Below are 54333 nucleotides of genomic sequence, written 5' to 3' on the forward strand. Positions count from 1 at the left end.
AGCGGACTGATCGACGACTATCTCGACGGCAGGCCCATCCCGGCGCGGGCCGGAACCGAGGTCCACGGCCACGATCTCGGCGCCGCCGTGCGGCTGATGCTCGAGATCGAGGCATCGCGGATATCGGGCGCGGCCTTCAATGTCTCCGACATCACCGTCGACACGCGCGACATCCTTGCCCGGATACAGGCAGAAACGGGCTGTTCCCACACACTGCCACCGGCGGCAGACAAGGCATCCCTCAACCGCATGGAGACCGCCAAGCTCGAAGGCCTCGGCTGGAAGCCGGGAGGCTTGCCGCTTTTCGCCGAAACCGTGAAGACGCTCGCCCGGCGATTAGTGCCAAGGCCCGCGCAAGCCTGAAGTTGCAGAAATCCCCTCATAGTATCGGGGGATATGATGCAGATCGCACAGTCGAATGCGCTGAACATTCTGCGCAGCACGCCGCAATCGCTTGCGGCATCGGGAACTTCGAGCAGCGATCCGCAGCTCAGAATGCTTCAGCGCGCCGACGAGGCGCTCAACGCCCTGCAGCAGGACAAGAAATCCTCCGCCGACCTAGCCAAGGAACGCGCCGCGCGCAAGCTCGCGGAACTCCAGCAGCAGGTCGAGATGCTGAAGAGCGGCGGTCTGTCGCCTGAGGCGACCGCCCGGCTTGCGGCACAGCTGTCGCAGAAGATCGCATCCGCCGCAGCACAGTTCGCCTCGGCCGTCGCCGGCGCGGGCATAACCCCCGGCAGCGTCACCGCCGCCTCCACCGAAGCAAGCACAGCAGGAGCAGCGGCCACATCGTCATCAGCCGATGCCGCGTCTGCCGACGCCGATGCGGCCACGGCAGAAACCGAATCCGTCGACACCGCACATGCCCGCAAGGCCTATCAGGACACTGCCGCCGATGGCGAGCAGCAGGCCACCGGCCTGTCTGACGAGGACCGTTCGACGCTGGAAAAATTGCAGTCGCTTCTGCGCGAGGTCCGCCAGGTCCTCAACAAGGCAATGGACGAGCTGCGCAACGGCAAGACCGGCGCGGACGCAACGCAGGCAATGCCGATGCCGACGGCAGCCTCCGCCATCCCCTCCAGCATCGTCATCTAGCCCGATCGGCACAGCCTACGCCGCTTTCGCGCATTTGCATTGATCCGCAGCCGGTCTATGGTCGGCGCATGCAAACCATGTCCAAACAGCTGAAGGCCGACATGCGGGCCGAGCGGCTTTCGCTTCGCGACGCCATCCCCGCGGAAATGCGCATCGAAAAAGCGCTCGCCATGGCCGATCACGCCGGCGAGGCCGTCGCCTTCGATCCCGGCACGATCATCTCCGGCTTCCTGCCGATCCGCTCGGAAGCCGATATCCGCCCGCTGATGGCACGCTTTCAGGCGCGCGGCGCCCGGCTCTGCGTGCCTGCCATTCTCGACAAGCAGACCATCGTCTTCCGCGAATTGCTGCGCGATGCGCCACTGATTGCCACCGGCTTCGGCACCTCGGGTCCCGGCCCGGATGCACAGGTTCTCGACCCCGATATCCTGCTCGTGCCGCTCTCGGCTTTCGATGCCCGCGGCCACCGGATCGGCTATGGCGCCGGTTATTATGACCGAGCCATTAGCCTTTTGCGGCAAAAAGGCCGCAAACCAAGGCTGATCGGCATTGCATTCGACTGCCAGGAAGTGGCACATGTGCCCGACGAGCCGCATGACATAAGCCTGGATGCCATCCTGACAGAAAGCGGCCTTCGCTTTTTTGATTCTTGGATCGGATAGAAATGCGGCTTCTTTTTCTGGGTGACATGGTCGGCAAGACGGGACGCACGGCGGTCTGGGACCGCCTGCCGGGGCTGGTTTCCGACCTGAAACTCGACTTCGTCGTCGTCAACGGCGAAAACGCCGCCGGCGGCTTCGGCATCACCGAGGACATCTTCCTCGAGACGATCAATGCCGGCGCCGATGTCGTCACAACCGGCAACCACGTCTGGGACCAGAAGGATGCGGTCGCCTTCGCCGGCCGCCACGACCAGTTCCTGCGCCCGGCCAACTATCCGCAGGGAACGCCCGGCCGCGGCTGCGGCCTCTTCTATGCCCGCAACGGAGCGCGCGTGCTTGTCGCCAACATCATGGGCCGCGTCTTCATGCATCCCGAGCTCGACGACCCCTTCAAGTCGGCCGAGGCGATCCTTTCCGCCTGCCCGCTGAAGGAACAGGCCGACGCGATCATCTTCGACTTCCACGCCGAGGCGACCAGCGAAAAGCAGTGCTTCGGCCATTTCGTCGACGGCCGCGCGAGCTTCGTCGTCGGCACGCACACACACGTGCCCACCGCCGACCACCAGATTCTGAACGGCGGCACGGCCTATATGTCCGACGCCGGAATGTGCGGCGACTACGACTCCTCGCTCGGCATGGACAAGGAGGAGCCGCTAAACCGGTTCATCTCCAAGATGCCCAAGGGCCGCATGGAAGCGGCAACGGGGCCGGCGACGATCTGCGGCGTTGGCGTCGAGATTTCGGATGCGACGGGACTGGCAGAGAAGATTGCGCCGCTGCGGCTGGGACCGAGACTGGCGGAGACGATTCCGGAGTTTTGGCGGTAGTCTTTGACGTCGGCCGGCGGCAGCCCCCCTCTGCCCTGCCGGGCATCTCCCCCACAGGTGGGGAGATCACAAGAGGCGTGCTCCCCGCTTCCAAATAAGCATTACGACGCACGGTACAGTGATTGCTTGAGCGAGCGCGTGCCCCCAGCCAATCTCCCCACCTGTGGGGGAGATGCCCGGCAGGGCAGAGGGGGGCTGCCACCCGCCGACGCAAAAGACGGCGACCGCCCCCAACACGCAAACGTGAGCACCCCGCATCTGGACCCCTGCGGCGCCTTGCCGCATCCTTCCGGCTAGCCGTGAAAGCGCCGGAGGGGTGGCATGAAGCCGCAATGTCTTGTCCTCGCGATCGCATGCCTTGCCTCGCTCGCCCTGCCGCAGGCGGCAAGCTCCCAGGAACAGCGCAAGAATGTCAGCCAGTGCCAGGCGATCGCGCAGGGAATTCCGAAAGCGCAGTTCGCAAGCTTCTCGCCTAGCGCCCCGATCATCCCCGCCGTCTCGGAAGGCGAAGACGTAACCTTCACCTTCCTCGGACATTCGACCTTCGAGATCGACACGCCCGGCGGCATCGTCATCGCCACCGATTATAACGGCATCTATCAGCCCTCGGTGACCCCTGATGTCGTCACCATGAACAAGGCGCACCAGACGCATTACACGCTGACGCCGGATCCGGCGATCAAGCATGTGCTGCACGGCTGGAGCGATGTGCCCGGCGAAAAGGCCAAGGTCGATCTGGTCGTCGGCGACGCCTATATCCGCAACGTCACCACCGATATCCGCTTCAGCTACGGCCTCGGCGGATCGCAGCAGGACGGCAATTCGATCTTCATCTTCGAGATCGCCGGCCTCTGCATCGGCCATCTCGGCCACCTGCATTACGAGCTGACCGACGCGCATTATACGGAGATCGGCCGCCTCGACATCGTCATGGTGCCTGTTGATGGCGGACTGACGATGGGCCCTGACAGCATGAGCCGGGTGATCAAGCGGCTGCGCTCCTCGATCGTGCTCCCGATGCACCGCCGCGGCCCGCCGGTCGAGCGATTCCTGGCGATGATCGGCAAGGAATTCGATATCCAGATGGCGCAGAACAATACGCTCACGGTGTCACTGCGGACGCTGCCGCGGAAGCCGCAGATTTATGTGATGCGGGATGTGCAGTGAGGGGGGCAGCACGAGCCCCCTCCAAACTTTAACTTGCTCAAGCAAACTGCAAATGCCGCTTGATCCCGACATCCGGCGTCTTCTCATCATCCAGATTGGCCTTGGCGATCTCCCAGCCGAATTTCAGCTTGCTTCCGGTCGAGACCCAAATCTCCGCGTCGTCGACATGCATGGCGAGCATCGTCAGCTTCGGGTCCTTCTTGCCGTTCTCGTACCAGGCGGCGACGATGGAATTCCAGTATTCCTCCACCTTGCCGGGGTCGGCCTTGACCTCGATCTTGCCCGCGAGGCACGCATGGTAGTCGTGATCCTTGCCGACCACACAGAAATGGGCGCGAGCGCCGGACTTGATGGCGCGGGCGATATCCGCATCGGATTTGGTGTAGAACCAGATCGTGTTGGTCTTCGGATCGGCATGCGGCGCCATGGGCTGCATATGCATGTCGGCGCCGTCAACGCCGAGCATCCCGGCGTGAATGCCGTTCACCTGCTCCCAGAGCTGCTGTGCCGGATGTTCGCGGGCTTCGCTGAAGCTTGCCATGGCCATTCCTTTCCGTTTGCGTTTCCCGCTCAAAACGTCAGGTCCACCGGCTTTGTTCCGATGATTTGCACAGCCTGTGCAGCAGGGCCGAAAGCTGCTTTCCGCTTGAATACGACCCGTTTCGCTCTTATAAGGCGGCCCATTCCGAACAATGAGACGTGAACAGGGGTGCCATGGCTGGCCATTCACAGTTTAAAAACATCATGCATCGCAAGGGCCGTCAGGACGCCGTGCGGTCGAAAATGTTCTCCAAGCTGGCGCGCGAAATCACCGTTGCCGCCAAGGCCGGTCTGCCCGACCCGGCGATGAACGCGAGCCTGCGCCTGGCAATCCAGAACGCCAAGGCCCAGTCGATGCCGAAAGACAATATCGACCGTGCCATCAAGAAGGCAGCCGGCAGCGATGGCGAGAACTACGAGCAGATCCGCTACGAAGGCTACGGCCCGGGCGGCACCGCCGTCATCGTCGAAGCGCTGACCGACAACCGCAACCGCACCGCCTCGAATGTCCGCTCGATCTTCACCAAGGCCGGCGGCGCACTCGGCGAAACCGGCTCGGTCTCCTTCTCGTTCGATCACGTCGGCGAAATCACCTACAAGCTTTCGGCAGGCGATGCCGACAAGGTGATGGAAGCTGCGATCGAAGCCGGCGCCGACGACGTCGAGACCGACGAGGAAGGCCACTACATCACGACCGGTTTCGAAAGCCTCGGCGAAGTTGCCAAGGCGCTCGAAGCAACGCTCGGCGAAGCCGAAACCGTCAAGGCCGTCTGGCGCGCCCAGAACAACGTGCCGGTCGACGAAGAAAAAGCCCAGTCGCTGATGAAGATGATCGACAATCTCGAAGACGACGACGACGTCCAGAACGTCTATTCGAATTTCGAAGTCTCCGAGGAAGTGCTGGCCAAGCTTTCGGCTTGATCGCCCCTTTGGGACGGCATCCTAAAGGCGGGCTCAGGCCCGCCTTTTTCTTTTGCGTCACATGCCGGCGGCGGCGCGAATGAAGCTTGAGCGGAAGGCGGCGAGGTCTCCTGCGCTGACATCCGACACCGCCCAGAACACCAGCCCGTTGGCCGACCATTCGGCCATGTTGTAGCCGTCGTGTTCGCTGTCCGTCTGCCTGCCTGATGCCTGCGGCCAGATGAAGAGATTGATGACGTGACCGTTGCGCCTGTAGACGAGCGCCGCCACCACCCGGCCGCCGATATAATCGACACGCCCGCCGACCAGCGGGAAACCATCCTTGGCGAGATCATTGACCGGCGGCGAGAAATCGATGCGGCCATTAAACCAGGGCTTGACCGTATGCTGGTTCGAGGTCTGCACATCAACGAGGTGATCCGCCAGCATCGACTGGACATGGCTAGCGAGCAGCTGGTCCTGAATGCCGAGTTCTGGCGCCGGTGCGTTGACGAACAGCATGGCGCTCGCGGCCAATGCCGCCAGCGACGGCACGAAGCTCCAGTCGCGCACGAAGCGGAAGAAGCGGCCCCATGGGGATGCCGTCTCGACGCGCCTTTGCGCCGGAATGCCCGCGGCCTGCTCCCGCGAGAGCGCCGTCAGCACCTGCGCGCGCACCTCTTCCGGCATCTTGAAGCGCACGCCATCCCGCCCGATCAGTTGCCGCACCCCACGTACCCTTTCCATCTCCGCCCGGCAATCCGGGCACCCCGCAAGATGAGCCTCCAGGTCCGCCGCCCGCACCAGATCGAGCTCGCCATCGATGAAGGCGTGCAGCACCGGTCCCCACTGGTCGCAGCCCTGTTTCGGCGTATCGCTCATGCCCGTGCCCCGCCATTTTCGAACGCATCCCAGGCTTCGCCGAATTCGCGCCGCGCGCGGGCGATGCGCGACATGACGGTGCCGATCGGCACGTCGATAACCTCTGCGATCTGCTTGTAGGAAAGCTCTTCCAACTCGCGCAGCACCAGGATCTCACGCATCGCTTCCGGCAGCATGGCGATGACATGGCGCACGCGCGATGACTCGCTCTCGCGGATCATCGCCGTCTCCGCCGTGTCGTCATCGGCAGCGATCTCGTGCGCCGGGCTTTCGCTTCCGGCATCGCCATCGAGCGGCGTCTCGAAACGCGCCTTGCGCCGTCCCTGCTGCTGCCAGGCGAGATGGCAGTTGCGGACGATCGAAAACACCCAGGCCCTGGGATCGCCGCCCCGATATGTCTCGAAGCTGCGATAGGCCCGCAGGAAGGCGTCCTGGACGATATCCTGCGCCGCATCCTGATCCCGGCTGAGGAAGCGCGCGAAATTATAGGCGGCGTCCAGATGCGGCAGGATATTCTGCTGGAAGCGCAGCGTCTGGTCGGCCTGCAGCGGCTGGGCGGCGCGGGCGCGCCCCTGATCGCGGGCCATCTCCATATAGCCGACGAGGACAGACGCGGCCTCGACAAACAGCCGGCTGGCAAGCCCGGCCAGCGAGCGCGAGCGCCGCCGCCACCGCAGAACGGCTTCGGCCAGCTGGTCATCCAATGGCATGGGGTAGGCAATACTGACTTGGGTCATCACGTCCCCTGCGGCTGCAGCCAGCCGACTCTAATCCTCAGGGCGCCCTGCAGGCAACGCGACCCTTTATCGACTAGATCGATGGAGGCCCCATTTTATTCCATCTCGCCTGTATTTTTTCGCGCAATTTCCGCCGCGATAAAAATAGCCGATTTCTTTCAACGGCTTGATGAGAAAATTCCTGGCATCAGGGAATAAGCGCGCAGCCACTGCGGTCTAGTTCTGCAGCGGGGACGTCGAACCTATCCCGGTCCTGCTGAGACAACGGACAAGCCAGAGGAGGCATCCCCATGTTCGAAATGTCACGCCGTACGCTGCTCGGTTCGGCCGCCGCGGCAGCCGCATTCGGCCTCGCATCCAAGCTCGAATTCGTACCGCCGGCCTTCGCCGCATCGGCAGACGAACCGGCCACCGGCTTCTATCGCTACAAGGTCGGCGATATCGAAGTGACCGCCATCTATGACGGCATCTGGCGCAAGCCGCACGATCCCGCCTTCATCAAGGACGTCTCGGTCGACGAGACCAAGCAGGCGCTGGCCGCCGCCCATCTGCCGACCGATTTCATGCCGATCCCGCTGACGGTCGTCGTGCTGAAGGTCGGTGACCGGCTGATCATGATGGATGCCGGCTCCGGCGTCGGCCAGTGGCAGGCAAACGCCACCCACCTGCCCGGCAACATGGCGGCCGCAGGCATCGACTACCGGAAGATCGACACGGTGATGATCTCGCATTTCCACCCTGACCACGTCTGGGGCTTGATGGAAAAGGGTTCCAACGCACCTGTTTTCCCGAATGCCGAGCTCGTCGTTCATTCCGCCGAGTATAACTGGTGGACCGATCCCGGCCGGGTCGACAAGCTTCCCGAGGGCCGCAAGGGCGCCGGAAAGCGGATCGCCGAAGTCTTCCCGAAATGGAAGAACTGGAAGCTGGTCGAGGACGGCGCGGAAGTGGCACCCGGCATCGAGCTGATTTCGGCGCCTGGCCATACGCCGGGACATTCGACCTATCTGGTCAACTCGGGAAACAGCCAGCTGCTGGTTTCCGCCGACATCATGTATGTGCCGGCACTGCTCGCCCCGCATCCGGAATGGCAGGGCAGCTACGATCAGGACGGGCCGCTTGCCATCACCAGCCGCCGCAAGCTGATCGATCGCGTCATCGCCGACAAGATCGCCATCTGCGGCTCGCACTTCCCCTTCCCCGGCTCCGGCAGCTTCGTCAAGGACGGAAACGCCTATGCCTTCACACCGACAAGCCAGGCCTGACGCCTGAGGAGATAACGGTCATGAAACGCTCGTTCACCAGCTACGCCGTTCTCGGCGTCATGGGCTTCTGCGCCCTTTCCGCAGCCGGTTCCGCAATGTCGGCGCTGACGGCAATGCCCGCCTATGCGGTCGACAACATGGAAACCGGCGATGGCCCGGATCTCACCTCCGTCCGCGCCAAGATCGCCACCAAGGACTATCAGGCGGCACTCACGGAACTCCGCGGCCTCGCCGAGGATAACCAGCAGGCCGACGTCTACAATCTGCTCGGCTACACACTGCGCATGACCGGCGACTACGAAACGTCGCTGACCTACTACACCAAGGCGCTCGAGCTGCAGCCGGATCACAAGGCGGCACACGAATATCTCGGCGAGCTCTACCTGCAGACCGGCAAACCGGACAAGGCAAACGAACAGCTCGCGTCGCTGAAGCAGCTTTGCCCGGCCGGCTGCGAGGAGCTCGAAGACCTACAAGAGGCAATCGCCGCACGGGGCGGCAACTGACGGCGATTGCCCCGGGGCGGGCGGCGCTGCCGCTCGCCCTGCTCACCCAAGGAGATGATCATGGAACACTCCCTCCCCCGATCCGCCGGCGCAAGTACGGTGCTGCTTGGCGGACGCCTGCTGCTATCGGCGATCTTTCTGCATGAGGGCGCAACGCTGGCGCTGAATTTCAACGCCACCGCCCAGGCCTTCGCCAGGCTCGGTCTCGAACTGCCCGTCGCCATCGGCGTCATCCTGCTGCAGCTTGCGGCCGGCTTCTCGGTCGCAGCCGGATTGGCAACGCGGCTGGGTGCCGCAGCGCTCGGCACCTTCTGCCTGCTGACGGCCCTGCTCTTCCACACGGATTTCACCAGCCAGAACGAACTCCTGCATTTCGAGAAGGACTTCGCCATCGCCGGCGGCATGTTCGTGCTGGCGATATCGGGCGCCGGAGCGCTGTCGATCGACGCAGTGCTGAAGCGAAACTGCGCGGCGCCGATTGCCGCGCTGCTGTGATCTGGATCAAAGCGGTTCACAGCTCCGTGAACCGCCGCCTGTTTTTAAGGAAGCGGTAACGCTGCCGCCCTTCAATGCCCCTGCCTCCAGCCGGTCTGTCTCAGGCCAGCGTCCTTCACACCATCGGCGGGGAAATGCCATGAAGAAACTTGCTCTCGTTCTCTCCTTTTCGTTGCTCGGCGCCTTCGCCGCGCAAGCGCAGCCTTCGATGGTCAAGCGCTTCAACGATTGGGGCGTCTACTCCTACAAGGCCAACGGCCAGACCGTCTGCTACCTCCTGACGGTGCCGACCGGGCAGACGCCTGCCAACGTCAGCCACGGCAACAACTTCTTCATGGTCGGCCCCGGCGCCTCGGGCCAGTTCGAGCCGCAGGCCCGCATGGGCTACGAACTGAAGGACAGTTCGCGCGTCAAGGTCCGCATCGGCGACCAGACCTTCTGGATGTTCACCCGCGAGAACGCTGCCTGGATGCAGCACGAGGAGCGTGAGCCCGAGATGATCCGCGCCATGCGCGGCGGCAGCGAGATGGTTCTGGAGGCGACCTCCAGCCGCGGCACCGATACGAGCTACACCTATTCCCTCGACGGCATCACCGCCGCGCTGAAGCAGGTCAGCAAGTGCAACTGACGTGGGCATCCCCTTGCGTCTCGGCCGCACCAGAGGGCTTCTAGCCCTCGCCTTCTCACTCCTTGCGCCGCTGATGGCCAGCGAGGCATCCGCCATCCCCGACACCGCGACGAAAGGCCGGGAGACCGGTCTGCCGGTTCCCCGCTTCGTCTCGCTGAAAACCGGCAATGCGCGCATGCGCATCGGCCCGTCGCTCGATTACGGCACCAAGTGGATCTATGTGAAATCGGGCCTGCCGCTGGAGATCACCGCCGAATACGATAACTGGCGCCAAGTGCGCGATAGCGACGGCATCTCCGGCTGGATGCACCGCGCGCTGCTGTCGTCACGCCGGACCGCCGTCATCGGTCCGTGGCTGAAACAGCCGGCCAGCCTGCACAAGGCGGCGCGCGAAAACGCGGCGGTCTCCGCCGAGCTGATGGCCCGCGTCCTCGTTCATATCAAGAGCTGCGACGGAAGCTGGTGCGCCATCGATCTGCCGCACCAGGATCTCTCCGGCTTCGTCGAGCAGGCCGCCCTCTGGGGCGTCTATCCCGGCGAGACGATTGGCGATTAGGCGGCCGCGCTCATGAAGCTGCCGAGGCCGGCGAACAGCTCGACCGATTTCAGCCTGGCCTCGATATCGTGGATCGGCATGGAGATGATCAGCTCGTCGGCCTCGGTCTCCTTGAGGAATTCCTTGAGCTTCGCCTCCGCCGTCTGCGGCGAACCGACAACGGCGTAGCGCAGCGTATGCTCGACATTGAGCTTCTCCATCGGCGACCAGAAGCTCTCCATATCCTTCACCGGCTTCGGGAACTGGCCGCGCACATTGCGCCTCAGATTGACGAACTGCTGCTGCGCCGAAGTGAAGTGATACTCCGCCTCTTCGTCTGTCGGCGCCACCGAGCCCATGACGCCCGCCATCACATAAGGCTGATCGAGAACGGCCGACGGCTGGAACTTGCTGCGATAGATATCGATCGCATCGAGCAGCGAATCCGGCGCGAAATGCGAGGCGAAGGCATAGGGCAGACCGAGCATGGCGGCGAGCTGCGCGCTGTAGAGGCTGGAACCGAGCAGCCAGATCGGCACATGGCTCCGGTTGCCGGGAACGGCGAGGATCGCCTGGTTCTCGACCGGCTCGCCGAGCAGCTGCTGCAACTCGACGACATCGTGCGGGAAGCTCTGTGCACCGGCATCGAGATTGCGCCGCAGCGCCTGGGCGGTGCGCATATCCGTGCCCGGCGCCCGGCCGAGGCCGAGATCGACGCGACCCGGGAACAGCGCTGCCAGCGTGCCGAACTGCTCGGCAATGACGAGCGGCGAATGGTTCGGCAGCATGATGCCGCCCGAGCCGATGCGGATGGTCTTCGTCGCCGCGCCGACATGGCCGATCACCACCGCTGTCGCCGCACTGGCGATACCCGGCATGCCGTGATGCTCGGCAAGCCAGAAGCGCTTGTAGCCATATTCCTCCGCCTTCTGCGCCATCCGGGCAGAACCCGCGAGAGATTGGCTGACGGTCGTGCCTTCTGGAACGGGCGAGAGATCGAGGATGGAAAAGGGAATCATGAAAACCTGCCGGTCGGGAATGTGGGGTTACCGGCTATGTAGGTGGTAGGGGCGCCGCATCCAAACCCCGCGGCGAAGAAAAAGGGCTGGTCGCCTGGTCAGCAAATAGATGACGCTGTTCGACGTTCGGCGGTTTTGATGTTTGAGGCCGACGGTTTCCCATCGAAACTATGAGAACTGGACCAATGCTGCGATGATCAGAAGCAGCAGGAATACCGCCGGCGGCGGGATGTGGCGGAAGTCACGCGCTCGCACGACAGCGAAGATCGCTGCAGTCATGATGCAAGCCCCAAGCGCCACTCCAAGCGTGAATGTCGGGCGCAGGACAAGAAGAACAGCGGTCGTGAATTCAAGCAGCGCGGTGATCCAGCACCACCACCATGGAAATCCGTAACGCACGAATTCTTCGCGGATCGGCTTGCGAGCACTGGCGTTGACGATGCTGCCGATGAGAAACGCCGCAGCAGCCGCCAGCGTCGCGGCATTACCGAGCGAAAATGAAATCAGGTTGGACATTGGAAGACCCTAACGTTCGATCGCCGTCGCGACGATAGCGGCGAACATAAATATAGCATTGCTAGATTGTCAATCGTTGCCATGAATAATTAAGATCGCTAAAGTCCTGCCGACGGATCGACGGGGAAAGCATGGGTATCAGCGAGCGTAAAGAGCGGGAAAGAGCGGATCGGGAGCAGCGGATCATCGTGGCGGCAAGAATGCTTGCCGAAAGGGATGGCTGGGCGTCAGTCACCGTCCGACGCCTTGCACAGGAGATCGAGTACAGTCAGCCCGTACTCTACGCCCATTTCGAAAGCCGTGACGCGATCGTCGGCGCGGTCGCGCTTGAGGGTTTCGCAGAACTGGGGCCGGCGTTGCGGGCGTCGGTCGCCAGAGATGCAACGCCGGCAGAGGCTATCGAAGCGGTCGCAACGGCCTACCTTGAATTCGCATTCGAAAGGCCAGCTCTCTACGAAGCCATGTTCGTTCTGCCGAGCGGCCTTCGGTTCGCAAAGTCCGATACCCCTCAGGTCCTGCGCGATGGGTTCGGGGCCATGATGGCGGTCGTTGAACCGTTTTGCGCCGATCCTGAAATAGCGACTGAGTCTTTTTGGGCTGCTTTGCACGGATTGGCGGAGCTTGAGCGCCATGGGCGCATCAGGGCGGCGTTCCGCGGCGAGCGGGTGAAGTATATCGTTTCGATATTTGCGAATGTGAGCTGAGCGACCGGCAAGCTTTCGGTTTATGCGATGTCCGCAAGTGGTGCAAAGCGGCCCATGACCGGTGTTGGCTCCGGCCCCAAGCGGACGCTCCGCGGAACCGCGGATCAGCCCAAGTAAGCACCACCTACTATTACATATCTGCTTTGCATAATCGGAAGTAGGCGCTTGCCCGATATGGGATCATAAGGAGCGCAACTGATACACATAAGAGTTTTTAGTATGGATTGGGTTCCGGTAGTCTTCGTTACATTCAAGGTTCTTGCCCTGGGAATAGCGATGTTCTTCGCCATCAAATGGCATTATGACCGAGCGGAGAAGGGCGACAGGCGAGCGCTGCTGCGATCGGGCGGCATGATGGCGGGACTCTTCGCGGTAGCGGTATTGGGCGTGGGGCTCGCCGCCTTCCTGCTGAGCAGGAAGCTCGGTCTGGACCTGAGCCTCTGATGAGGCCGCTGTTTCAAGCGACTCCAGACCGAACTTGATGGCTGGAGTCGCCTTACCCTTCGAGAGCGTTAGGAAGCCCGGCGGTGCCGGAGCACGTGCACTTCCGCGCTTTGGTGATGATGGCCCTGCGGCAGCGTGAAGTTGCCGAGCTGACGGTCCATCTCCAGCGCTTCGCTGGCGAGGCGATGGATCGCCGCCGTGCTTTCCTCGACCATCGCCGCATTCTGCTGCGTCATCGAATCCAGTTCGGCCACCGCGCTGTTGATCTGGCGCAGTGTATCGGCCTCTTCGCGGGTCGATTCCATGATCTCGTGGATCTGGCCGTTGATCGCCTCGACATGGCTGCCGATGCCGGTGAGCGCGACGCCTGCCCGCTCGACCAGCGACACGCCGCTTTCGACCTCATGCGTCGATTTCTGCAGCAGGCTGGCGATTTCCTTGGCGGCACTCGACGAGCGCTGCGCCAGTTCGCGCACTTCCATGGCGACGACGGCAAAGCCCTTGCCGGATTCACCGGCGCGCGCAGCCTCGACACCGGCGTTCAGCGCAAGCAAGTTGGTCTGGAAGGCGATCTCGTCGATCACAGAGATGATCGAGTTGATCTGGCGCGATGAGGCCTGGATGGCTTCCATCGCCGCGATCGTCTCGCGCATGATGTCGCTGGAGCCGGAGGTTTCCTTCTTGGCGTCGCGGGCGATCCGCTCGGCCTGTTCGGCACGCTCGATCTGGATGCGGACCGACTGGGTGATCGCATCGATCGCATTGGCGGTCTCGGTGATCGAGGCGGCCTGGCGCTCGGTGCGGCCGGCAAGATCGTCGGCGCCGTTGCGCATCTCTTCCGAGCCGGAGCGGACAGCCATCGAGTTTCCGCCGATCGCCGTCATCGTTTCGCTGAGCGTTGCGAGCGCCTCGTTGAAATTGACGCGCAGGCCTTCGAGCTCGCTCGGGAAGCGGGTGTCGATCTGATAGGCGAGATTGCCATGCGCCAGATGATGCAGGCCCTCGTCGAGCGCCTGGACGACATCCTGCAGGCTCTTCGCCTCGGCTTCGCGCTGCATCAGATTTTCCTGACGCTCGCGCTCCGCCAGCGAACGGGTCTCCGCACTTGCGGCTTCGAGCTCGCGGCTGTCGAGCAGCGACTGCTTGAAGCGCGCCAGCGCCTTGGCCATCGTGCCGATCTCGTCATGGCGGTTCTGGCTGCCTATCTCGGTATCGAGCTTGCCGTCGGCGACATCGCGGGTATTGCCGGCGAGACGGGCAAGCGGCGAGAAGAGGAGCTTGGTGATCAGGCCGGTGGCGATCGCCATGACGACGAGTGCGCCGAGGCCGATCATCGTCAGCAGCGTGGCAATCTCGATGGAGCCGGCATTCAGCTCGCTGAGGCGGACGCTCTCGACCACCAGGAAACGGTCGCCGTGATAATCGATACCGCGGACATAGGCACGCGCCGTGCCATCGCTGCGGGCGAAATCATCGACCGTCATGCCCTGGCTGTTGGCGAGCGCATCCGGAATGAAGGTGAAGGCGGCGGTATCGAGTGTCGCGAGCTTGCCCTCGGCATTGAGGCCGATCGCGGAACCATCCGACGAGATGATCGCGGCCTGCGCCGTGCTGCCGGAAACGATGCCCTTCGACAGGATGCTGGAGACGATATCGTCACGCACCTTGAAGAGGATGATGCCCTTGGCCTGGCCGAGCTTGACGATCGGCACGGCATAGAAGATCGCCGACTTGCCGGCATCGACCCGCAGGCCGGAGAAAGCCGTCGGCGCGGAATCGTCGGTTGCCTTCGCGGTGTTCTCGACAGCCTTCGCGTAGGCAAGGCCGGCACCGGTCGCCTTCCAGACGTCGGACTTCAGGTTTTCGGCGAAATTGTCGTCCTTCTTGTAGGAATAAAGAACGGAGCCATCCATGTCGGTGATCAGCAGATCGCTGAAGGCGGTGTTTTCGAGGTCGCGGGCGACTTCGCCCTGCGTCTTCTCATGGTTCGAATAGTAGAACCCGCTCGGCCCCTCAGGCTTCAGCAGCTTCTCGCGCTGGTCGGCCGGGTTCGGGTTGTTGGTGATGAAGACCTTCTTCAGCTCGGCGCGGGCATCGCCCGAGGATTTCTCGATGGTCTTCCAGCCGCTCTTCAGGCTGGTGATCGACATCTGCAGCGCCTCGATGCGCGCAATCGAATTCGCCTGGTTTTCGAGCTGCTCCAACTGATCCTGCAGCATGTCGCCGCGGAAGATGAGCACGCTCTCCTTCGCCTTCAGCGCCTGATCGTCGGAAATGCGGCTGCTGGCAAAATAGCCGAGCACGCTGATGGTGCTGACGGCGAGCGCCGTGAGCAGAATGAATGTCGCGATAACTTTAAAGGAAAGAGACTGAAATCTCTGCGCCATGAACTAGAACCCTTCCGGAGCGGTTTGCCTGGCTTTTCGCAGCTGGCTTGACCGAAAACAGAACATCGGGGGCCTTGACCTTCCGAAAAAGCGGCCCCTCTCACATTTGATGGATTAGATTTCAGACAACTGATTTAATTCGCAGTAAACAGCGCCACGCAAAACCTCAGATGTTTTTGTTTTGTTCACATATCGATGGCAGATATTTTGCAACTGCAATATGGTGAGCCATGCAAAACACGATTCGCATCATCGGCATCGATCCCGGCCTGCGCCGCACGGGATGGGGTGTTATCGACACGCTGGGCAATTCGCTGCGCTTCGTCGCCTCCGGCACGGTCACATCGGACGGCGACATGGACCTCGCCTCACGCCTCTGCCAGCTGCATGACGGGCTCGCCGAAATCGTCCATAGCTACAAGCCGGACGAGGCCGCCGTCGAACAGACCTTCGTCAACAAGGACGCCGTCGCCACGCTGAAGCTCGGCCAGGCCCGCGGTATCGCCATGCTCGTCCCCGCCCGCGCCGGCCTGCCCGTCGCCGAATACGCCCCGAACGCGGTGAAGAAAGCCGTCATCGGCGTCGGCCACGGCGAGAAACAGCAGATCCACATGATGCTGAAGATCCTGATGCCAAAGGTGGAATTCAAGGGCAACGACGCCGCCGACGCACTCGCCATCGCCATCTGCCACGCCCACAACCGCGGCGGCACCCGGATGCGGATGGCGGCGCTGGCGGGATGATTTGTTCTTGACTTGTTCCGCCTCCGTCGCTAGGTATTACTTGAGAGGTATTACCATGCGCGTGACGGAAAAAGGTCAGGTGACCATCCCGAAAGACATTCGCGACCACCTGGGCATCAGCCCGGGCTCCGAGGTCGAATTCATCGCCGGCGACAATGCTGCCACCCTCGTCAAGGTCAAGGGAAGTGAGCCCGATGCGCGCGGCTTCGATGAGTGGGCCGCCGATGTCGAAGGCACTCTTGATCTCGAAGGCATGACCACCGACGAATATATGGAATGGATCAGGGGGCCGCGTGACGATCTCGACCGTCATTGACACCAACGTCCTGATCGATGTTCTCGGACCGCAGACCGCCCTCAGACCCTGGTCTATCAAGGCACTCAAGCGATGTGCCGGTGAAGGCCCATTGATATTGACACCGATCGTATGGGCCGAGCTGGCCGCGACGTCAGCGGCAGAAGAGAAGCTGTTGAGGGCGCTGTCCTGGCTGGGCCTCGTGCGGCAGGAACTGCCTTTCGAGGCGGCCTTTCGCGCGGGTAAGGCGCATCGGCGCTATCGCGATGCTGGAGGGCAGCGGGATCGAACCCTTCCTGATTTTCTGGTCGGAGCCCATGCGGAATGGGGCCGCCACCGGCTGCTGACGCGTGACGGCGCGCGCTATCGCTCCTATTTCCCGGCGCTCGACCTCATCTCTCCCGAAACCCACCCCTGACGGACGTATCATGATCGGAAAGCTGAAAGGCACTGTTGAGGAAATCGGCGACGACTATGTGCTCGTCGATGTGCACGGCGTCTGCTACGTCGCCTATTGCTCCGGCCGCACGCTCTCGAAGATCGGCTCGGTCGGCGAGGCCTGCGTGCTCTTCATCGAGACCTATGTGCGCGAGGACCAGCTGAAGCTCTTCGGCTTCATGAGCGTGCTCGAGCGCGAGTGGTTCAACCTGTTGCAGAGCGTCCAGGGCGTCGGCGCCAAAGTAGCGCTGGCCGTACTTTCGACCCTGACGCCGGCCGAGCTCGCGAACGCTATTGCCTTGCAGGACAAGACCGCCGTCTCCCGCGCCCAGGGCGTCGGCCCCAAGGTTGCCGTCCGCATCGTCACCGAGCTCAAGAACAAGGCGCCCGCCTATGCCGGCGAGGCGATCAACATGGGCCTCAAGCAGGAGATCGGCGAAGGCGTCGCCTCCGCCCCGGTCGCAGACGCCGTCTCGGCGCTCACCAATCTCGGCTACTCGCGCGATCAGGCGGCAAATGCCGTTGCGGCCGCAATGAAGACCGCGGGGGAAGGCGCCGACAGCGCCAAGCTGATCCGGTTGGGGTTGAAGGAATTGTCGCGATGAATTCCGACGTTTTTGATATTGGCAGAAAATTCGAGTATTGTCTGACGACTTGAATGGGAGTGGACGATGACCGTTTGGGAAGCGACGATATCGGCAAAAGGGCAAGTAACGATCCCGAAGGAGATGCGGGAAGCACTTGATCTGCGGCCGGGCGACCAGCTCATTTACAGCGTCGTCGACGGCGAGGTCATCATCACGCCGAAGAACATCGACTTCAAGGATCTCGCAGGCCTGCTGGGATCGCCCCCGAACGGTGCGGCCACGCTGGACGAGATCGACGCTGCCGTCCTGAAGGCCGCGGGAACCAACGCGGCCGACACCAAAGACACTGACAGCTCCGACGTCGCCGCATGAAGATGATCGGGCTCGACACCAATATCGTCATCCGGCTTTTGACCAATGACGACGAGCAACAGAGGCGCGCCGCCTTGCGCTTTGCCGAAGGCATGGGCCGGGATTTCGAAGGCTTCTTGCCGCTGGTCGCCGTGCTCGAATTGGATTGGGCCCTGCGCGCCAGGCTTGGCTTTCAGAAGCAGGATGCGGTCCTGGCCATTCGCAAGCTGCTGCAGACCCGCGGTCTCGTCGTCGAGCACCATGAACTCGTCGTCAAGGCGCTCCGGCTGGTTGCCAGCGAGAATGCCGACCTTGCCGATGCCCTCATTGCCGCCCGCTCTCTCGCAGCGGGCTGTGAATCGATCAAGACCTTCGATAAAAAGGCCGCATCGCGCGTCCCCGGAATGGAACTACTTGCATGAGTGAAGAAACCCGCCTGATATCGCCGGAGAAGCGGGGCGAAGACCTGGATGTGACGCTGCGCCCGCAGTCGTTGGACGAGTTTACCGGCCAGGCGGAAGCGCGCGCCAATCTGAAAATCTTCATCGAGGCCGCCAAGAACCGTGGCGAGGCGCTGGATCACGTGCTCTTCGTCGGCCCGCCCGGCCTCGGCAAGACGACGCTGGCGCAGATCATGGCGAAAGAACTCGGCGTCAACTTCCGCTCGACCTCCGGTCCTGTTATCGCCAAGGCCGGCGATCTGGCGGCGCTGCTCACCAATCTCGAAGAGCGCGACGTGCTCTTCATCGACGAAATCCACCGCCTCAACCCGGCCGTCGAGGAAATCCTCTATCCGGCGATGGAGGACTTCCAGCTCGACCTGATCATCGGCGAAGGCCCGGCGGCCCGCTCGGTGAAGATCGACCTGTCGAAATTCACGCTGGTTGCCGCCACCACCCGTCTCGGCCTGCTGACGACGCCGCTGCGTGATCGCTTCGGCATTCCGGTTCGCCTCTCCTTCTATACGGTCGAGGAACTGGAACTGATCGTGCGCCGCGGCGCCCGGCTGATGAACCTGCCGATGACCGATGAGGGTGCCCGCGAAATCGCCCGGCGCGCCCGTGGCACGCCGCGCATCGCCGGCCGCCTGCTGCGCCGCGTGCGCGATTTCGCCGAGGTCGCCAAGGCCGAGGCCGTCACCCGCGAGATCGCCGATGAGGCGCTCACCCGCCTGCTCGTCGACAATGTCGGTCTCGACCAGCTCGACAAGCGATATCTGAACATGATCGCCGTCAATTTCGGCGGCGGCCCGGTCGGCATCGAAACCATCGCCGCCGGTCTCTCGGAGCCGCGCGATGCGATCGAGGACATCATCGAGCCCTACATGATCCAGCAGGGCTTCATCCAGCGCACGCCGCGCGGCCGCGTCCTGACCGCGACGGCCTGGAAGCACCTGGGCATGCAGCCGCCGAAGGATCTCGAAGCGGCGCAATTCCGCCTCTTCCAGGGCGACGAGTGAGAGCACCATGCCCAAGAGAACGATGATCCGGCTGAATGGACCTGCCGGGCGTTTCAACTATCGCATTGCCGGGCTCGCCTTTCGCGAGGGCCATGTGCTGGTCCACCGCGCCGTCCATGAGCCGTTCTGGACCTTTCCCGGCGGCCGTGCCGAGATCGGCGAGACGTCGGAGGAGACCTTGAAGCGCGAGATGGTCGAGGAGCTCGGCGTCTCGGTCAAGGTCGGGCGCCTGCTCTGGATCGTCGAAAACTTCTTCCACTATGAGAAGCGCGACTGGCACGAGCTGGGCTTCTATTACCTGATGGAGGTTCCCGAAAGCTTCCCCTTCCGTCCCCACGACATCGTCCACCAGCTCGAAGACGGCAAGGACGTCCTCGAATTCAAGTGGGTACCCGCGACCAAGGAAGCGCTGAAGGCTCTCGACATTCCTCCCTATTTCATCGCCGACGAGATCGAGCATCTGCCGGCAACGACGCGGCACGTTGTCTGGCGTGACGGCGATCTCGATCGAGACATCTGAGGGAACCCTGTTTAGCCTTGCGCATTGCCACTCCGAGAGGAGATCGCCATGCAGAAGTACCGGACTGGCGCGAGCGTCGAATGGAAATGGGGCAAGGGCACTGGAACCGGAAAGATCAGGCAGAGCTTTACCGATGACGTCGAGCGGACGATCGAAGGCGCCGTCATCAAGCGGAAGGCGAGCCCGGAGGAGCCGGCCTACCTGATCGAACAGGAGGACGGTGGCCGGGTGTTGAAGAGCCATTCCGAGCTGCATAGACACGGCTGATGGCGGCGCGCCGCATGATCCAGCCAGAAGAGGAGGACATGCCATGACCGGTTTCGACCCCTGCAGGGTGTTCCGCAAGCTTGCCTATAACAATGCGCTCGCCAATCTGCGGCTGAGCAATGCCTGCCTGCTGCTGCAGCCTGGTGAATTCGAGGCGCATCGCACCAGCTTCTTCCCGTCGATCCGGATGACCATGAACCATATCCTCACGGTCGACTGGTTCTATGTCGATGCGCTGGAAGGCGGAACGCTCGGGCCGAAGGCCTGGGAAGTGGAAGAGCCGTTCACGGCGCTGGAAGCGCTGATTGCGGAACAGCGCAAGGTCGACGGGCGCCTCGTCATCCTCTGCGAAAAACTGACGCAGGACGCCTTGGCCGCCACTATGCAGCTCCACCGGACAGGACGCATTCAGGAAGAGCGCGCAGACGATGTGCTGAGCCATCTCTTCCAGCACCAGACCCATCACAGGGGCCAGGTCCACGCCATGCTGGCGGGCTCCAGCGTCAAGCCACCGCAGTTCGACGAATTCATCGTCGATGACGATGCCCGCTTCCGGGGCGGCGAGATCGCCGCCCTCGGCTGGAGCGAAGAGAAGCTGATGCGTTAATCGTTGAGGCGCGACTTCAGCGCATCGACGATCGTCTTGGTCAGCAGGTCGTAATTCTCATCGAAGTGATGGTCGCCCGGCAGCTCGACCACGGAGGCACCGCTGCCCTTCAGATCCGGGCATGCCACTTCGTCGTCATCGTCATTGCCGTAGATGCACTGCACGAGCTTCGGATCGACATCCTTGAGATCGGCAACGGGGTCGCCACCGGCGCCCTCGGTCTTCTGGCCGAGCCAGCCCATCACCGAGATCACGTAATCGACCTCATGCGAAAGCGACAGCAGCGAAATCTGCACGATCGAGGATTTCTCGGCCGGCTTCAGCAGCTTGTAGGTGGCGGGCACCACGTCGGCGCCGAAGGAATAGCCGATCAGCAGCACATGCTTGACGTTCCACTGCTTGCGGTAGAGGTCAATGATCTTGCCGAGATCGTCGGCCGTCTCCTGCGGCTTCCGCTCCGACCAGAAGTAATGCAGCGAGTCGATACCGACGACCGGGATGCCTTCCTTCTGCAGCTTGCTGCCGACTTCCTTGTCGATATCGCGCCAGCCGCCGTCACCGGAATAGATGACCGCCATCGTGTCCATCGCCGGCTTGGCGTCGAGAACCGAAAGCGGCAGGCCGAGCGGATTGTCGGAGCTTCCGGCTTCGTCCATCAGTTGGTCCAGCGTATCCGAGAGCGTCGTCTGCGCATCGTCGTCCGCATCGCGGATATCGATCTTCGGATGAATCTTCTTCAGCTCTTCAACATGTTCGCGCCCGTCCTTCGGCGCTGCCGAGGTGAAGGCGGCGATGATCGGATCCGGCAGGCTGCCGTCGGAGAGACCATAGATCATCCGGTCGCCGACCGTCTTCTTGCTGGCCGGGGTGCAAAGCTGCTGGGTCAGCGGGATACCGGCAACCGGATCGATCGCCAGCGTCTGGCCGATCGTCGCATCCGGGGTCTGCGCGGCAATCGCCAGCACCAATGCTCCGCCCTCGCCGATACCGGCAATGATAGGCAGATGATAGGCGCTGTTGCCGGCGGCGCGTTGAACTTGCTGGCTGAGCGACTCGATATCCGAGACGAGATAGATGCAGCCATCGTTGTCGCTGACATCGTATTTGCGCAGCGCATCGATATAGGAGGTGAAATCGACGCCGATCACGACAGCGCCGGCATCCACCAGCTTGTCCGCTTCGGCCTTTTCGTTGTCGCCCCAGCCTGCGCCGTCCGAAATCAGCATCACGGCACCCTTCACATCGCCCTTCGGCAGGAAGATGTGCGGCGACGGAATGAGGCCCGTCTCGAAATCCTGGTTGGTTTCATCCGCGGCAAATGCCGGGAATGCCAGCGCCGTGGCGCAAGCAGCTGCGAGGAGATATTTTCTGATCATTTCCTGACGACTCCCTTCAATCCGCCGCCGATGAGAAAGGTCGCATCCATCAACGCGATCATCGGATTGCCCCCTCCTGAAACCGCAAGATAGCGCGGTTGCCAGTGCGGATGAAACTTTGATTTGAATGCCCGAAGGCCTTTGAAATTGTAGAAGCGCTCGCCGTGCTCGAAGACGGTGCTGCCGATACGGTCCCAGACCGGAGCCGTTTCGCGCTTCGACATGCCCGAAAGCGGTGCCATGCCGAGGTTGAAGTGCTTGTAGCCCTCGGCTCTGAGATATTCCATGATCTGTACGAAGAGGAAGTCCATCGAGCCCTTCGGCGCTTCCGGCGAGAAGCGCATCAGGTCGATCGTGCCCTCGGATTTGGTTTCGGTAACGAGGATATTGGCGAAGGCGACGATCTTGCCGTCCTTCTTCAACACGCCGACCGGCTGCGAATTGACATAGTCGGGCTCGAAAGCGCCGAGCGAGAAGCCCTTCTCCTTGGCATTGTGGTCTTCGAGCCAGGAGCTGGAGACCACCGAGAGATCGCCGAGAATGGCCGGTACGCCGTCGGCGGGAACGACCTCGAAGCTCAGGCCATCGCGCTGGGCGCGGCTTGCCGTCTGGCGAAGGTTCGCCCACTTGCCGCCCTTCATCTCGAAGGCCCCGAGATCGGCAACGGCGAGCTCGCCGAGCTTGAAGGCCCGCAGGCCCGCATCGGCGCAGTGCGACAGCAGCCCCGGAGAGATCTGGTAGAACACCGCGCGGCAGCCCGCGGCGCGCGCCGCCTCCACAAAGCTCCAGACGAGTTCCGGGATCGCATGCCGCTCGCCGACCGGATCGAACAGCGCGATCCAGGAGCGGCCCTGGCGGCCGTACATGATGAAAGCATCGCCCTTCTCGGAGAACATGATGCTCTTGTCGGCCATGCGAACGAGATTGGCGTCGGCATAGTCCTGCGCCTTGACGATATCGACGGCGCGCTGCAGCGCCTCTTCTGTCGCCGGTTCCGGCCGGAAGGTCGCCGGGCGCAGCAGGCTGAAGATCGCGATCGCCGAGGAGATGATGGTGATGCCGAGCACGGCGCGCAGGCCGCGCGGCGCTTCGGCGGCAAATTCGAACTGCCACCAGAGCTCGTTGCTGTACTCGACGTCGCGATAGACGAAGAGCAGGATGACGACCGCGCCGACACAGATGACGGCAATCGCCATCAGCCAGGCCGCCGTCAGCGTCTGGTTCAGGAGCGAGGCATGGCGGGTGAAGAGCCGGCGGCTGACGAACAGGCTGAAGATCAGGATCGCCAGGAAGATCGCCTCGACAAGCGCGATCGCCTTCAGGAGCGACAGCGCCAGCGCCAGCACGGCCGAGACCACCGAGACCAGCCAGGCACCATCGAGACGCTGGCCAAGACCGCGGGCGGCGACAACGAGCGCCAGGCCGAACAGGCTCGACAGGAAATGCGCGCCTTCGACGATCGGCAGCGGCAGATAGTTGGCCAGGAATTCGAGGTTTTCGTCTGGCGTCGGCGTGACGCTCGAGAAGATCAGCATGACGCCGAGGATCAGCGCAAAGGCCGACAACAGCTGCGGCGTCAGGCGCCCGCCGATGCGACGGATGCTCGATGCGGCCGGATGATCGACGAAGCGGCGAAGCTCGGTCAGCGATACCGCAAGCACCGCAATCAGCAGCGGCAGCACATGATAGATCAGGCGATAGAGAACCAGCGAACCGAGAACCGCATCGATATTCACCGCGCTGCCGAGCGAGGCGATAATGACGGTTTCGAAAACGCCGAGACCGGCCGGAACGTGGCTGAGAACGCCGAGACCGACGGCAATCGCATAGACCGCCAGAAACACCGGCCAGCTGATCGCCGTCTGCGGCAGGAGAACGTAGAGCACGGTCGCCGACGCCGCGATATCGAAGGCGGTGACGAGGAACTGGCGCGACCAAGTGCGCGAATCCGGCAGGCGGACGGCGATCGGGCCGAGATTGACCGCCCGGCCATCGCGACCGAGATAGACCACGAAAGCAAGTGCGGCGAGGATTGCACCGGCGATGATGCGCAGCAGCAGCGCATTGGTGTTGATCAGCGGCCCGATTTCATCGGCGATGATCATCAGCGCGATTGCCGCGACGCTGGCAAGACCGAGACCGAAAGACAGCGTCACGAAGGCGATGACGCGGCCGATATCTTCGGGCGTCAGGCCGAGGCGTGAATAGGCGCGATAACGGATCGCGCCGCCGCTGAGCGCGCCGAAACCGGCGGTGTTGCCGACCGCATAGGCGCTGAAGGCCGTCAGCGCCACATGCGGAAAGGGCAGCTTCTTGCCGATATAATCGATGGCGTTCAGATCATAGAAGATCAGCGCGAAGAAGCTGAGACCGGTGAATAGAAGCGCGAGCAGGATCGAACTGACGCGGGTATCGGCAAGCGCTTCGACGACGTCGTCATAGCGGACTTCATCCGTAAGCTGCATGATGGCATAGCCGACCATGCAGAACAGGACCAGCGTCGCGGCTGCCACGAGCTGCGTGCGATATCGCCGGAGAAAGCCGCGAAACCCACCGGCCTCTTCGCTTTCCATCTCTTCCAGACTGTTCTGACTCGCCATGTTACCCCTGCCGATCGCCAGCGTGGCGTGAATCGTTCGGCAAAGCACTAGCATATGCTGCAGGCAAGCTCTATCAGCCCCCGCAAGCTCTACCCAACCGCCGCCGAGCGCGCCTCATCGGCTTGAATTGGGGCAAAATTAGCGCCGCCAAACGCAAGGCGGCATTGCGTTTTTGTAACATTCCGTCGCACCCCGGCAGCCGATCAGGCAGCCGGCTCGCCTCCCGCACGGGCCTGCGCCGCATAGCGCGCGGCGGCTGCCATCGCTTCCGGATCGCGCCCCTCGCCCGCCACCTGGACGGTCGGAACGGCGAATTCGATGCCGTTTTCCTTGAAGGCGTTGCGGATCATCGCCAGCGCATTGCGGCGGATGACGAACTGTTCGCCGGGCTTCGTCATCATCGACAACCGGATCTCGATCGCGAACTCGCCGAACTGCTCGACGCCCTTCATCTTCAGGGTCTCGATGATATGCGGCCCGAATTCCGGGTTTTCGAGCAGCGACTGGCCGATCTGCTTGATCACCTTCTTGGCCTTCACCAGATCGGTGTCATAGGTGACGTTCAGGCTGATCTTGTCGATCGTCCAATCGCGGTTGAGGTTCTTGACGGCGCCGAGTTCGCCGAAGGGCACGGTGGTCAGCGGCCCGCGATGATGGCGCAGCTTCACCGAGCGCAGGCTGAAGGCCTCGACGACGCCCTTGTGGCTGCCGCTCTCGATATATTCGCCGACGCGGAAGGCATCGTCCCACAGATAGAACATGCCGCTGATCACATCCTTGACGATCGTCTGCGCCCCGAAGCCGACGGCAACGCCGACAACGCCGGCACCGGCAATCAACGGCGCGATCTCGATACCAAGCCCCGACAGCACCATCAGGATGGCGATGACGGCAATGACGACGGCGATGATGTTGCGGAAGATCGGCAGTAGCGTCTGCAGACGAGCGCGTCTGGCCTTCTCCTCATCCGATGCAGCGCTATCCAGCGGCTGATCGAGAAGCTTGCCGTCGATATAGGCCTTGACCAGATGCCAGAGCAGATCGGCCGCAAGCAGCACGACGATGCCGCCGATGACGCCGCGGGCGATGCGGTCGGTCATCGTTTCACCGGCCGCCATCGTATCGGCGCCGACGCCCATGACCTTACCGATCCAGATCGCCGCCGCGGCAATGATCAACGCACGCACGCCGCGATCGAGCAGCACGGTGGCGATGCGGCGATTGGCAAGGAAACCGGCTTCGGCCTGATGCAGCGCGCGCACGGCAGCCGTCGCGACCGACAGAACCTTCGGCAGCAGCAGCGCATAGATGCCGAGCCAGAGCAGCCAGTTGAACCCGGTTACCCACAATATCCAGAGCGCCAGGAAATAGATCGTCAGAGCCCAGGCCACCGCAGTACTGTGGCGGGACCCATCCGACGGGCGCGACCAGACCGCTTCGACAGCGATCAGGAACAGGCCAATGCCGAGGATATAGGCGACGAAATAGCGTGAGCCCGGCGAGAAGCCGAGCGGCTCCATCACCTGAATGACGGCCCAGCCGAAAGCGAAATAGATGCCGAACACGGCGGCGCGGCGGAACCAGAACAGCGCCTTGGCCCGCGAGACATCCCGCTCGCCATCGGCCCGCGCCAGCGTCACCAAGACGACCAGCATACGGCCGATCGAGATCGTGAACCGCGCCGCGATCAGCGCGACGGCAACGGCGATCGCCATTGACTGGCTGACCGGCGGCCAGTTGAAGGCGAGCAACGGGATCATCGTTGCGATGGCAAAGACGATCGCCGGAATGACACGGTAGAAGATATTGGCGCCCGCATGATGCAGTGCCGCCGGTTCTTCCGTATCGGCCCGGCGCACCCGCGGCCGGGGCGTCACCGCCCGGAACAGCAGTTCGGCAAGCGTACCGGCGAGAAGCAGCGTCAGCACCTCGACGACGACCCAACCGGCGCCGGCCGGCTCGACCTCGCGATCGACGATGCCATCGGCCGTTTCGATTTCCGCCGGCAGCTCCATCGCCGCATGCGAGACCATCTCGACATGGCGGCGCGCATGGCCGAGCAGGCCCGAGAGAACCGACATCTGCCCGTCGTCTGCCGCAGCCGTGCCCGCCGGTGCCGTCTTCATCTGCGACGCCATCCAGCTCTGCACTTCGGGCGCCTGCATCAGCTCCATCATCTGCCGCACCTTGTCCGGCGGCATGGGGGTGGTGGCGGCTGGCGGCTGCGCGGGGCTTTGGGCCTGAGTGGCGATTGGCCCGAGCGTCAGAAGCGCGAGCCAAAACAGCAGTCTGACGAACCTTGAACCAAACACCCGACGCCCTCCGGTATGACTGATGTCAACCATATCGTGTGCAATGCTTTAGGCAATGGGCACGAAAAAGCCCGCGCCTGGAAAGCGCGGGCTCTTAAACGAGAGTATGGGTCTATCAGCCCTTCGGCTTTTCGACGTGACCGCCGAAGCCGGCGCGCATCGCCGAGAGCACCTTGTTGGCGAACTCGTCCTGATCGCGCGAGGAGAAGCGGCCGTAGAGCGCGGCACTCAGCACCGGCGTCGGCACGCTTTCGTCGATCGCCGCCATGATCGTCCAGCGGCCTTCGCCGGAATCCGAGACGCGGCCGGCATATTTGGCGAGCGCGGGATCGGCATGCAGCGCGTCGGAGGTTAGATCGAGCAGCCAGGAGGTGATGACGCTGCCGCGGCGCCAGACTTCGGCGACATCCTGCAGATTGAAGTCGTAGCGGTAATATTCCGGATGGGCGAGCGGCGCTGTTTCGGCATCCGCCTCATGGGTGGCAGCGCCGATATTGGCGTTCTTCAGGATGTTGAAGCCCTCGGCATAGGCGGCCATCAGGCCGTATTCGATGCCGTTATGCACCATCTTGACGAAGTGGCCGGCGCCATGCGGGCCGCAATGCAGGTAGCCCTGCTCGGCCGTGCTGTGCTCGGCTGCGGTACGGTTTTCCGACGGCTTCACGTCGCCAACCCCAGGTGCCAGCGAAGCAAAGATCGGCGACAGCGACTGGACGATACCCTTCTCGCCGCCGATCATCAGGCAATAGCCGCGCTCGAGGCCGAAGACGCCGCCGCTGGTGCCGACGTCGACATAATGGATGCCCTTGGTGATCAGTTCAGCGCCGCGGCGGATATCGTCGTGATAATAGGAATTGCCACCATCGATGATGATGTCGTCATCGTGCAGCAGCGGCACGAGCTGGGCGATCACCTTGTCGGTGATGGCGGCCGGCAGCATCAGCCAGATGGCACGCGGCCGCGACAGCTTCGAAACGAACTCTTCGAGCGAGCTGCTGCCGACGGCGCCCTTGCCCGTAAGGTCGGCAACGCTTTCCGCTTTCGCATCATAGACCACGCATTCATGGCCATCCCGCATCAAGCGCTGGACCATGTAGCTGCCCATACGGCCCAAACCAACCATGCCAAGCTGCATCACACATTCTCCTGGGAATCTAATCGATATGATTCCGGAAACTAGCACTCACGCGGCAGCAGGCAAGCGAAGTCTCTGTCACATTCCAGAGATGCAAATGCTTCGTTCGGTCGCGGGGCATGGCCCGCATTTCGCTCAGGAGATGTAGCCGGTGCTAAAATCGGAGTGAAAAACTCAGTAAAAGCCGCTGCCCCGGCGGGCCGCAGAAGGCATTCGGCAGTTGCATCTGGAGGCCTGGCAGTTACCGCCGGATGCTTTCAAACGGTCAATTCCTACAGTCACGAAAATTTTCTATGCCGGAAATAAAGCCGATTAATTCGTTTCTTTTCATATTCTTAACTTGGAGACCATCTTCGTCACAACACTGTCCCGCAAAATTTTGCACTTGAGAAGCAGTTGCCTTGCTGGAGGTCGGATGGTACTTTTTCATTAACAACTAAATAAAAAAACGACGGGGGAAGTGCCCTTCAATTTCGATCTATGATTTGTCAGTTCAGGATTGAAGAATATGAAGGCCACACCAATAAACATTCATCCAAAAGACGTACGAATACTGTCCGCTTCGCGGATTGCAGGGTATTTGTTCGCGTTCTTGCTACTCTTCACCATCGGCATGTCGATGGTGCCAAACCAGTTCTTCGTCGTCTCGCCGAAAGCCGTGATCAATGCCCCTGTGCAGATGATCGCCTCACCGATCTATGGCCGCGTCGACAAGATCGACCTGCAGGTCGGCCAGGTGGTCAATCTCGGCGACGTCACCGCCACCGTTTCCAATCCGAACCAGGACCAGACATCGCTGACGGGCCTCAGGCTCGAGAAGCTCGACCTGACGGAGAAGCTCAACAACACGATCAATGTCGTGGCCGAGCGCAACGACCAGCTGAGCAAGGTCAAGGCGCAGATCGCCGACGTCAAGGACGGCGTCCTGAGCGAGCTCGGCGCCGTGATCGGCAACGCCCAATCGAATGTCGAGATTTACGAAGCGCGGCTCGCCGAGCAGGATGCGCTGCTGCAGCGCGCCACCACAATGCTGAAGAAGGGGCTGACCTCCGAGGCCAGCGTCGAGCCGCAGCGCCAGAAGCGCAATGCCGCCCAGGGCGAGCTCGATGCCGCCCGCGGCGAGCTGAAGCGCAACGAGATCGTCCAGTCGCTCGTCAGCCGTGACATCTATACCGGCGGCACGGTTGCCGCCAACCTGCTGACGCTGGAGATGCAGCGCACCAAGCTCGCCGGCGATATCGCCGAGGACAATATCGAGATCAACCAGATGACCGAGCGCAAGGCGCAGGTCGAAAAGCTGATCAACCGCGAGGAAGGCCGGCTCGGCAAGTCGGGTGCGGCCGAAGTCGTCGCCGACCATCACGGCCAGGTCGTCAGCGTCGACGCCTCCTTCGGCGATTTCGTGATGCAGGGCCAGGCGGTCGCCAAGTCGCTCGATTGCAACGAGGCTTTTGCCGCTGCCGTCTATCGCAGCCGGGATGTCTCCTCGCTCGATATCGGCACGCCCGCCATGGTCAATTTCCGCTCGCTCGGCGTCAAGAAAAGCGGCCATGTCTACAAGATCGTCCGCTATTTCGACAGCGGCCAGCAGAACCGCTACTTCGCCAAATTCCCGAAGGCCGAAGGCGATGAGGTCTATGTCCTCGTCAAGGTCGACGACGATCCCGTCGAACTGACCGCAGCCGGACAGCCCAACAACGACAAGTTCTTTGGATGCCATGTCGGTGAGGACGTGATTGTCTCGCTTGGAGAGACCGTCGTCGCGCGCCTTACCCGCTACTCGAAAATGGCCGTCGACAAATTGGCAGCGGCGGACGGCCTGCTCTCCGCGTCGGCGCTTTTTGACAAGGGCCACAGATTGGCGAGCCTCCAGCAATAACTGAGCACTTTCGCTTCACTTTATCGACCGCGATGACAGGGAAGACCTGGATATGGTTTTGCGTTCACTCATGATTGCGGCGGTGCTCGCTATCGCGGCACCTGCCTGCAGCACTGCGGCCATGGCAGACGCCAAACGCGCCGAACTCGCCTGCACCCTCTGCGATGGCCTTGCCGCGCTGATGACCAGCGAACCCGAACAGGCCTTCGTCTTCCGCAGCTTCGAACCGGCAAACGGCGGATCGAAACTGCACCCGGCGCTCGACAATACCGGCTTCACCTATGACAACGCGCTGGCGCTGATGGCACTCTATGGCTGTGGCCGCGCCAAGGAAGCCAAGCGTGTGGCCGACGCGCTGGTTCTGGCGCTGGAGACCGACCGCCACTACCACGACGGACGGCTGCGCAATGCCTATCGCTCCGGCCCGGTCATCCCCGGCAAGGACGGCATGCTGCTTCCCGGCTACTGGAGCACGGCCAGCAATTCCTGGATCGAGGACGGCTATCAGGTCGGCAGCGCCACCGGCAGCATCGCCTGGGGCGCGCTCGGGCTGCTCGCCGCCTATTCAGAGACCGGCCAGACCGCCTATCTCGATGGCGCCCGCAAGATCATGGACTTCATCCACCGCTCGACCGCCGACCCCAAGAACCCCGGCTATTTCGGCGGCTTCTTCGGCCACGAGCCGACGCCCGACCGCATGACCTGGAAATCGACGGAGCACAATCTCGACATCTATGCCGCCGACCACTGGCTGGCGACGATCGACGAAGCCGGCGACTGGGAGCATGACGGCGAGAGCGCCAAGGACTTCCTCGATGCCATGTGGAACAAGGCCGAGGGCCGCTTCTATATCGGCAGCGTTCCCGACAGCAACGCGCCCAACGTCAACATGTCCGGTCTCGACGCCGAACTCTGGCCGTTGATCGCCGTCGAGGACTTCAAGGCCAAGGCGCCGCAAGTGCTCGAATGGACCGAAGCCAATCACGGCGTCCCCGGTGGCTTCGACTTCAACAACGACCGCGACGGCATCTGGCTCGAGGGAACGGCGCAGGCAGCCCTCGTTTATGAGGTGGTTGGCGAGCCGCAGAAGGCAGAACCGCTGTTCCAGACGATATCGACGCAGATCTCGCCGGAGAAACTGATCTACGCCACCGTCGACGAACAGCTGACGACCGGGCTGCAGGTCGGGCCGAATTCGGAGCCCGGCGACTTCAAATACTACCGCCTGCCCCATGTCGGGGCGACAGGATGGGCCGTGCTCGCGGCGCTCGGCATCAATCCCTTCAGTGCAGATTCCTTTGCGGCAAAGAACGAGGAAAAGCCATGTCCCCAGAAGTAGTCACGCTTTCGGATGCCATCCTGTTCTCACTGATCACGCTGGCGCTGATCCTCTGCTGCGCCCTGCTGCTCGACAGCCGCAAGGGCAAGGACCGCGTGCTCTTCGGCACCATCCTGATCCTGATGTTGGCAAACTACGTCTATTTCCGCGTGACGACGACGCTGCCGGATTTCGACTGGAGCGCCTATGCGCTCTGGCCACGCATCTACCTCGCCTTCGAGGCGGTCGTCATCCTCTATACGCTGCTGTCGATCGTCTTCTTCTTCCGCCGCACCGATCATACCGGTGCTGCCGACGCCAGCGAGGCGATGATTTCGGCGATGGGCAAGCCGCCGGCCGTCGACATCTTCATCTGCACCTATAATGAGGACGTCACCATTCTGGAGCGGACGATCCTCGCCGCCAAGGCGATCGACTACGGCAACTTCACCATCTGGATTCTCGACGACGGCCGCCGCCAATGGCTGCGCGATTACTGCGCCGAGCTCGGTGTCCGCTATCTCACCCGCGACGACAACAAGGGCGCCAAGGGCGGCAATATCAACAATGCCATCCGCTGGTCGAAGCAGATCACCGACGCGCCATTTATCCTGATCCTCGATGCCGACTTTGCGCCGCAGCGCGCCATCCTGAAACGCATCATCGGCCAGTTCGTCGATCCCGAGATCGGCCTGATCCAGACGCCGCAATTCTATTACAACGCCGATCCCGTGCAGCATAACCTTCTGGCATCCAAGGCGTGGGTCGACGACCAGCGCATCTTCTTCGACGTCATGCAGCCTTCGAAAGACGGCTGGGGTGCCGCCTTCTGCGTCGGCACCTCCTGCGTCGTGCGGCGTGATGCGCTGGAGCTGATCGGCGGCATGCCGGAGGAGACAGTGACCGAGGACATCCACCTCACCTATCGCCTGATGCAGAAGGGCCTGCGCACCCGCTGGCTGAACGAGCGCCTCAGCGTCGGCCTCTCGGCGGAAAGCCTTTCCGGATACATCACCCAGCGCTGCCGCTGGTGCCTCGGCACCATCCAGGTCGCGCTGCTGCGCGACGGCCCGTTCTTCGGCCGCGGCTACACGGCGATGCAACGGCTGCATTATTTCCACGGCCTGCTCTTCTGGTTCTGCCGGCCATTCATGCTGCTCTTGATGGCGGCGCCGATCCTCTTCTACTTCCTCGGCCTGCCCGCCATCCTGATGGAACCCGAAGCCTTCTTCCTCTACGCGCTGCCGATGGTCGGCGCCATGTGGACCTTCCATGCCTGGGTATCCGGCTGGCGCAGCCTGCCGCTCTTCACCGAGGTCTCGCAGATGGTCTCAGCGATCCCGATCACCATCGCCATATGCCACGCGATCGCCCATCCCTTCGGGCGGCCTTTCAAGGTGACCGCCAAGGGCGAGGACCGTACCCGTGTCGATATCCTCTATCCGATCGCGACCACCTTCGCGCTGATCATCATCCTGACCTTCACCGGTATGCTGAACGGCCCGCTGCTCAGCAATTACAGCGGTCTCGACAGCTTCAGCGTCGCCTGGGGCATGGTGGTCATGGTCTATGCCTTCGTCTCGATGCTCGTTTGCATCGAGCTGCCGCGCGAGCCGCTGGATGCCATCCGCTTCCCACTCGGCCGCAAGACAGCGATGACCTGCAACGGCCAGGCGTTCCCCTGCACCGTCGATACGCTGTCGCTGACGCAGGCCGAGATCAGCCTGCAGCAGAAGCGGATGACCGCCGGCAGCCGCATCGGCGACCTGCTGCTGTTCTCGCCCTTCCCGGGCTTCGATGTCGCAGGCCGCATCGAGCGCGTCGATCAGAACCGCTCGGTCTTTACCGTCTCGATCGTTGCAGTGAAGGAACGGCGCGAGAGCGAGGAAATCCACGCGCATCCGGCGATCGTGCGGCGCAAGATGATCCAGCGGCTCTATAGCGAGATGCCGGAGGCGATGCCCGGCCGCGCCTATCCGCTGGCCGCCATGGGCGCCCTGTTCAACCGGATGTTCCAGAAGCCATCGGCCTATGCCGGAAAGACGCGAACGGCAGCCAATACGGTTGCCGTCCGCCGTTCGCGCTGGAGACCGTCACCGGGCGGCGTGATCGCCGGCGGCGCAAAGGCGCTGCCTGCACCCGCCCGCGGGCTCATGCCACCGGCCGCCGAATAGTCGCGTCAGGCAGCCGGCGGCTCCCAGGTGCTCTCCTCGCGAACCATGTGAACGATGTTCGCGGGGTTGAGGATCCAGCCGCCACGGAAGCTCTCGCCGAGCGGCTCGATCGCGTCGCACCGCCGGATGCCGGACCGCTGCAGGTGATCGGCAGCCTTGTCGAAATCCGGCGTGAAAAGCTCCAGCCAGACTTCGGCCTGGCTCATTCCAGGCGCCTCGTCGATCCAGAGCCGGATCGGCCCGAGCTCGAAGCCGCGCGTGCCGTCATTGCCGATCTCCTTCAGCTTCACGACATCGCGGTAGAAATCCAGCACCTCGGCATATTGATGCGTCGGTACCTTCATGGCGACATCCACGCCTCCATACAAAAGCTCGCTCATGACAGCTTCTCATAATCCGGGGCTTCGGCCGGCACGCCTCGCATCTCGCTGAGGAACATGCCGTCGCGCAGGTTGATACCGTATTCGACGAAGGCCTTCATGCAGCAGAGCATGTTGCTCCAGCCTTCACAGTTGAGGTAGGTGCCGCGCCGGCCGGGATCGTCCTCCCGCCAGCCGTTCTCGGAAATCGTCACCATCGTGCCGCCATCGTCGAGCGCATCGAACTTCATTTCGACGGTCGTCTTGTAGCGGACATTGTCGGCATCGGTGCCGCCGTCCCAGCGCAACACGATCAGCTCGTCCTGCACGAGATCGATGACCTCGACGGGCGCATCCTTCCACCAGGTCACCGTCGTACCCTTCACCAGCGGCGCGCTCGCTCCACCAACCGTCGTGAAGTAGCTCGAAAGCTTCTTGGGATTGACGACGGCATCGAACACCTCAGCCGCAGGGCGGCCAACGCGGCCACCGACACGAATTGCGAGGGACATGACACTTACTCCTCTCTCATTGCCAATGGGGTCATTATGTTATAAAAATATAACATGTCAAGCGAATCGCAAAACGACCCGGTTTTCAAGGCCCTTGCCCATCATCGCCGCCGCGAAATCCTGGATCTGCTGAAGGATGGCCCGCGCACGACGGGCATGCTCTGCGAGAGCTTTCCCGAAATGGACCGCTGCACCGTGATGCAGCACCTGAAGGTTCTGGAAGAGGCTGATCTGGTGATGGCCAAGAAAGAAGGCCGCGAGCGCTGGAACCATCTCAACAGCCTGCCGATCAAGCAGATCTACGACCGCTGGATCAGCGCCTATGCCGGCCACTCGCTCTCGATCATCGATCGCCTCAGGACCGATCTCGAGGACTAACGAAAACGGGCGCCGAAGCGCCCGTCTCATCATTCCATTTCTCGCAGATCAGGCTGCCTTCCGCAGCGGCTCCGCAGCCGGTTGCGCCTCGCGGCGATCGAGAGCGGCGCTCCGCAGCGTCAGGAGCAGCGCACTGGCAACCAGGATCGCGCCGACCCATGGCGTTGCCTGCAGGCCGAGGCGAGACTCGACGACCAGACCGCCGATCCAGGCACCAAGGGCGATACCCAGATTGAAGGCCGCGATGTTCATGGCCGAGGCGACGTCGACGGCGGCCGGACGAACCTGCTTGGCGAGCTGGACGACATAGAGCTGCAGGCCGGGAACATTGGCGAAGGACAGGAAGCCGAGGGCAGCAAGCGTCGGGATCGTCAGCCAGGGCGACACAGCCGTGAAGCTGAAGAGCAGCAGCACGGCTGCCTGCGCCACGAACAGCCACGTCAGCGCCGCTACCGGATCGCGATTGGCAATCCGGCCGCCGACAATATTGCCCGCAGCGATCGCCAGGCCATAGAGCACCAGGATGAGGCTTACCGAGGAAGCCGAGAAGCCCGTGACGTCCTGCAGGATCGAGGCGAGGAAGGTGAAGGCAACGAAGGTGCCGCCATAACCGAGCGCCGTCATCGCAAAGACGATCAGCAACCGGCCGCTGCCGAGCACGCCAGCCTGCTGGCGCAGCGTCGCCGGTTCGGCCTTGCTGAGCGTCGACGGTAAGAGAACGGCGATCGCGGCAAAGGCGATGACGCCGAGACCGGCGACGGCGGCAAAGGTGGCGCGCCAGCCGAAGGTCTGACCGATGAAGGTGCCGAGCGGAACGCCGGTGACGATTGCCACCGTCAGCCCCATGAACATCATGGCGATTGCCGATGCACGGCGGTTCTCCGGCACGAGATCGGCAGCGATGGTCGAGCCCACCGAGAAGAACACGCCATGGGCAAAGGCAGAGAGCACGCGGGCGACGAGCAGCGGCGCGTAGCCGGGGCTGAGCGCCGCCAGCGTGTTACCGACGATGAAGAGCGCCATCAGGCCGAGCAGCAGCGGCTTGCGCTCGATACGCCCGGTCAGCGCCGTCAGAATGGGCGCACCGAAGGTCACGCCGAGCGCATAGACGCTGACGATCAAGCCGGCGAGCGGCAGGGTGATGTGAAGGTCCTGCGCAACGGTCGGCAGCAGGCCGACGATCACGAATTCCGTTGTTCCGATCGCATAGGCCGCGACCGTGAGCGCAAAAAGAGCAAGGGGCATGATGAGAGATCCGATAGCTGTGGCGCCCGGATAAAACGGGCAGCCTTTCTTGTTCGGATCTCCATATGGATGATGGCAGCGCCCGGCATAATCGGGCGGCAGCGCCTAACACTTGTGAATTCAATTCATCAAACGGCATTAATTCGCAGCTATCAAGAAAGCGCAGTTTGTAAGAATCGGAAACACATTGTGACTAAACCGTTGCAAAGGCAGGCATTTTCCGACTTGCGGCGCAGAGATACATAACGGATATTGCATACACTTTCGAGGACCCGTTGATGATCCGAATGATTCAAGACCCTGCGGAATTGGCCGGCGAAGACATCACCGGAAAATATATCCTGCGCAAACTGAACTATCACTGGTTCGCCTATGGCAAGGCGGCGATCGTGACCGAATGCAAGGGCACCATCCTGCATCTCGACCGCGAAGAGACCGTTTATTCCGAACGCTGGGGCCGCCGCGCCTATACCGGCACCGGAAAGCGCTATCCCGGCGGCATCTGTCCAATCTCGGCCGTTGCCTGCATCTGCGACACCCCGGATGACGTGAATGCCGTCATCCAGCTGGATGTCGATGCCCAGGAAGAGTTCTACCAGCTGATCGCCAAGGCCGAAGCCCGCGTCCAGGCGCTGGCTTCAGCCTCGCAGAACACGGTTTATCTGGCAGCCGCCGAATAAACCGTCAGCCGGCGGAAGCCGTCTCTTCAAGCAGCCACTGGCGGAACAGCGCGACGGAGGATTTCTCTAGCGCTCCCGCCGGGTAAAGCATCGCATAGTTCAACGCCGCCGGCTGCTGCTCGATGAAGCAGCGCTTCAGGGTGCCTGAAGCGAGACCCGCACCGGCAAGCGAACTGCGCACCAGCGCAAAGCCCTCCCCGCGCCCGCATGCCTCCAGCATCTCCTCGAACGTATCGAAGACCTTCGCCTCACGAACCGCTTCAGTGATGTCGTAGCCAGCGAGCTCCGGCGCGTCGGCATCGCCGCCGATCTGTTCGAACCAGAGCTGCCAGTCGAGCACGGTATGGCGCATGCCCCGATAGACAAGCAGCGGCGCCGCGCGGATCGCGCCTCTCTTCGGAAGCCGGGCGGAGACTTCGGGGGCGCAGACTACGAATTCATCGTCGAGCAGCAACGGTTCCGTCACCACCTCCGGCCCACCGCGGCCAAGCCAGATCGCCAGATCGGCGTTGGCAAAATCCGGCCGCTTGTAGCTAACCGCGATCTGCACCTCGATCTTCGGATAGCGGCGGCAGAAGCGCTCGAGACGCGGCGCCAGCCACTGGCTGGAAAATTCCGGTGTCGTCGCAACGGCAAGCGACGGACTGGCACTTGCCGCTCGCGCCTGATGTAAGGACGTCTCAAGGCTCTGCAGCGCCGCGGCAATATCCGGGTGCAGCTTCAGACCCGCCGGAGACAGCCGGGCACCGCGCCGTCCGCGCTCGAAAAGCCGCTCGCCGAGCCATCCCTCGAGCTGGGCGATCTGGTGGCTGACCGCGGTTTGCGTCAGCCCCAGCCTTTCAGCCGCCCGCCCGAAGCCGCCGGTTTCGGCGATGGCGCAGAAGGCCTGCAGGGTCGATAGCGGTGGCAGCGGCCGGTTTGACATGAAAATCTCTCATGAAATTTCAGAGCGAGTTTCATTATACGCCGACAAGACGCCTGCATAAACTGGCTTCATGGGAGAAAAGCCATGACGCTATCGATGAACATTCTGAATGCCTGGATCAAATCCTCCATCGCCGCATGTGCACCCGCAGGCAAACAGGCGCCGGCACCGCAAAAGGCGCTGGGACTGAGCAATCACTTGAAGGAAGACATCGGCATCGGCGATGCCTCGCCCCGCGCCGGAAAATGAAGTGCGATCCGCGGCAACCGATGGATGTTTACGATCCTGGGTGCCTACAAACGTAGGTGGGCGCCATATGTCCAAGCCCACGGGCCTGGTCAGGGACAGCTCCCTTTGGATCGAGTATGGCCCCAGGGATTGTGGTTCCTGTCGAGAGGCGCAGATCGCAGGCAATATATAAGGACGTTCTGAGGACTGCGCCAGTGGCAGCGCGTGCTGTCCCGGCGAATTAATTCAGCTCGGCCGGCGCCCGGTTGTTGAGCTTTTCGGTGATGATGCGGATGTGGTTCGTCACCTCGCCGAGCGCCTGCGCCAGCGTTTCCTCGGTGCGCGCCGTCGCCGCAACCACGGTGTCGCGATTGCTGCGCAGACCTTCGAGCTCGGCCTCGAGACCCGCCACCCGGCGCGTCAGCTCGGCAATCTCGTCCATCACCATGATACCGGCCATGACCGTGATCCGGAGATCGCCGATTTCGCCGAATTGGCCCTTGAGGTGGCCGACATAGCCGTCGAAGCGGTTGGCGAGATCCGTCAGGTGGCCTTCCTGGCCTTCCTCGCAGGCCATGCGATAGGCCTTGCCGTCGATCGTTACCGTCACCTGCGCCATATCGCTGCTTCCTTTACCGGTCCAGAACCGCGCGGATGGTTTCCATCGCCGTTACCAGGCGGCGGGAGACCTCGCGGTTGACCTCTTCCAGGCGGTTCGCACGGAATTCCGCCTGATCCAGCTCCTGCGCCAGCTTCGAACGGTCGGCATGGACCCGGCGCACTTCGCTCTCGATGTCGCCCTGCTCGCGCTGGCGTTCGATGCGCATGTCGACAGCATTCTCCAGGCCGGAGATGGCCTGTTTGAGCTCGCTCAGCGCGGTTTCCATGGCAGTGCCTGTGGGCGTCATGTCTTAAGTCCGGTGTTCCCGCAGAAGACCTGGCGAATCGGCAAAGGGTGCCGGTTCAGTGTTTTCAAGAGGATATGCAGCTAGCCAACTGCCCGTCAATAAACGGGATATGGGGATACACGGCCTATTCTGTGGATGACCGAAATTGAAGCAGTCTTCCCAACGGATTGGTCTTTTGTAAAATTTGATGGTCAAATGTTAAAAATCGTCGCACCCGGCCCGGATTCGGCCCGCAATTTATTGACTTGGCCGTTCCAACTGCTATGTGTCACCCCGCTCTCATCGATGGTCTTCAGAAGGCTCGAGGCCATCCCCCGACACCCGGAACCCGTGGAATAGCCATGACCTCTCCTGAACAACACGACCGGATGGCAAATGCGATCCGCTTCCTCGCCATGGATGCAGTCGAAAAGGCCAATTCCGGCCATCCGGGTATGCCGATGGGCATGGCTGATGTCGCCACCGTCCTCTTCAGCAAGTATCTCCGCTTCGACCCGAAGAAGCCGCATTGGCCGAACCGCGACCGTTTCGTCCTCTCCGCCGGCCACGGCTCGATGCTGCTCTACTCGCTCCTCTATTTGACCGGCTACCCGGACATGACGATCGAGGACCTGAAGCAGTTCCGCCAGCTCGGCTCCAAGACCGCCGGCCACCCGGAATACGGCCACGCAACCGGCATCGAAACCACGACCGGCCCGCTCGGCCAGGGCATTGCAAACGCCGTCGGCATGGCGATCGCCGAGCGCAAGCTGCGCGAGGAATTCGGTTCCGACCTGCAGGATCACTACACCTACGTCATCAACGGCGACGGCTGCCTGATGGAAGGCATCAGCCATGAGGCGATCGCTCTTGCCGGTCACCTGAAGCTGAACAAGCTGATCCTCTTCTGGGACAACAACTCGATCACCATCGACGGCGCCGTTTCGCTGTCGGACTCGACCGACCAGATCATGCGCTTCAAGGCGGTTCACTGGAACACCATTGAAGTCGACGGTCACGACCAGGCTGCGATCGCCGCTGCGATCGAAGAAGCCCACAAGTCCGACCGCCCGACCTTCATCGCCTGCAAGACCGTCATCGGCTTCGGTGCTCCGAACAAGGCCGGCAGCCACAAGGTTCACGGTTCGCCGCTCGGCGCCGAAGAAATTGCAGCCACCCGCAAGGCACTGAACTGGGAAGCCGAACCCTTCGTCATTCCGTCTGACGTTCTCGATGCATGGCGCACTGCCGGTGCCCGCTCGGTCGATCTGGTCAAGTCCTGGGAAGCTGGCCTCGCTAAGTCGGCTCACAAGGCCGAGTTCAGCCGCCGCTTCGCCGGCGACCTGCCGGAAGGCTTCGACGCTGCGATCAGCGACCTGAAGAAGAAGATCGTCGAGACCAAGCCGACCGTCGCCACCCGCAAGGCGTCCGAGGACGTGCTCGAAGTCATCAACGGCCTGCTGCCGGAAACGCTCGGCGGCTCCGCCGACCTGACGCCTTCGAACAACACCAAGACCAGCCAGATGGTCTCGATCACCCCGACGGATTTCGCCGGCCGCTACATGCACTGGGGCATCCGCGAGCACGGCATGGCCTCTGCCATGAACGGTATCGCGCTGCACGGCGGTCTGATCCCCTACGGCGGCGGCTTCATGATCTTCTCGGACTATTGCCGTCCGCCGATCCGCCTCGCCGCCCTGATGGGCATCCGTGTCGTCCACGTCCTGACGCATGACTCGATCGGTGTCGGCGAAGACGGCCCGACCCACCAGCCGGTCGAACAGGTCCCGAGCCTGCGCGCCGTACCGAACCTGCTGGTCTTCCGTCCGGCAGACGTCACCGAGACGGCGGAAGCCTGGCAGATCGCGCTGAAGACGAAGAACCGCCCGACCGCTCTGGCGCTGACCCGTCAGAACCTGACGACGGTTCGTACCGAATATTCGGAAGAGAACCTGACCACCAAGGGCGCCTACACGCTGGCCGGCAAGGCCGACGCCAAGGTCACGATCTTCGCATCGGGCTCTGAAGTCGAGCTCGCCGTCGCTGCCCGCGCCACGCTGGAAGCCAAGGGCGTTTCCGTACGCGTCGTTTCGGTCCCCTGCACCGAGCTGTTCTTCGAGCAGCCGGACGCATACCGCAAGGAAGTGCTCGGCAACTCGCCGGTCAAGATCGCCGTCGAAGCCGCTGTTCGCGAAGGCTGGGATGCGTTCATCGGTCCGGAAGGCACCTTCATCGGCATGAAGAGCTTCGGCGCTTCCGGCCCGGCCAAGGACGTCTTCAAGCATTTCGGCATCACGGCCGACGCCGTCGTCGCTGCTGCAGAAGCCAAGCTTTAAGGGGAGCGCGCAAGCGCTCCTCCACCTTATCCGCAAGCCCCATGTCTAGGGAGTGAATGCACATGACTGTAAAGGTTGCCATCAACGGCTTCGGCCGCATCGGCCGCAACGTTCTCCGCGCTATCGTCGAATCCGGCCGCACCGACATCGAAGTCGTCGCGATCAACGACCTCGGCCCGGTCGAGACCAACGCTCACCTGCTGCGCTACGATTCCATCCACGGCAAGTTCCCGGCTGAAGTGAAGGTCGAAGGCGACACGATCACCGTTGGCGGCGGTAAGCCGATCAAGGTGACCGCCGTTCGTGATCCGGCACAGCTGCCGCACAAGGAACTCGGCGTCGACATCGCGATGGAATGCACCGGCATCTTCACCGCCCGCGACAAGGCCGCTGCCCACCTGACGGCCGGCGCCAAGCGCGTCATCGTTTCGGCCCCTGCCGACGGTGCCGACCTGACCGTCGTCTTCGGCGTCAACCACGACCAGCTGACCAAGGAACACCTGGTCATCTCCAACGCTTCCTGCACGACGAACTGCCTCGTGCCGGTCGTGAAGGTTCTCGACGACGCCGTCGGCATCGACCACGGCTTCATGACGACCATCCACTCCTACACCGGTGACCAGCCGACGCTCGACACCATGCACAAGGACCTGTACCGCGCCCGCGCCGCAGCCCTGTCCATGATCCCGACGTCCACGGGCGCTGCCAAGGCCGTCGGCCTCGTCATGCCGCACCTCAAGGGCAAGCTCGACGGCACGTCGATCCGCGTCCCGACCCCGAACGTCTCGGTCGTCGACTTCAAGTTCGTTTCCAAGAAGGCAACGACCGTCGGCGAAATCAACGAAGCCATCAAGGCTGCGTCGAACGGCAAGCTGAAGGGCATCCTCGGCTACACCGACGAGCCGTTGGTTTCCCGCGACTTCAACCATGACAGCCACTCGTCGATCTTCGCGACCGACCAGACCAAGGTCATGGAAGGCAACTTCGTGCGCGTTCTGTCCTGGTACGACAACGAATGGGGCTTCTCGAGCCGCATGTCGGACACCGCAGTCGCCTTCGCCAAGCTCATCTAAGCTTCGCTTACGCGAAAAGCAGATCGAGAGAACGGCCCGGGAAACCGGGCCGTTTTGTTTTAGACGGCAGCAGAAAAGGGAGAGCGGCATCATGGTGGATCTCAGAATTCGAGAAGCGCGCGCGGCAGACGCCGATGAACTCACCGTGCTCCTCAACGAGATCATCGCCGCTGGCGGCACGACCGCCATGGAGGTTGCCCTTTCGCCCGCAGAGTTCAGGGAATGGTTCATCGACGGACCATCCGTCTTTGCCTGCCATGTCGCCGAAACTGGCGGCCGCCTTGCCGGTTTCCAGGAGATCAGCCGCTACGGAGACCTCCCCGAGGGATGGGCCGACATCGGCACGTTTTCCCGCATCCGCCCCAAGATCCCCGGCGTCGGCACCGCGCTGTTTGCGGCGACGCTTACGGCAGCCCGGTCGCTCGATATAGAGTTCATCAACGCGACGATCCGCGCCGACAATAGCGGCGGTCTCGCCTATTACGGCAAGATCGGCTTCGAGACCTACAGCACCACGAAGGATGTGCCGCTGCGCGATGGGACGCCCGTCGACCGCATCAACAAGCGCTATCGGGTCGCCTCAGCGTAAGTGCCCGCACTTCTTTGACAAAAACGGCAAGCTTATTTGCTGCTGCCCTGCTCTCGCCCGATTTGCCTATACATTCCTTATAGAGAATCTCTCCCGTAGCATTCAGCGCGGTGATCCGTCCGGTTCATCGTTCAGCAGCATGACGCCGCAGGTAAGCAAGGTTAAGCCGCAAGGCCTACCCTTCCGGCCTGTTTTGCCGTTTACTGGCTGAAGGCAAGCAACGGACGAGGTTTGAGAAATGGCTGCGATTTCCGGGGGCGGATCGCAGCGCGGATGTGAAAGGGGATGGACGTGGAAGCATTCTATATCGTCGTGCTGGTTTCGACGGCGCTGGTGCTTCTTGCGGCCTTCTCCAGCCTGCTCGCCTTCCGCTTCGGCGCACCCCTGCTGCTGCTCTTCCTGGCAATCGGCCTGCTCGCCGGCGTCGATGGCCTCGGCATTGAGTTCAGCAACAACTATCTCGCCTATATCCTCGGCTCCATCGCGCTCGCGGTCATCCTCTTCGATTCCGGTTTCGGCACGCCGATCCAGGCCTTCAAGCTCGCGGCCATACCGTCGCTGACGCTGGCTTCCGTCGGCGTCCTGATGACCGCCGCGCTCGTCGGCTTTGCGGCCACCTGGCTTCTCAATTTCAGCTGGCTGGAAGGCATGCTGCTCGGCTCGATCGTCGCCTCGACCGATGCCGCCGCCGTCTTCTTCCTGCTGCGCATCGGCGGCATCAATATCCGCGACAAGGTGCGCTCGACGCTGGAAGTCGAATCCGGCACCAACGACCCGATGGCGATCTTCCTGACGATCGTGCTCGTCGAGCTGCTGGCCAGCGGCGAAGGCTATTCCGGCATCAACCTCTCCATGCTCGCCCTCTTCATCGAGGAAATGGGGCTCGGCGTCATTCTCGGCATGCTCGGCGGCATGATGATCGCCCAGGTGGTGAGCCGCCTCGACACCGATCGTGGCCTCACCCCGATCTTCGTGCTCGGTCTTGCCATGCTGGTCTTCGCCTTCACCGGCGCCGTCGGCGGCAGCGGCTTCCTCGCCGTCTATGTCGCGGGCATCTATGCCGGTAACCGCAAGCTTCCCGGCCTTGCCGCCATCAAGCGCTTTCAGGACGGCATGACCTGGCTGGCGCAGATCATCATGTTCCTGGTGCTCGGCCTGCTCGCCACACCCTCGCAGTTTCCGGCCATCATCCTGCCCGCCGTGGCGCTGGCGCTGTTCCTGATCTTCATCGCCCGCCCGCTGGCGATCTGGCTGTCGCTGCTGCCCTTCGACTACACCCAGCAGGAGATCGGCTTCGTCGCCTGGGTCGGCCTGCGCGGCGCGGTCTCGATCCTGCTCGCCATCATGCCGATCCTCGGCGGCCTGCCGAATGGCCATGTCTATTTCAACGTCGCCTTCATCATCGTGCTCGTCTCGCTGCTGGTGCAGGGCTGGACGATCAAGCCGGTGGCAAAGAAACTCGGCCTCATCATTCCCCCGCGCATGGGTGCCGTCGACAAGGTCGAGATCGATCTGCCCGGCAGCGCCAATCACGAACTGCTCGCCTACCGCGTCATCAAGGACAGCCCGGTTCTGCGCGGCGAGCGCATCCCCCGCTGGGCAACACCCTCGCTCGTGATCCGCGACGGCAAGTCGCTGCGCTATCAATATGCCGGGCGTCTGCGCGAGAACGACCTTGTCTACCTCTTCATCGTGCCGAGCTACGCCCGCCTGCTCGACCGTCTCTTCGCCAGCAAGGCGCCGGTCGATGAGGACGATGCCGACTTCTTCGGCGCCTTCGCGCTCTCCCCGGTGCGCCCGGCGGCCGATCTCGACGCCGCCTACGGGCCCGGCCTGCTGAACGAATCCGAGAAGGGCCTGACGATTGCCGAGCTGATGAAGCAGCGTCTCGGTGGCAAGGCGGATTACGCCGATCGCGTCCGTCTCGGCTCGATCATCCTGATCGTCCGCGACCTCGACGACCAGGACCACATCAGCTCGGTCGGCATGTCGCTGGAAGCCGTCGAACCGGCGATCACCCTGCCGATCTTCATCAACATGCGCGATATCATCCAGCGCGTCCGCGGCCGCTTCAAGGGCCGTCATCTGCCCGAGCCGGCCCATGCTGGACGAGGCCCCGAGAGCGACGAAAACGCGCGTGAAAACCACGGCTGAACACCTTGCGTCCCAAGGCATCCTTGCTATGGTCTGCCACCTTCCAAGGCACTAACGAACGGATAGTCCCATGCCAGCTTTCAAGACCCTCGACGACCTCAACGGCATTGCCGGCAAGCGCGTCCTCGTCCGCGTCGACCTCAACGTTCCCGTCAAGGACGGCAAGGTCACCGACGCGACCCGTATCGAACGTGTGGCTCCGACGATCCTCGAACTTTCGGAAAAGGGTGCAAAGGTCATTCTGCTCGCCCATTTCGGCCGCCCGAAGGACGGCCCCTCGGCGGACCTGTCGCTGTCGCTGATCGCCCCTGACGTTTCCAAGGTGCTCGGCAAGCCGGTCGCGACCGCGACCGACTCCATCGGCGACGACGCTGCCGCTGCCGTTGCCAAGATGAAGGACGGCGACATCCTGCTTCTCGAGAACACCCGCTTCTACAAGGGCGAAGAGAAGAACGACGCCGATCACACCAAGGCGCTCGCCGCCAACGGCGACATCTTCGTCAACGACGCCTTCTCGGCCGCCCACCGCGCCCATTCCTCCACCGAGGGCCTCGCCCAGGTTCTACCCGCCTATGCCGGCCGCACCATGCAGGCCGAGCTGGAAGCGCTGGAAAAGGGCCTCGGCAATCCGGCCCGTCCGGTCGTTGCCATCGTCGGCGGCGCCAAGGTCTCGACCAAGATCGACCTGTTGATGAACCTCGTGAAGAAGGTCGACGCCCTCGTCATCGGCGGCGGCATGGCCAACACCTTCATCGCCGCCCGCGGCACCAATGTCGGCAAGTCGCTCTGCGAGCACGACCTCGCCGAGACCGCAAAGCAGATCATGATCGAAGCCGCCGCTGCCGGCTGCGCCATCATCCTGCCTGAGGACGGCGTCGTCGCCCGCGAATTCAAGGCAGGTGCGGCCAACGAGATCGTCGCCATCGACGCGATCCCGGCCGATGCCATGGTTCTCGACGTCGGCCCGAAGTCGGTCGAAGCCGTCAAATCCTGGATCGAACGCGCCCAGACGCTGGTCTGGAACGGCCCGCTCGGCGCCTTCGAAATCGAGCCCTTCGACAAGGCGACAGTGGCGGCTGCGAAATACGCTGCCGAGCGCACCAAGGCCGGCAAGCTGACCTCGGTTGCCGGCGGTGGCGACACCGTTTCGGCACTGAACCACGCCGGCGTTGCCGACGACTTCAGCTACGTCTCGACGGCAGGCGGCGCCTTCCTGGAATGGATGGAAGGCAAGGTGCTTCCGGGCGTTGCCGTGCTCACCGGCAAGTAATCAGCAAACGCTGATTTGACAATTTTTACATGTGGATAGGACCGCGGAGGCACATCGCTTCCGCGGTCTTTTGCTCAGAGCGACTAAAACTGCCCAAACTTTCAAACGATTGAAACGAATTCAATCGTTTCAATGATTTAGCCTTCCATTCTCCCGTCCATAAACATCTGTTATCCGCGAATGACGGCCAGCGAGCCTTGAGGCGCGTAATGCGCAAACTTTGGGGATAGGAGCAGTATGGTAGACGCGAACATGTTGAATAAGATGAGCTCTGCACCGGGCTTCATTGCAGCGCTGGACCAGAGCGGTGGCTCGACGCCCAAGGCATTGCGTCTCTATGGCGTGAATGAATCCGATTACTCCGGCGATGACGAGATGTTTCGCCTGGTGCATGCCATGCGCGTCCGCATCATGAGCGCGCCCAGCTTTTCGGGCGACAAGGTCATCGGCGCGATCCTTTTCGAGCGCACCATGGATGGCGATGTCAACGGCCAGCCGGTTCCGTCCTACCTCTGGGAAAAGCGCGGCGTCGTCCCCTTCCTGAAGGTCGACAAGGGTCTCGAGGCTGAGGCAAACGGCGCTCAGGTGATGAAGCCGATGCCGGATCTCGACGCGCTGCTGATCCGCGCCCGGGAAAAGGGAATATTCGGCACGAAGATGCGCTCGGTCATAGCCCATGCCGACAAGGCAGGCATCGCCGCCGTCGTGAAGCAGCAGTTCGAAGTCGCGCGTCAGATCATCGGCCACGGCCTCGTCCCGATCATCGAGCCGGAAGTCTCGATCGACAGCCCGACGAAGCAAGAAGCAGAAGCCATCCTGCGCGACGAGATCCTCAAGGAACTGGACAAGCTTCCCGCAGGCGACAACGTCATGATCAAGCTGACGATCCCGACGGTTGCCGATTTCTATGCGCCGTTGATCGCTCATAAGTCGGTGATCCGCGTCGTCGCCCTTTCCGGCGGATACAACACCGAGGACGCCTGCGAAAAGCTCAGCCACAACGACGGCATGATCGCGAGCTTCTCGCGCGCACTGGCGGAAAATCTGCGCGTTTCGATGAGCGACGCGGAATTCGACGCGAGCCTGACCGCAACGATCACCCAGATCTATGCGGCGAGCGTCGACAAGTCTCCGGCGCGCGAGAGCGCCCTCGTTTGACCGGCAATGGGCGGCCCGGGCCGCCCATTTTTCTTTGTCACGGCGACAAGTTTGCCCCTTCTGTCACAGGCGCTCCCGGCTAAACATCTGGGAAAGCCGAACGGGAGCCAGCCGTGCCCAATCTCTCCTACACAACACTCGACGTCTTCACCTCCACGCGTTTCGAAGGCAATCCGCTCGCCGTCATCACCGGCGCCGAAGCGCTCGATACCGGCACGATGCAGAAGATCGCCGCCGAGTTCGGCTATTCCGAAATCACCTTCGTCCTGCCGCCGAAGGATCCGGCCAACACCGCGCATGTCCGTATCTTCACGCCGACCATGGAAGTGCCCTTCGCCGGCCATCCGAATGTCGGCACCGCCTATTTCATCGGCCAGCAGAGCGAGATCTTCGGCAAGCCGGTCGGCGATCGCCTGCGTTTCGAGGAGGCCGCGGGGATCGTCGACGTCGACCTGCGCCGCAGCAACGGGCAGGTGACCGCCGCGACCATCCGCGCACCGAAGCCGCTGCAGACGGGCGCAACGATCCCGGAAGCCGATATCGCCCGCTGCATCGCCATCCGGCCGGACCAGATCGCCACCGCGCTCCACCGCCCGCTCTTCGTCTCCGTCGGCCTCGAATTTGCCGTCGCCGAGCTCGACAGTCTGGAGGCGCTTGCCGCGGCGGTGCCGAACCCTGCCCTGTTCCGTGAAGCCGCTGGCAACCGCAGCGAAAACAATCACGACTTCTCGCTGTTCCTCTATGTGCGCTCGAAGGAGAACCCCTGGCACCTTCGCGCGCGCATGTTTGCACCGCTCGACAACGTCGCCGAAGACCCGGCGACCGGCAGCGCCTCGGCTGCCCTCTCGGCCTATCTGGTTTCCCGCGCGCCCGGAACCGACGGCCAGCAACGCGTCACCATCGAGCAGGGTGTCGAGATGGGCCGCCGCAGCATCATCGAGGTTGATGTGACGAAAAACGGCGACACGGTCACCGATGTCCGGATCTCCGGCAGCTGCGTCTTCGTCATGCGCGGCGAGATCCTGGCCTAGCCGACGAACTCGCGGGCGATCAGCGCCACCGACCAGATCGCGAAAGCGACCAGCGCAATCTTCCAGAAGTCCATCCTGCGTCGCAAACCGGGCAGCCCCAGCGGCTTGATGATGTGTATGACCATGGCCAGGATGAGCAGCAATGCGAGCAGCTTGGTCATGGTTTTATTTTTCCAACATTATCAGAATGTCACAGGACGGACATTATTCCGCGCAAACACAAGATTTCTTCATGCCGTAGCGGCATTCCGGGGCACAATCAACACCATAGGGGCTAGGCGGGACAGCGTCTCGTCTTATGTCTTTTCAACACAGAACTCTTCGAGAGTGGGGATATGAGAAGAAATCTGCTGTCCGTCGCTGCGCTGCTTTTCGGAACGCTTTTCCTCTTCATGGGCAACGGCCTGCAGGGCATCCTGCTTCCCGTCCGCGGCAATCTCGAGGGCTATGCCACAACCACGCTCGGCCTGCTCGGCACATCCTGGGCCGCAGGCTTCGTCGTCGGCTGCCTCGTGGCGCCGAACATGGTGCGCCGTGTCGGCCATGTGCGCGCCTTCTCCGGCTTCATCTCGATCATCGCCATCTCCGCTCTCTTCAGCGGCATCATCATCGATCCCTTCTGGTGGATCGCGCTGCGCGCCGTCACCGGCTTCTCCACCGCCGGCACCTCGATGATCATCGAAAGCTGGCTGAACGAGCGGGCGACCAATGAGAGCCGCGGCGCGATCTTCTCGCTCTATATCGCCATCACCCTTTTCGGCGTCGTCGGCGGCCAGATGATGATCCCGCTCGAAGATGTGCGCACGCCCGTTCTCTTCATGATCTGCGGCGTCTTCTATTGCGTCGCCATGCTGCCGACCACACTCTCGACCGCAGCCTCGCCGCAGCCGCTGAAGGCGGTCAGGCTCGATCTGCCGGCGCTCTACCGCAATTCGCCGGTTTCCTGCCTCGGCATCCTGCTCGTCGGCATCGCCAATGGCGCCTATGGTACGCTGGGCGCGGTTTTCGGCGCCGGTGCCGGCCTTTCCGATACCAGCATCGCCATCATGATGAGCGCCACGATCTTCGCCGGTGCCGTCATGCAGTTCCCGGCCGGCCGCCTCTCCGACCGTATCGACCGCCGCTATGTGCTGGCCGCCATGTCGGCGCTTGCCGCCCTCGCCGGCATCCTCATCGTCGTCTTCAGTCCGTCGGATCCCTTCTGGGTGATCGGCCTCGTCGTTTTCTACGGCGCGGTCGCCAACACGCTCTATCCGATCGCCGTCGCCCATGCGAACGACTTCGCCTCCTCCGAGGATTTCGTAAAGGTCTCGGGCGGCCTGCTGCTGCTCTATGGCATCGGCACGGTAATCGGCCCGACCATCGGCGGCCCCGTCATGTCCGTCGTCAGCCCGCACGCGCTGTTCCTGGTAACCGCCATCGCGCATATCCTGATCGCCGCCTACGCGATCATCCGCAGCCGCCTGCGCGCCGCCATACATCCAAGCGAACGCGACGCCTATACGACGATCCCGACGGCAACCTCGCCGATGATCACGCCCGAGAGCATGACCCTTGCCGACCGCGGTTCCAGCAAGGCTCCCGAAAGCGGCGATCCTGCTGTAAAGTACGGCTGAAAAGCCAACGCAGGAGGATTGCCCCATGAGCTTCTTTGACGAGGAACGGCCACAGAAGAAGACAGCGCACGAGATCGGCCAAGACCTGTCGCTGCTGTCCGTCGGCGAACTCAAGGAGCGCGTCGAGCTCCTGAAAAGCGAGATCGCGAGACTCGAAGCCGAGTCGGCGAAGAAGGCTTCCGGGCGCGCTGCGGCCGAAGGCCTGTTCCGCTCGTAAAAGCCCGAAAAAAGTCACAGGCAAGCGCAAAACGCGCCGCGGCAAGTCTCAATCAAGAACAGTATTAACATACAATTAAGCTTTACGAGCTATTACTTAACGCATCCAGATTTCGTCTGGATCTCAGACAGTTTTCCATGCGGTGAATTGGTCTGATTTTTCTCCCTGTTTTACCTTGAGAGCCGCTTTTGCGGCTCTTCTTTTTGCCTGCGCGGCCGTTCACCACGAATCTGTGGAAGTTAACCCTTTCTTAAGAAACGCCTTGCGCATTTAGGGTAATGATACCATCTTAAAGACATAAAGACCCGCCGCTGAAACTTTTACTTCCGGCTGGCGTTACCTGACCATATGTAGACGCGTGCAACAGGGACCATTGGAATGTCGGAACTTGGTTTGAATACGATCAGCTTCGCAGGACGCGCCGCCGCATCGTCGCAGTTCAAGACGCTTTATGCAGAAGGCATGTCGCTGGTCGAAGAAACCGCAGCCTACCTCGATGGTAACGGCCGCGCCGCTTCGAAGGTCCTGCCCCGCATGGCATCCGTCCTCTACGCAGCAGAATCCATGCGCCTCACCACCCGCCTGATGCAGATGGCATCCTGGCTGCTCCTGCAGCGCGCCGTCAACAACGGCGAGATGTCCCGCGATCAGGTTCTCGCTGAAAAGAACAAGGTTCGCCTCGACGGCTTCAACGTCGACCGCAACGCTCCGGGCTGGGGCGACCTGCCGGAATCCTTCCGCGATCTCGTCGAGCGCTCGCTGCGCCTGCAGAACCGCATCGCCCTGCTCGATCGCGAAATCTACCGTCCGTCGGAAGCACCGATCGTGCATGACAACCAGAACAGCGTCCAGGCGCAGCTCAGCCTGCTGCAGACGGCGTTCGGCAACAACTAAGTTTCTACTGCCATACTTTAAAGACCGGCCGGCTGTGTTCCCTGCACAGTCGGCCTTTTCATTTCCTGCCGAAATCCAGAATCCGGACAATAAAAAAGCCCGGTCGAAACCGGGCTCTTTTCAAATTCCGTAGTACCGCAGAAGCGATTAGAGGCCGAGGCCGCCGAAGCGCTTGTTGAACTTGGAAACGCGGCCACCGCGGTCCATGAGCTGCTGGTTGCCGCCCGTCCATGCCGGATGGGACTTGGAATCGATTTCGAGGTTCATGACAGCGCCTTCCGAACCCCAGGTCGAGCGGGTTTCGTATTCGGTACCGTCAGTCATGACCACCTTGATGGTGTGGTAGTCGGGATGGATATCAGCCTTCATAACAATCTTCCTGCGATGCCAGGGTCCAATTTGACGCATGTCATTGCGGCAAGAGAACCGATTGAATAAATGAAGCCGCAGTCGCGAAGGCTACGGCTTCCCATTCGGATGCGGTGCCTATACATGAAGGCCATCCGGATAACAAGTGCCAACAAGCTGGTGATCAACGGTTTGAAGGCGATTGGAGATGATTTGACAGACGCAGTGCAGGGCGGGGAAAAGAAGTCGCGGTCGCTGAAGCCTCTCGGACGGTTGACGCCTTATATCATGCGCTATCGCGGCATGGTCGCCGGAGCTCTCGTCGCGCTCGCACTCGCCGCCGTCACCTCTCTTGCCCTGCCGCTCGCCGTCCGCCGGATGATCGACCACGGCTTCACCCAGCCTGACGGCACCTTCATCAACAGCTACTTCGCCATGCTGATGGGGATGGCCGTCGTGCTCGCGATCGCCAGCGCGCTGCGCTACTATTTCGTCATCACGCTCGGCGAGCGCATCGTCTCGGATCTGCGCCAGGATGTGTTCACGCATGTCACCCGCCTCTCCCCCTCTTTCTTCGACGTCAACCAGTCCGGCGAGATCGTCTCGCGGCTGACGGCCGATACGACGCAGATCAAGTCCGCCGTCGGCGCGACAGCCTCGGTGGCGCTGCGCAACCTGATCCTCTGTTTCGGCGCCATGGGCATGATGGTCGTGACATCGCCGAAGCTCGCAAGCCTGGCGCTCGGCGCCATCCCGCTGATCGTCTTCCCGCTCGTCGCCTTCGGCCGCTCGGTGCGCAAACGCTCGCGCGCCGCGCAGGACACGCTGGCGCAAGCCTCCGCCTTCGCCAACGAGACGATCGCCGCCACCCGCACCGTACAGGCCTTCAACGGCGAGGATGCCGCTTCCGGCCGCTATGCTTCCGCCGTCGAATCCGCCTATCAGGCCGCGCGTTCCGCCATCCGTTCGCGCGCGCTCCTGACCGGCATCGCCATCACCCTGATCTTCGGCAGCGTCGTCGCCGTTCTCTGGGTCGGCGCCCACAACGTTCTGACCGGCACGCTGTCTGCCGGCACACTCGGCCAGTTCCTGCTCTATTCGGTGATTGCCGCCGGCTCGCTCGGCGCGCTCTCGGAAGTCTGGGGCGAGCTCTCGCAGGCCGCCGGCGCCGCCGACCGCCTGACCGAACTGCTGGACGAAGTCTCCCCGATCTCAGCCCCGGCCAAGCCCGAAACGCTGCCGATGCCCGCCCGTGGCAGGGTCGAATTCACCGATGTGCACTTCGCCTATCCCTCGCGGCCGGACAAGTCCGCCCTGCACGGCCTGACCTTCAACGTCGTGCCCGGTGAAACCGTAGCGATCGTCGGCCCATCCGGCGCCGGCAAGAGCACGGTCTTCTCCCTTCTGCTGCGCTTCTACGATCCGCAACTCGGCGGCATCAACGTCGATGGTCTCGATGCCCGCAGCGTCTCGCCTGACGATCTGCGCGAGCGCATGGCGATCGTGCCGCAAGACGTGACGATCTTTGCCGCCTCGATCCACGACAACATCGCCTTCGGCCGCCCCGGCGCCAGCCGCGAAGAGGTGCGCGCAGCCGCAATCGCCGCGCAGGCAGACGAGTTCATCGCCCGTCTTTCGAATGGTTACGATACCGAGGTCGGCGAACGCGGCATCACGCTTTCAGGCGGCCAGCGCCAGCGCATCGCCATTGCCCGCGCCATCCTGAAGAATGCCCCGATCCTGCTCCTCGACGAAGCGACATCGGCTCTCGATGCCGAAAGCGAAACGCTGGTCCAGAAGGCTCTCGACGGCCTGATGCAGGGCCGCACGACGCTGGTGATCGCCCACCGCCTCGCAACCGTCCTCAAGGCCGACCGCATCCTCGTCATGGACCAGGGCCGCGTCGTCGAGGAAGGCACCCACCAAACCCTCATCCGCCACGGCGGCATCTACGCCAAGCTCGCCAAGCTGCAATTCGATGCAGGGGCTGAAGAGTTTCTGGCGGCGGTGAAGTAAGCTACCCCTCCGGAAACGTGAAGACATCGACCGGCTCGCCGAGACCGCGCAGCGGGAAGGTGCCGACGGGTTTCAGTTCGGCACCGCATTTGGCCATGTCGACGAAGGCTTTCGAGATCAGCACCGGCTGGCCGACGTCCTTGGTCAGGGTTTCCAGCCGCGAGGCGACGTTGACGGCCGGGCCGATGACAGTGAAGTCGAGGCGTTTGCGCGAGCCGATATTGCCGTACATCACATCGCCGACATGGACGCCGACGCCGTAGCGGAGCTCGACGACGCCGCGTTCGGCGTTGAACGTGTTGAGGTCGTTGATCGCCTTGCGGGCTTCCTTGAGCGACGTCAGCAGATTGCGGCAGGCATCGGGATTGCTGAGCGGGAAGATCGCGAGCAGCCCGTCGCCCATGAATTTCAGGATCTCGCCGCCATGCCGCTCGATCGGCTCCGACATCGCGTCGAAATAGGCGTTGAGCAGCTCGATCACGTCGTCGCGCGGCCACATGTCCGAGATCGTCGTGAAGTCGCGGAGATCGCAGATCAGGATCGCCGCGCCGACTGTGCTGCCGCTGCCGCGGGTGGTGGCGCCCGCCAGGATCTGCTCGCTCGCATGCGGGCCGACATAGGTCTGCAGCAGGGTGCGCGCCAGGATATTCTTCACCCGGATTTCGCTGACCAGCGTCAGCGCCGGAAGAAGATCACGCAGGAAGGCGATCTGATCGGCGGTGAAGCCGCCGGCAACATTGCTGGAGAAGGTCACCACATGCCGTTTGCCGAGCGTGTGCTCCAGCGGCCAGGCGATGTAATCTGTCAGCCCCTCGCCGCGCAGTTCCTCGTAGAGCGCATAGTCGCTGCGGATTTCGCCTTCGAGGTCCTGGCGCACTTCCGAAGCGCCGCTGAAGATCTCGTTCATCGGGCTGCTGAGGAACTGCGGCGTGTTTTCGACACCATAGCCGAAGGTGGTGATTTTCGCGTCCTTCATGCCCGGCCGCCAGAGAACCCGCGCACCCATCCATTGCGGATGCAGCGTACGGAAGTGCAGCGTAGCCCGGC

At 62.5% G+C, this 54333-nt stretch carries 59 protein-coding genes and 1 other RNA gene (2 of these 60 running past the window's edge); 40 read left to right on the top strand and 20 right to left on the bottom strand.

Annotated elements, in window-relative coordinates; all coding sequences use genetic code 11:
- The 5 genes from ACODR6_RS26560 to ACODR6_RS26580 form a co-directional block, all read left to right on the top strand.
- Positions 1–363, top strand: partial view of an NAD-dependent epimerase/dehydratase family protein gene (locus tag ACODR6_RS26560; RefSeq protein ID WP_489025338.1) — the final stretch only. It extends 543 nt beyond the left edge of the window; the window shows 363 of its 906 coding nt (coding positions 544–906); its start codon lies beyond the left edge, outside the window; its stop codon occupies positions 361–363.
- Positions 364–399: 36 nt separating this feature from the next.
- On the top strand, positions 400–1095 hold the full coding sequence (locus ACODR6_RS26565; protein WP_489025340.1) for a hypothetical protein: 696 nt from the start codon (positions 400–402) through the stop codon (positions 1093–1095).
- Between the two features lie 77 nt (positions 1096–1172).
- Positions 1173–1757: a 5-formyltetrahydrofolate cyclo-ligase gene (locus ACODR6_RS26570; protein WP_489025342.1), complete on the top strand. Its 585-nt coding sequence runs from the start codon at positions 1173–1175 to the stop codon at positions 1755–1757.
- A 2-nt stretch (positions 1758–1759) separates the two neighbouring features.
- Positions 1760–2584, top strand: a complete 825-nt coding sequence (locus ACODR6_RS26575; protein ID WP_489025344.1) for a TIGR00282 family metallophosphoesterase — start codon at positions 1760–1762, stop codon at positions 2582–2584.
- Positions 2585–2905: 321 nt separating this feature from the next.
- Positions 2906–3751, top strand: coding sequence for an MBL fold metallo-hydrolase (locus tag ACODR6_RS26580; RefSeq protein ID WP_489025346.1), 846 nt, complete (start codon positions 2906–2908; stop codon positions 3749–3751).
- A gap of 37 nt (positions 3752–3788) precedes the next feature.
- Here ACODR6_RS26580 and ACODR6_RS26585 read toward each other — a convergent pair whose 3' ends face one another.
- Positions 3789–4292 (bottom strand): pyridoxamine 5'-phosphate oxidase family protein, encoded by a 504-nt coding sequence (locus tag ACODR6_RS26585; protein WP_112718908.1) that lies wholly within the window; start codon positions 4290–4292, stop codon positions 3789–3791.
- A gap of 173 nt (positions 4293–4465) precedes the next feature.
- On the opposite strand from ACODR6_RS26585, the gene ACODR6_RS26590 reads away from it, so the two are divergent.
- Positions 4466–5212 carry a YebC/PmpR family DNA-binding transcriptional regulator gene (locus ACODR6_RS26590; RefSeq protein WP_130281961.1) on the top strand — a complete coding sequence of 249 codons (747 nt, stop codon included), beginning with the start codon at positions 4466–4468 and terminating at the stop codon, positions 5210–5212.
- Between the two features lie 57 nt (positions 5213–5269).
- On the opposite strand, the gene ACODR6_RS26595 is transcribed toward ACODR6_RS26590, so the two are convergent.
- Both ACODR6_RS26595 and ACODR6_RS26600 read right to left on the bottom strand, forming a co-directional pair.
- Entirely contained in the window at positions 5270–6073 is an 804-nt protein-coding gene (locus tag ACODR6_RS26595; protein WP_489025349.1) for an anti-sigma factor family protein, read from the bottom strand.
- Positions 6070–6813, bottom strand: coding sequence for a sigma-70 family RNA polymerase sigma factor (locus ACODR6_RS26600; RefSeq protein WP_489025350.1), 744 nt, complete (start codon positions 6811–6813; stop codon positions 6070–6072). The genes ACODR6_RS26595 and ACODR6_RS26600 overlap by 4 nt, the downstream gene beginning before the upstream one ends.
- 287 nt (positions 6814–7100) lie before the next feature.
- Here ACODR6_RS26600 and ACODR6_RS26605 point away from each other — a divergent pair, with 287 nt between their 5' ends.
- The 5 genes from ACODR6_RS26605 (at position 7101) to ACODR6_RS26625 (ending at position 10260) form a co-directional block, all read left to right on the top strand.
- Positions 7101–8075 carry an MBL fold metallo-hydrolase gene (locus tag ACODR6_RS26605; RefSeq protein WP_489025352.1) on the top strand — a complete coding sequence of 325 codons (975 nt, stop codon included), beginning with the start codon at positions 7101–7103 and terminating at the stop codon, positions 8073–8075.
- Positions 8076–8095: 20 nt separating this feature from the next.
- Positions 8096–8581, top strand: a complete 486-nt coding sequence (locus ACODR6_RS26610; RefSeq protein ID WP_489025354.1) for a tetratricopeptide repeat protein — start codon at positions 8096–8098, stop codon at positions 8579–8581.
- A gap of 60 nt (positions 8582–8641) precedes the next feature.
- Positions 8642–9076 (top strand): DoxX family protein, encoded by a 435-nt coding sequence (locus ACODR6_RS26615; protein WP_130281971.1) that lies wholly within the window; start codon positions 8642–8644, stop codon positions 9074–9076.
- Positions 9077–9215: 139 nt separating this feature from the next.
- Positions 9216–9704 carry an invasion associated locus B family protein gene (locus ACODR6_RS26620; RefSeq protein WP_130281973.1) on the top strand — a complete coding sequence of 163 codons (489 nt, stop codon included), beginning with the start codon at positions 9216–9218 and terminating at the stop codon, positions 9702–9704.
- Position 9705: 1 nt separating this feature from the next.
- Positions 9706–10260 carry an SH3 domain-containing protein gene (locus ACODR6_RS26625; protein ID WP_246777442.1) on the top strand — a complete coding sequence of 185 codons (555 nt, stop codon included), beginning with the start codon at positions 9706–9708 and terminating at the stop codon, positions 10258–10260.
- On the opposite strand, the gene ACODR6_RS26630 is transcribed toward ACODR6_RS26625, so the two are convergent.
- Together ACODR6_RS26630 and ACODR6_RS26635 are read right to left on the bottom strand one after the other, a co-directional pair.
- Complete coding sequence (locus tag ACODR6_RS26630; protein WP_130281975.1) at positions 10257–11258, bottom strand: LLM class flavin-dependent oxidoreductase; 1002 nt, start codon at positions 11256–11258, stop codon at positions 10257–10259. The two genes, ACODR6_RS26625 and ACODR6_RS26630, sit on opposite strands and share 4 nt — an antisense overlap.
- A gap of 168 nt (positions 11259–11426) precedes the next feature.
- Complete coding sequence (locus ACODR6_RS26635; RefSeq protein ID WP_203430067.1) at positions 11427–11774, bottom strand: DoxX family protein; 348 nt, start codon at positions 11772–11774, stop codon at positions 11427–11429.
- A 131-nt stretch (positions 11775–11905) separates the two neighbouring features.
- Here ACODR6_RS26635 and ACODR6_RS26640 point away from each other — a divergent pair, with 131 nt between their 5' ends.
- Entirely contained in the window at positions 11906–12478 is a 573-nt protein-coding gene (locus ACODR6_RS26640) for a TetR/AcrR family transcriptional regulator (protein WP_112718844.1), read from the top strand.
- Between the two features lie 276 nt (positions 12479–12754).
- Positions 12755–12922 carry a hypothetical protein gene (locus ACODR6_RS26645; protein WP_489025357.1) on the top strand — a complete coding sequence of 56 codons (168 nt, stop codon included), beginning with the start codon at positions 12755–12757 and terminating at the stop codon, positions 12920–12922.
- Between the two features lie 68 nt (positions 12923–12990).
- Here ACODR6_RS26645 and ACODR6_RS26650 read toward each other — a convergent pair whose 3' ends face one another.
- Positions 12991–15309 carry a methyl-accepting chemotaxis protein gene (locus tag ACODR6_RS26650; protein ID WP_489025359.1) on the bottom strand — a complete coding sequence of 773 codons (2319 nt, stop codon included), beginning with the start codon at positions 15307–15309 and terminating at the stop codon, positions 12991–12993.
- Positions 15310–15539: 230 nt separating this feature from the next.
- On the opposite strand from ACODR6_RS26650, the gene ruvC reads away from it, so the two are divergent.
- From ruvC to ACODR6_RS26700, 10 genes are all read left to right on the top strand, one after another.
- Complete coding sequence (gene ruvC, locus ACODR6_RS26655; protein WP_025555429.1) at positions 15540–16052, top strand: crossover junction endodeoxyribonuclease RuvC; 513 nt, start codon at positions 15540–15542, stop codon at positions 16050–16052.
- 55 nt (positions 16053–16107) lie between these two features.
- Positions 16108–16368, top strand: a complete 261-nt coding sequence (locus tag ACODR6_RS26660) for an AbrB/MazE/SpoVT family DNA-binding domain-containing protein (protein ID WP_025555430.1) — start codon at positions 16108–16110, stop codon at positions 16366–16368.
- On the top strand, positions 16346–16765 hold the full coding sequence (locus ACODR6_RS26665; protein WP_203428086.1) for a type II toxin-antitoxin system VapC family toxin: 420 nt from the start codon (positions 16346–16348) through the stop codon (positions 16763–16765). Before ACODR6_RS26660 ends, ACODR6_RS26665 begins: the two co-directional genes overlap by 23 nt.
- A 10-nt stretch (positions 16766–16775) precedes the next feature.
- On the top strand, positions 16776–17390 hold the full coding sequence (gene ruvA / locus ACODR6_RS26670) for a Holliday junction branch migration protein RuvA (RefSeq protein WP_112718840.1): 615 nt from the start codon (positions 16776–16778) through the stop codon (positions 17388–17390).
- 66 nt (positions 17391–17456) lie between these two features.
- Complete coding sequence (locus tag ACODR6_RS26675; protein ID WP_489025363.1) at positions 17457–17744, top strand: AbrB/MazE/SpoVT family DNA-binding domain-containing protein; 288 nt, start codon at positions 17457–17459, stop codon at positions 17742–17744.
- Positions 17741–18145 (top strand): type II toxin-antitoxin system VapC family toxin, encoded by a 405-nt coding sequence (locus tag ACODR6_RS26680; RefSeq protein ID WP_489025364.1) that lies wholly within the window; start codon positions 17741–17743, stop codon positions 18143–18145. The genes ACODR6_RS26675 and ACODR6_RS26680 overlap by 4 nt, the downstream gene beginning before the upstream one ends.
- A complete protein-coding gene (gene ruvB, locus ACODR6_RS26685; RefSeq protein WP_130281989.1) occupies positions 18142–19182 on the top strand; it encodes a Holliday junction branch migration DNA helicase RuvB in 1041 nt (346 codons plus the stop codon). Before ACODR6_RS26680 ends, ruvB begins: the two co-directional genes overlap by 4 nt.
- Positions 19183–19189: 7 nt before the next feature.
- Entirely contained in the window at positions 19190–19702 is a 513-nt protein-coding gene (locus ACODR6_RS26690) for an NUDIX hydrolase (RefSeq protein ID WP_489025366.1), read from the top strand.
- Positions 19703–19750: 48 nt separating this feature from the next.
- The gene (locus tag ACODR6_RS26695) at positions 19751–19969 is read left to right on the top strand and encodes a hypervirulence associated TUDOR domain-containing protein (RefSeq protein WP_112718836.1); all 219 of its coding nucleotides are present in this window, start codon (positions 19751–19753) and stop codon (positions 19967–19969) included.
- Between the two features lie 43 nt (positions 19970–20012).
- Positions 20013–20576, top strand: coding sequence for a DinB family protein (locus ACODR6_RS26700; RefSeq protein WP_489025369.1), 564 nt, complete (start codon positions 20013–20015; stop codon positions 20574–20576).
- Here the strand turns inward: ACODR6_RS26700 and ACODR6_RS26705 are convergent.
- From ACODR6_RS26705 to gnd, 4 genes are all read right to left on the bottom strand, one after another.
- A complete protein-coding gene (locus ACODR6_RS26705; RefSeq protein ID WP_489025371.1) occupies positions 20573–21952 on the bottom strand; it encodes a virulence factor family protein in 1380 nt (459 codons plus the stop codon). The genes ACODR6_RS26700 and ACODR6_RS26705 overlap by 4 nt on opposite strands.
- The gene (gene mprF, locus ACODR6_RS26710) at positions 21949–24552 is read right to left on the bottom strand and encodes a bifunctional lysylphosphatidylglycerol flippase/synthetase MprF (RefSeq protein ID WP_203428081.1); all 2604 of its coding nucleotides are present in this window, start codon (positions 24550–24552) and stop codon (positions 21949–21951) included. Before mprF ends, ACODR6_RS26705 begins: the two co-directional genes overlap by 4 nt.
- Positions 24553–24755: 203 nt before the next feature.
- Positions 24756–26897: a mechanosensitive ion channel family protein gene (locus tag ACODR6_RS26715; RefSeq protein WP_203428080.1), complete on the bottom strand. Its 2142-nt coding sequence runs from the start codon at positions 26895–26897 to the stop codon at positions 24756–24758.
- Between the two features lie 82 nt (positions 26898–26979).
- Positions 26980–27999 (bottom strand): phosphogluconate dehydrogenase (NAD(+)-dependent, decarboxylating), encoded by a 1020-nt coding sequence (gene gnd, locus ACODR6_RS26720; protein WP_199629056.1) that lies wholly within the window; start codon positions 27997–27999, stop codon positions 26980–26982.
- Positions 28000–28579: 580 nt separating this feature from the next.
- On the opposite strand from gnd, the gene ACODR6_RS26725 reads away from it, so the two are divergent.
- The 3 genes from ACODR6_RS26725 to ACODR6_RS26735 all read left to right on the top strand — a co-directional run bounded on the left by ACODR6_RS26725 (position 28580) and on the right by ACODR6_RS26735 (position 33370).
- Positions 28580–29878 (top strand): HlyD family secretion protein, encoded by a 1299-nt coding sequence (locus tag ACODR6_RS26725; protein WP_246777439.1) that lies wholly within the window; start codon positions 28580–28582, stop codon positions 29876–29878.
- 121 nt (positions 29879–29999) lie between these two features.
- Positions 30000–31217 (top strand): hypothetical protein, encoded by a 1218-nt coding sequence (locus ACODR6_RS26730; protein ID WP_489025374.1) that lies wholly within the window; start codon positions 30000–30002, stop codon positions 31215–31217.
- The gene (locus ACODR6_RS26735) at positions 31202–33370 is read left to right on the top strand and encodes a glycosyltransferase family 2 protein (protein ID WP_203428078.1); all 2169 of its coding nucleotides are present in this window, start codon (positions 31202–31204) and stop codon (positions 33368–33370) included. Before ACODR6_RS26730 ends, ACODR6_RS26735 begins: the two co-directional genes overlap by 16 nt.
- Positions 33371–33375: 5 nt before the next feature.
- Here the strand turns inward: ACODR6_RS26735 and ACODR6_RS26740 are convergent, their stop codons facing one another.
- Positions 33376–33750: a VOC family protein gene (locus ACODR6_RS26740; protein ID WP_112719861.1), complete on the bottom strand. Its 375-nt coding sequence runs from the start codon at positions 33748–33750 to the stop codon at positions 33376–33378.
- A complete protein-coding gene (locus ACODR6_RS26745) occupies positions 33747–34241 on the bottom strand; it encodes an SRPBCC domain-containing protein (protein WP_199629053.1) in 495 nt (164 codons plus the stop codon). The genes ACODR6_RS26740 and ACODR6_RS26745 overlap by 4 nt, the downstream gene beginning before the upstream one ends.
- Positions 34242–34295: 54 nt before the next feature.
- On the opposite strand from ACODR6_RS26745, the gene ACODR6_RS26750 reads away from it, so the two are divergent.
- Positions 34296–34619, top strand: coding sequence for an ArsR/SmtB family transcription factor (locus ACODR6_RS26750; RefSeq protein WP_130282013.1), 324 nt, complete (start codon positions 34296–34298; stop codon positions 34617–34619).
- A 48-nt stretch (positions 34620–34667) separates the two neighbouring features.
- On the opposite strand, the gene ACODR6_RS26755 is transcribed toward ACODR6_RS26750, so the two are convergent.
- A complete protein-coding gene (locus tag ACODR6_RS26755) occupies positions 34668–35864 on the bottom strand; it encodes an MFS transporter (protein ID WP_489025377.1) in 1197 nt (398 codons plus the stop codon).
- Positions 35865–36142: 278 nt separating this feature from the next.
- Here ACODR6_RS26755 and ACODR6_RS26760 point away from each other — a divergent pair, with 278 nt between their 5' ends.
- Positions 36143–36544 carry a hypothetical protein gene (locus ACODR6_RS26760; RefSeq protein WP_112719865.1) on the top strand — a complete coding sequence of 134 codons (402 nt, stop codon included), beginning with the start codon at positions 36143–36145 and terminating at the stop codon, positions 36542–36544.
- A 4-nt stretch (positions 36545–36548) separates the two neighbouring features.
- Here ACODR6_RS26760 and ACODR6_RS26765 read toward each other — a convergent pair whose 3' ends face one another.
- Complete coding sequence (locus ACODR6_RS26765; protein WP_489025378.1) at positions 36549–37469, bottom strand: LysR family transcriptional regulator; 921 nt, start codon at positions 37467–37469, stop codon at positions 36549–36551.
- 96 nt (positions 37470–37565) lie between these two features.
- Between ACODR6_RS26765 and ACODR6_RS26770 the strand changes: the two genes are divergently transcribed.
- A complete protein-coding gene (locus tag ACODR6_RS26770) occupies positions 37566–37718 on the top strand; it encodes a hypothetical protein (protein WP_489025380.1) in 153 nt (50 codons plus the stop codon).
- A gap of 1 nt (position 37719) precedes the next feature.
- On the opposite strand, the gene ssrS is transcribed toward ACODR6_RS26770, so the two are convergent.
- The 3 genes from ssrS to ACODR6_RS26785 all read right to left on the bottom strand — a co-directional run bounded on the left by ssrS (position 37720) and on the right by ACODR6_RS26785 (position 38605).
- Positions 37720–37878: non-coding RNA, 6S RNA (gene ssrS, locus ACODR6_RS26775), on the bottom strand.
- Between the two features lie 60 nt (positions 37879–37938).
- Positions 37939–38316 carry a cell division protein ZapA gene (locus ACODR6_RS26780; protein ID WP_112719867.1) on the bottom strand — a complete coding sequence of 126 codons (378 nt, stop codon included), beginning with the start codon at positions 38314–38316 and terminating at the stop codon, positions 37939–37941.
- A 13-nt stretch (positions 38317–38329) separates the two neighbouring features.
- Complete coding sequence (locus tag ACODR6_RS26785) at positions 38330–38605, bottom strand: DUF4164 domain-containing protein (RefSeq protein WP_112719868.1); 276 nt, start codon at positions 38603–38605, stop codon at positions 38330–38332.
- 341 nt (positions 38606–38946) lie between these two features.
- On the opposite strand from ACODR6_RS26785, the gene tkt reads away from it, so the two are divergent.
- From tkt to ACODR6_RS26820, 7 genes are all read left to right on the top strand, one after another.
- Entirely contained in the window at positions 38947–40920 is a 1974-nt protein-coding gene (gene tkt, locus ACODR6_RS26790; protein ID WP_489025382.1) for a transketolase, read from the top strand.
- A 62-nt stretch (positions 40921–40982) separates the two neighbouring features.
- On the top strand, positions 40983–41993 hold the full coding sequence (gene gap / locus ACODR6_RS26795) for a type I glyceraldehyde-3-phosphate dehydrogenase (protein ID WP_112719870.1): 1011 nt from the start codon (positions 40983–40985) through the stop codon (positions 41991–41993).
- 91 nt (positions 41994–42084) lie between these two features.
- Positions 42085–42582, top strand: coding sequence for a GNAT family N-acetyltransferase (locus ACODR6_RS26800; protein WP_112719871.1), 498 nt, complete (start codon positions 42085–42087; stop codon positions 42580–42582).
- 285 nt (positions 42583–42867) lie between these two features.
- Entirely contained in the window at positions 42868–44736 is a 1869-nt protein-coding gene (locus ACODR6_RS26805) for a potassium/proton antiporter (RefSeq protein ID WP_207225193.1), read from the top strand.
- Between the two features lie 70 nt (positions 44737–44806).
- Positions 44807–46006 carry a phosphoglycerate kinase gene (locus ACODR6_RS26810; RefSeq protein WP_112719872.1) on the top strand — a complete coding sequence of 400 codons (1200 nt, stop codon included), beginning with the start codon at positions 44807–44809 and terminating at the stop codon, positions 46004–46006.
- A gap of 237 nt (positions 46007–46243) precedes the next feature.
- Positions 46244–47164 carry a fructose bisphosphate aldolase gene (locus tag ACODR6_RS26815; RefSeq protein WP_489025385.1) on the top strand — a complete coding sequence of 307 codons (921 nt, stop codon included), beginning with the start codon at positions 46244–46246 and terminating at the stop codon, positions 47162–47164.
- A 113-nt stretch (positions 47165–47277) separates the two neighbouring features.
- A complete protein-coding gene (locus ACODR6_RS26820) occupies positions 47278–48195 on the top strand; it encodes a PhzF family phenazine biosynthesis protein (protein WP_203428069.1) in 918 nt (305 codons plus the stop codon).
- Here ACODR6_RS26820 and ACODR6_RS26825 read toward each other — a convergent pair.
- Positions 48192–48356 carry a hypothetical protein gene (locus tag ACODR6_RS26825; RefSeq protein WP_199629045.1) on the bottom strand — a complete coding sequence of 55 codons (165 nt, stop codon included), beginning with the start codon at positions 48354–48356 and terminating at the stop codon, positions 48192–48194. The genes ACODR6_RS26820 and ACODR6_RS26825 overlap by 4 nt on opposite strands.
- 174 nt (positions 48357–48530) lie before the next feature.
- On the opposite strand from ACODR6_RS26825, the gene ACODR6_RS26830 reads away from it, so the two are divergent.
- From ACODR6_RS26830 to rcdA, 3 genes are all read left to right on the top strand, one after another.
- Entirely contained in the window at positions 48531–49811 is a 1281-nt protein-coding gene (locus tag ACODR6_RS26830) for an MFS transporter (protein WP_203428067.1), read from the top strand.
- Between the two features lie 25 nt (positions 49812–49836).
- On the top strand, positions 49837–50028 hold the full coding sequence (locus tag ACODR6_RS26835; protein WP_112719876.1) for a DUF1192 domain-containing protein: 192 nt from the start codon (positions 49837–49839) through the stop codon (positions 50026–50028).
- A gap of 378 nt (positions 50029–50406) precedes the next feature.
- Complete coding sequence (rcdA, locus tag ACODR6_RS26840; protein ID WP_112719877.1) at positions 50407–50922, top strand: protease adaptor protein RcdA; 516 nt, start codon at positions 50407–50409, stop codon at positions 50920–50922.
- 147 nt (positions 50923–51069) lie between these two features.
- Here rcdA and rpmE read toward each other — a convergent pair whose 3' ends face one another.
- A complete protein-coding gene (rpmE, locus tag ACODR6_RS26845) occupies positions 51070–51291 on the bottom strand; it encodes a 50S ribosomal protein L31 (RefSeq protein WP_007527409.1) in 222 nt (73 codons plus the stop codon).
- Between the two features lie 123 nt (positions 51292–51414).
- On the opposite strand from rpmE, the gene ACODR6_RS26850 reads away from it, so the two are divergent.
- Positions 51415–53286, top strand: a complete 1872-nt coding sequence (locus tag ACODR6_RS26850) for an ABC transporter transmembrane domain-containing protein (protein WP_489025389.1) — start codon at positions 51415–51417, stop codon at positions 53284–53286.
- 1 nt (position 53287) lies between these two features.
- Here the strand turns inward: ACODR6_RS26850 and ACODR6_RS26855 are convergent, their stop codons facing one another.
- Positions 53288–54333, bottom strand: the 3' portion of a protein-coding gene (locus ACODR6_RS26855) for an adenylate/guanylate cyclase domain-containing protein (RefSeq protein WP_413710229.1). Its footprint extends 175 nt past the window's final position; the window shows 1046 of its 1221 coding nt (coding positions 176–1221); its start codon lies beyond the right edge, outside the window — the gene reads right to left on this strand; its stop codon occupies positions 53288–53290.

Source organism: Rhizobium sp. FG96, from assembly GCF_057808655.1.

What these genes read in the sequence shown, in the direction of transcription:
- ACODR6_RS26565 (WP_489025340.1), top strand. Translation starts at nt 400, where the DNA reads ATGCAGATCGCACAGTCGAATGCGCTGAACATTCTGCGCAGCACGCCG.
- ACODR6_RS26570 (WP_489025342.1), top strand. Translation starts at nt 1,173, where the DNA reads ATGTCCAAACAGCTGAAGGCCGACATGCGGGCCGAGCGGCTTTCGCTT.
- ACODR6_RS26575 (WP_489025344.1), top strand. Translation starts at nt 1,760, where the DNA reads ATGCGGCTTCTTTTTCTGGGTGACATGGTCGGCAAGACGGGACGCACG.
- ACODR6_RS26580 (WP_489025346.1), top strand. Translation starts at nt 2,906, where the DNA reads ATGAAGCCGCAATGTCTTGTCCTCGCGATCGCATGCCTTGCCTCGCTC.
- ACODR6_RS26585 (WP_112718908.1), bottom strand. Translation starts at nt 4,292, where the DNA reads ATGGCAAGCTTCAGCGAAGCCCGCGAACATCCGGCACAGCAGCTCTGG.
- ACODR6_RS26590 (WP_130281961.1), top strand. Translation starts at nt 4,466, where the DNA reads ATGGCTGGCCATTCACAGTTTAAAAACATCATGCATCGCAAGGGCCGT.
- ACODR6_RS26595 (WP_489025349.1), bottom strand. Translation starts at nt 6,073, where the DNA reads ATGAGCGATACGCCGAAACAGGGCTGCGACCAGTGGGGACCGGTGCTG.
- ACODR6_RS26605 (WP_489025352.1), top strand. Translation starts at nt 7,101, where the DNA reads ATGTTCGAAATGTCACGCCGTACGCTGCTCGGTTCGGCCGCCGCGGCA.
- ACODR6_RS26610 (WP_489025354.1), top strand. Translation starts at nt 8,096, where the DNA reads ATGAAACGCTCGTTCACCAGCTACGCCGTTCTCGGCGTCATGGGCTTC.
- ACODR6_RS26615 (WP_130281971.1), top strand. Translation starts at nt 8,642, where the DNA reads ATGGAACACTCCCTCCCCCGATCCGCCGGCGCAAGTACGGTGCTGCTT.
- ACODR6_RS26620 (WP_130281973.1), top strand. Translation starts at nt 9,216, where the DNA reads ATGAAGAAACTTGCTCTCGTTCTCTCCTTTTCGTTGCTCGGCGCCTTC.
- ACODR6_RS26630 (WP_130281975.1), bottom strand. Translation starts at nt 11,258, where the DNA reads ATGATTCCCTTTTCCATCCTCGATCTCTCGCCCGTTCCAGAAGGCACG.
- ACODR6_RS26635 (WP_203430067.1), bottom strand. Translation starts at nt 11,774, where the DNA reads ATGTCCAACCTGATTTCATTTTCGCTCGGTAATGCCGCGACGCTGGCG.
- ACODR6_RS26640 (WP_112718844.1), top strand. Translation starts at nt 11,906, where the DNA reads ATGGGTATCAGCGAGCGTAAAGAGCGGGAAAGAGCGGATCGGGAGCAG.
- ACODR6_RS26645 (WP_489025357.1), top strand. Translation starts at nt 12,755, where the DNA reads ATGTTCTTCGCCATCAAATGGCATTATGACCGAGCGGAGAAGGGCGAC.
- ACODR6_RS26650 (WP_489025359.1), bottom strand. Translation starts at nt 15,309, where the DNA reads ATGGCGCAGAGATTTCAGTCTCTTTCCTTTAAAGTTATCGCGACATTC.
- ruvC (WP_025555429.1), top strand. Translation starts at nt 15,540, where the DNA reads ATGCAAAACACGATTCGCATCATCGGCATCGATCCCGGCCTGCGCCGC.
- ACODR6_RS26660 (WP_025555430.1), top strand. Translation starts at nt 16,108, where the DNA reads ATGCGCGTGACGGAAAAAGGTCAGGTGACCATCCCGAAAGACATTCGC.
- ruvA (WP_112718840.1), top strand. Translation starts at nt 16,776, where the DNA reads ATGATCGGAAAGCTGAAAGGCACTGTTGAGGAAATCGGCGACGACTAT.
- ACODR6_RS26675 (WP_489025363.1), top strand. Translation starts at nt 17,457, where the DNA reads ATGACCGTTTGGGAAGCGACGATATCGGCAAAAGGGCAAGTAACGATC.
- ACODR6_RS26680 (WP_489025364.1), top strand. Translation starts at nt 17,741, where the DNA reads ATGAAGATGATCGGGCTCGACACCAATATCGTCATCCGGCTTTTGACC.
- ruvB (WP_130281989.1), top strand. Translation starts at nt 18,142, where the DNA reads ATGAGTGAAGAAACCCGCCTGATATCGCCGGAGAAGCGGGGCGAAGAC.
- ACODR6_RS26690 (WP_489025366.1), top strand. Translation starts at nt 19,190, where the DNA reads ATGCCCAAGAGAACGATGATCCGGCTGAATGGACCTGCCGGGCGTTTC.
- ACODR6_RS26695 (WP_112718836.1), top strand. Translation starts at nt 19,751, where the DNA reads ATGCAGAAGTACCGGACTGGCGCGAGCGTCGAATGGAAATGGGGCAAG.
- ACODR6_RS26700 (WP_489025369.1), top strand. Translation starts at nt 20,013, where the DNA reads ATGACCGGTTTCGACCCCTGCAGGGTGTTCCGCAAGCTTGCCTATAAC.
- ACODR6_RS26705 (WP_489025371.1), bottom strand. Translation starts at nt 21,952, where the DNA reads ATGATCAGAAAATATCTCCTCGCAGCTGCTTGCGCCACGGCGCTGGCA.
- mprF (WP_203428081.1), bottom strand. Translation starts at nt 24,552, where the DNA reads ATGGCGAGTCAGAACAGTCTGGAAGAGATGGAAAGCGAAGAGGCCGGT.
- ACODR6_RS26715 (WP_203428080.1), bottom strand. Translation starts at nt 26,897, where the DNA reads ATGGTTGACATCAGTCATACCGGAGGGCGTCGGGTGTTTGGTTCAAGG.
- gnd (WP_199629056.1), bottom strand. Translation starts at nt 27,999, where the DNA reads ATGCAGCTTGGCATGGTTGGTTTGGGCCGTATGGGCAGCTACATGGTC.
- ACODR6_RS26730 (WP_489025374.1), top strand. Translation starts at nt 30,000, where the DNA reads ATGGCAGACGCCAAACGCGCCGAACTCGCCTGCACCCTCTGCGATGGC.
- ACODR6_RS26735 (WP_203428078.1), top strand. Translation starts at nt 31,202, where the DNA reads ATGTCCCCAGAAGTAGTCACGCTTTCGGATGCCATCCTGTTCTCACTG.
- ACODR6_RS26740 (WP_112719861.1), bottom strand. Translation starts at nt 33,750, where the DNA reads ATGAGCGAGCTTTTGTATGGAGGCGTGGATGTCGCCATGAAGGTACCG.
- ACODR6_RS26745 (WP_199629053.1), bottom strand. Translation starts at nt 34,241, where the DNA reads ATGTCCCTCGCAATTCGTGTCGGTGGCCGCGTTGGCCGCCCTGCGGCT.
- ACODR6_RS26750 (WP_130282013.1), top strand. Translation starts at nt 34,296, where the DNA reads ATGTCAAGCGAATCGCAAAACGACCCGGTTTTCAAGGCCCTTGCCCAT.
- ACODR6_RS26755 (WP_489025377.1), bottom strand. Translation starts at nt 35,864, where the DNA reads ATGCCCCTTGCTCTTTTTGCGCTCACGGTCGCGGCCTATGCGATCGGA.
- ACODR6_RS26760 (WP_112719865.1), top strand. Translation starts at nt 36,143, where the DNA reads ATGATCCGAATGATTCAAGACCCTGCGGAATTGGCCGGCGAAGACATC.
- ACODR6_RS26765 (WP_489025378.1), bottom strand. Translation starts at nt 37,469, where the DNA reads ATGTCAAACCGGCCGCTGCCACCGCTATCGACCCTGCAGGCCTTCTGC.
- ACODR6_RS26770 (WP_489025380.1), top strand. Translation starts at nt 37,566, where the DNA reads ATGAACATTCTGAATGCCTGGATCAAATCCTCCATCGCCGCATGTGCA.
- ACODR6_RS26780 (WP_112719867.1), bottom strand. Translation starts at nt 38,316, where the DNA reads ATGGCGCAGGTGACGGTAACGATCGACGGCAAGGCCTATCGCATGGCC.
- ACODR6_RS26785 (WP_112719868.1), bottom strand. Translation starts at nt 38,605, where the DNA reads ATGACGCCCACAGGCACTGCCATGGAAACCGCGCTGAGCGAGCTCAAA.
- tkt (WP_489025382.1), top strand. Translation starts at nt 38,947, where the DNA reads ATGACCTCTCCTGAACAACACGACCGGATGGCAAATGCGATCCGCTTC.
- gap (WP_112719870.1), top strand. Translation starts at nt 40,983, where the DNA reads ATGACTGTAAAGGTTGCCATCAACGGCTTCGGCCGCATCGGCCGCAAC.
- ACODR6_RS26800 (WP_112719871.1), top strand. Translation starts at nt 42,085, where the DNA reads ATGGTGGATCTCAGAATTCGAGAAGCGCGCGCGGCAGACGCCGATGAA.
- ACODR6_RS26805 (WP_207225193.1), top strand. Translation starts at nt 42,868, where the DNA reads ATGGACGTGGAAGCATTCTATATCGTCGTGCTGGTTTCGACGGCGCTG.
- ACODR6_RS26810 (WP_112719872.1), top strand. Translation starts at nt 44,807, where the DNA reads ATGCCAGCTTTCAAGACCCTCGACGACCTCAACGGCATTGCCGGCAAG.
- ACODR6_RS26815 (WP_489025385.1), top strand. Translation starts at nt 46,244, where the DNA reads ATGGTAGACGCGAACATGTTGAATAAGATGAGCTCTGCACCGGGCTTC.
- ACODR6_RS26825 (WP_199629045.1), bottom strand. Translation starts at nt 48,356, where the DNA reads ATGACCAAGCTGCTCGCATTGCTGCTCATCCTGGCCATGGTCATACAC.
- ACODR6_RS26830 (WP_203428067.1), top strand. Translation starts at nt 48,531, where the DNA reads ATGAGAAGAAATCTGCTGTCCGTCGCTGCGCTGCTTTTCGGAACGCTT.
- ACODR6_RS26835 (WP_112719876.1), top strand. Translation starts at nt 49,837, where the DNA reads ATGAGCTTCTTTGACGAGGAACGGCCACAGAAGAAGACAGCGCACGAG.
- rcdA (WP_112719877.1), top strand. Translation starts at nt 50,407, where the DNA reads ATGTCGGAACTTGGTTTGAATACGATCAGCTTCGCAGGACGCGCCGCC.
- rpmE (WP_007527409.1), bottom strand. Translation starts at nt 51,291, where the DNA reads ATGAAGGCTGATATCCATCCCGACTACCACACCATCAAGGTGGTCATG.
- ACODR6_RS26850 (WP_489025389.1), top strand. Translation starts at nt 51,415, where the DNA reads ATGAAGGCCATCCGGATAACAAGTGCCAACAAGCTGGTGATCAACGGT.